This is a genomic window from Cognatiluteimonas lumbrici, from assembly GCF_006476065.1.
Lineage (GTDB): Bacteria > Pseudomonadota > Gammaproteobacteria > Xanthomonadales > Xanthomonadaceae > Cognatiluteimonas > Cognatiluteimonas lumbrici.
The window spans coordinates 478906-535797 of the sequence record NZ_ML636798.1 but is presented as its reverse complement, the minus strand read 5'-3'; the positions used below and the strand labels follow the sequence as shown (position 1 = coordinate 535797).

The window sequence follows — 56892 nt, the reverse complement described above, 5'->3', positions numbered from 1 at the left end:
GCAACTCGTCGGTGGCGTCGTGCCCATTCAGCAGCACCCGCAACTCGCCGTCCGCGGCCTCGCGGAAGCGGATCTCGGTATCGAAGGCGCAGCGGACCAGAGCCCCGGCGTCGTCCAGGTCGAGGTCGGCCCAGCCGGCGGCGACCCCTACGGCCCGGTAGAGTGCGCCCGAGTCCAGGTAGTGCCAGCCCAGGTGGCTGGCGACGCGGCGGCTGATGGTGCCCTTGCCCGAGCCCGAGGGCCCGTCGATGGCAAGGACCGGGACGGTGTGGTCGCTGGTATCCGGCATCGGGGGATTGTAGCCGCCGATCGCCTCCCAGGCAGTTGAATCGGCGAAGAAATCCCGGCTAGAATGTGCGGCTGGCGCGCTCGCGCCGTTTTTGTATGCGGCCCGCCCGCTCCATTCCAGCCATATTTCCTGCCGAGGTTCGTCATGAAGGTCCTGTCCTCCCTGAAGTCGGCGAAGGCCCGTCACCGCGACTGCAAGGTGGTCCGCCGTCGTGGCAAGGTCTTCGTGATCTGCAAGTCCAACCCCCGCTTCAAGGCGCGCCAGCGCTGAAGCCAGGGGCACGGGAGCGCCGCCCGGCGCCACGTCCCGTGAACCGCGTCACGCGAAAGGCCGCAGCAATGCGGCCTTTCCGCGTTTCCGGACGCTTACAATCGGCCGGACTCCCGACGAGGACCCTGGCATGAAACCCATCCTGATCGCCGCCGCGGCGGCCGCTGCCATCGCCGGAACCGCCGCCACGGGGACCGCCGCGGCCGCCGACACCCTCCTGATCGAGCGCGTGCAGCAGGAGAACCGCGCCGCCCTGCCCGCGCGCGGCATGACCATGGCCCAGGTCGAGGCCCGCTACGGCGCGCCCGCCGCCAAGCTGGAACCGCGCGGCGGCCAGAAGGCGGACTGGCCGGTCATCCACCGCTGGAGCTATCCGGCCTTTACCGTCTACTTCGAGCGCGACAAGGTGATCGACGCGGTCGAGAACAAGGCCAGCCCGGGCGAGATCGGGCCCAAGCCCCCGATCCGCTGATCCGACACAGAGAGCCGATGAACCCTGCACTGCGCCTTCCCGCGGAATGGGAACCCCAGGCCGCGATCCTGCTGGCGTGGCCGCACGCCGGCACCGACTGGGCCGAGCGGCTGGCCGCGGTCGAGGAATGCTTCATCGCGCTGGTGGCGGCGATCGCCCGTTTCCAGCCGGCGGTGGTGTGCGTGGCCGATGCCGACCTCGAGGCCTATGCCCGCGCGCGCCTGTCCTCCGCGCGCATCGACATGGACCGCGTCTCCTTCGTCGAGGTCCCGTACAACGACACCTGGCTGCGGGATACGGGGCCGATCACGCTGGTGGCCGCAGGGGAGAAAGGAGAAGCCGTGCTGCTCGACTTCCGCTTCACCGGCTGGGGCGGGAAATTCGAGGCCTCGGAGGACGACCGCCTGGTGGCCCGCCTCGCCGAGATGGGAATCTTCTCGAACTCCGAAGTACAAACCATTGATTTTGCTTTGGAAGGCGGGGCCATCGACACCGACGGCCGGGGCACCCTGTTGACCACCTGGCGCTGCCTGGCCGAACGCCACCCCGGCCAGGACCGCGAGGCGCTGTCGCGCAAGCTGGCCGACTGGCTGCAGCAGGACAGGGTGCTGTGGCTCGACCACGGTTATCTCGAGGGCGACGACACGGACGCCCACGTGGATACCCTCGCCCGCTTCGCCGCCCCCGACGCGATCGTGTTCCAGGCCTGCGACGACCCCGGCGACAGCCACCACGCCGAGCTCGCGGCGATGGCCGCCGAGATCGCCGCGCTGCGCACCGCGGACGGCAAGCCGTACCGGCTGTTCCCGCTCCCCTGGCCGCGTCCGGTCCTCGACCAGGGCCGTCGCCTCGCCGCCAGCTACGCCAATTTCCTGATCGTCAACGGCGCGGTGCTGATGCCGACCTACGGCGATCCGGCCGACGCTGCTGCCGCCGACGTGCTGCGCGCGGCGTTTCCCGGCCGCGAGATCGTGCAGGTGCCATGCCGCGACCTGATCTGGCAGAACGGCAGCCTCCACTGCCTGACCATGCAGCTGCCGCAAGGCACGTTGTAGACGCGCGCCCGCCTACAATGGCGGGATGAAGAAGATCCTTCCCGTCGCGCTCGTCCAGGAGCGCAACCATGGCGACGCCGAAGCCAACCTCGCGGTCATCGAGCAGCGCGTGGCGGAAGCCGCGCGCCAGGGCGCGAAGCTGGTGCTGCTGCAGGAGCTGCACAACGGCCCCTACTTCTGCCAGCGCCAGGACGTGTGCGAGTTCGAGCTCGCCGAGCCCATCCCCGGCCCGAGCACCGAGCGCCTGGGCAGGCTGGCGAAGGAGCACGGCGTGGTCATCGTCGGCTCGCTGTTCGAGCGCCGCGGCGCCGGGCTCTACCACAACACCGCGGTGGTGCTGGAAGCGGACGGCAGCCTCGCGGGCAAGTACCGCAAGATGCACATCCCGGACGACCCGGGCTTCAACGAGAAGTTCTATTTCACCCCGGGCGACCTCGGCTTCCATCCGATCGATACCTCGGTCGGGCGCCTCGGCGTGCTGGTGTGCTGGGACCAGTGGTACCCGGAGGGCGCGCGGCTGATGGCACTGGCCGGCGCCGAGCTGCTGCTGTACCCGACCGCGATCGGCTGGGACCCGAACGACGACCAGGCGGAGAAGGACCGCCAGCGCGACGCCTGGATCCTCAGCCACCGCGGCCACGCCGTGGCCAACGGCCTGCCGGTGCTGTCCTGCAACCGGGTCGGGCACGAGCCCTCCCCGGTCGGCGCCGCCGGCATCGACTTCTGGGGTTCGAGCCACGTGCTCGGCCCGCAGGGCGAGTTCCTGGCCGAGGCGCCGGTGGACGCGCCCAGCGTGCTGCTGGCCGAGCTCGACCTGCGCCGCAGCGAGGACGTGCGCCGGATCTGGCCGTTCCTGCGCGACCGCCGCATCGACGCCTACGGCGACCTGCTGAAGCGCTACCGTGACTGAGGCGGCCGCGCCGGGCTGGCGCGCGCAGCCGCACGCCGTGGTCGAGCGCGACGGCGTGCGCTACACCCTGCTCGGCACCGCGCACGTGTCCAGCAGCAGCGTGGACGCGGTGCGCGAGGCCATCGACAGCGGCGCCTTCGACGCCGTCGCGGTCGAGCTGGACCCGAACCGCCTGCAGTCGCTGGTGGATCCCGGCGCGCTCGCGCGGCTGGATCTGGTCCAGGTGCTGCGCGACGGCAAGGCCGCCCTGTTCGCGGCCAACCTCGGCCTGGCCGCGTACCAGCGCAGGCTCGCCGAGCAACTCGGGATCGAGCCCGGCGCCGAACTCAAGGCCGCGGCGCAGGAGGCGCAGGCGCGCGGGCTGTCGCTGCACCTGGTGGACCGCGACGTCGGCCTGACTTTCAAGCGCGCTTCGCAGCGCCTCGGCTGGTGGGGCCGCGCGAAGCTGGTCGCGGGGCTGTTCGCCTCGCTCGTCGCCGACGACGAGGTCCAGGCCGAGGAGATCGAGAAGCTGAAGCAGGGCGACCTGCTCGAAGCCAGCTTCGGCGACTTCGCCGGAGAGAACCCCGCGTTGTACGAGACCGTGATCGCCGAGCGCGACCGCTACATGGCCGCGCACCTGCGCGAACTGGCGATCGGACACGACAGCCCGCGCGAGGTGCTCGCGGTGGTCGGCGCCGGCCACCTCAAGGGGCTGGCCACGCACCTGCGCGAGGACACGGTCGCGCCGGCGGTCGTGCGCGCCGACCTCGAGGCGCTGAAGGCGCCCTCGCGCATCCCCTGGTTCACTATCGCCCTGGCCGTGTTCGTGCTCGGCGGCTTCGCCTGGGGTTTCTGGCACGGCGGCGTCGAGGTCGGCGCCGGCCTGATGCTGTACTGGGTGCTGCTCACCGGCGTCCTCGGCGCGCTGGGCTGCGCCATCGCCGGCGGGCACCCGCTGAGCATCGCCGCGGCGTTCGTGGCCTCGCCGCTGACGCCGCTGCATCCGGCGCTGGCCTCGGGCACGGTCAGCGCGTTGGTCGAGGCCTGGCTGCGCAAGCCGACCCACGCCGACTTCATGTCGCTGCGCGACGACGTCGCCACCCTCGGCGGCTGGTGGCGCAACCGCGTCGCCCGCGTGCTGCTCAACTTCTTCCTCACCAGCCTCGGCACCGCCATCGGCGTCTGGCTCGGCGGCGCCAGACTCCTCGGCGCCCTCGTCGGCTGACTACGCCGGCACGGGTTCGCCGCGGCGGCGGCGGGCGCGGCGCAGGAGGCGGCTGGTGCCGTGGCTGAGGTCGTCGAGGATGGCGTAGATGGTGGGCAGGAACAGCAGCGTCACCACCGTCGAGAACGCCAGGCCGCCGGCGATCGCGCGCGCCATCGGGTAGTACGGCGGGCCCTCGCCGGCGAGCTGCGTCTCCGACAGCGCGATCGGCACCATCGCCAGGATCGCCGTGCCCATGGTCATCAGGATCGGGCGCAGGCGTTCGCGACTGCCGGCCACCAGCGCATCGGTACGGCTCATCCCGCGCCGGCGCAGGTTGTTGATGTGCTCGATCAGCACGATGCCGTTGTTCACCACCACGCCCATCAATACCAGGATGCCGATGAAGGCCATCAGCCCCATCTCGGTGCCGGTGAGCCAGAACAGCCAGTACACGCCGAAGATCGAGAACACCACGCCACTCATGATCGCCAGCGGGAACAGCAGCGACTCGAACACCGCGGCCATCACGATGAAGATCAGCAGCACCGCGATCTTGATCGCCGCGAACATCTGCGCGTTGGCGTCCATCTGGAAGCCGAAGCCGCCGCCCTCGAAGGTGTAGCCGTAGCCAGGCGGGAACTGCACCGCGCCCAGCGTGGACTCGATCGCCTGCCGGGCCTCGGGCATGGTCGCCCCGGGCGCCAGCGCCGCCTGCACGGTCAGCATGGTCTGCCGGTTGATGCGGTTGATGGTGTCCGCCGACGGCGTGACCTCGACGTCCACCAGCGACATCAGCGGCACGCTGCGGCCGCCGGCGCCACGCACCATGAACGACTCGAGGTCGCTGGCGCTGTAGTCCTCGGCGCCCGAGAAGCGCACGCTCACCGGGATCTCGACGTCCTCGCGGTGGAACTCGCGCAGCGAGGTGCCGCGCAGCGCCATGCCGACGAACTGCGCCACCTGCTCGGCGGTGAACCCGGCCGCGGCGGCGCGCTCGCGGTCGACCCGCACCTGCAGCTCGGCGTTGCGGTCGCCGGTGTCTATGCGCACGTCGCGCAGCTTCGGGTTGCGCGCCAGGATCGGCACCAGGTCGTTGCCGAGCTCGGCGAGCACGGTGCTGGAATCGCCGACCAGGTTGAACTGCACGCCGCGGTCGCCCATGCCGCGCTGCCAGCCGATGCCGATGTTGGCGCGGGCCGACTTCGGCAGGCCCTCGCGGATCTGTTCCTGGATGCGCGCGGTGACCGCCGGGTCCTTCTGGTCGAGGTCGACCTCGGTCCGCGCCCAGCCCTGCTCGCTGTAGCGCGAGTAGATGCGCTCGACGTGGAAGCGCTCGCGGTTGGCGTTGATGAAGCGCTCGACCTTGGCCACCTCCGCGCCCATCTCCTCCTTCGAGTAGGCGCCGTGCCACTGGTAGTAGATGCCGATCTCGCTCGGATCCTGCTCCTCGCCGCCGTCGCCCTTGGCCAGCTTCATCGGGATCACGCTCAGCAGCGACACCACGACGATGCCGGTGACCGCCCAGCCGCGGTGCTCCAGGGTCCACTGCAGGAAACGGGCGTAGCGGTCCTGCAGGCGGCGGATGACGCCGGTCTCGGAAGCCACCGCCGGCGGCGTCTTCATCCGCGCCGACAGCATCGGGATCAGGCTCACCGCGACCAGCCACGAGGCCAGCAGCGACACCGAGATGGTGACCGCGAGCTGGGTGAGGTAGATCGTGATCATGTTCTTCTCGCCGAACATCATCGGCAGGAACACGATGCAGTGGCACAGGGTGCCCGCGGATAGCGCGATGGCCACGTGGCGGGTGCCGACGATGGACGCGAGCCGCGGCTGGTCCGGGTACTTCTCGCGCTCCTGGTAGATGGACTCCACCACCACCACCGCGTTGTCCACCAGCATGCCGACCGCGAGCAGCAGGCCCATCATGGACAGGATGTTGAGGGTCACGCCGGCGAAGTGCATGAAGCCGAGCGTCATCACGAAGCAGATCGGGATCGCCAGGGTCACCATCAGCGTGGACGGCCAGTGGCGCAGGAAGAAGAACAGCACCGCGATCGAGAGCACCAGGCCGATCGCGCCGGCCTCGGCCAGCGCCAGCAGCGAGCTGGTCACCTCGCGGCCCTGGTCGTCGGTGACGTCAATGGTGATGCCTTCCATCGCCGGGTCCTCGCGCACCGCCTCGACCTCGGCGCGGACCGCGCGCGACAGCTCCACCAGGTTGGCGGCGCGTTCCTTGTAGATGTCCACGCCCACCGAGGGCCGGCCGTCGACCTGGCGCACGTAGTCCATGCGCTGCGGCCGCAGGGTGACTTCGGCGACGTCGGACAGGCGCGTGCCGCGGTTGCCCAGCGGCAGGTCGCGCAGCTGCTGCAGCGAGTCGATCTCGCCCCTGGGCTGCACCCGCAGCCGTTCGCCGCCGTCGGTGATCATGCCGGCCGACACCGAGAAGTTGGCTGCCTGCAGGCGTCGGACCAGCTCGTCGAGGCCGATGCCGTGCGCGTCCAGGCGCTCGGGCGAGATCGCGACCTCGACTTCCTGCCTGGCCACGCCCTCCACTTCCACGCGGGCGACGCCCGGCAGGCGCTCGAGGCGCCGCTTCAGGTTGCGGTCGATCAGGTCGCCGCGCCCGGTGAGGTCCACGTCGCTGGTCAGGCGCAGGCTCATCGCCTCCTGGTCGGAGGTGCTCCAGCGGAACACGAAGTACCTGCGGAAGTCGTCCGGCAACTGGTCGCGGATGGCGTCGATGCGCTCGCGCGCCTCCGAGGCCGCGATCGCGACGTTGCGGCTCCAGTCGCTGAAGCGCACCTGGATGCCGCCGCCGTTGGCGTCCGCGCGCGAGTTCATGGACTCGATGCCGGACATGGTCGCCAGCGCCTCCTCCACCGGCCGCACCAGGTTGCGCTCCACTTCCTCCGGCGTGGATCCCGGGTACGGGAGCTGCACGAAGAAGAACGGCACCGTGGCCTCGGGGAACGACTCCAGCGGCAGCCGCACCGACGCGATCAGGCCGATGACCACCATCGACACGAAGAACATGATCGTGGTGACCGGACGGCGGATGCTGAACTCGGTGACGTTCATGCGTCGAGCCTGCCCCTCGCGGCGTAGTACTCGTCGGGACGGCGGTCGAGCAGGTCGTACACCACCGGGATCACCACCAGGGTGAGCAGGGTCGAGACAAGCAGGCCGCCGATCACCGTGATCGCCATCGGCGAGCGCACCTCCGCGCCCTCGCCGAAGGCCAGCGCCAGCGGCAGGAAGCCGAACAGCGCGCACAGCGTGGTCATCATGATCGGGCGCAGGCGCGATCGCGCGCCCTCGACCAGCGCCTCGCGCTTGGCCACGCCGGCCTCGCGCAACTGGTTGACCTTGTCGATCAGGATGATCGCGTTCTTGACCACCAGGCCGACCAGCAGGATCAGGCCGATGAACACCACCACCGACACCGGCGAGCGGGTCAGCAGCAGCGCCAGCACCGCGCCGACCAGCGCCAGCGGGATGGTGAACAGGATCACGAACGGGTGCAGCAGCGACTCGAACTGCGAGGCCATCACCAGGTAGACCAGGAAGATCGCCAGCGCGAACGCGAACAGCAGCGAGCGCAGCGACTCGTCCAGCTCCTCGCCCTGGCCGCCGATATGCATGTCCACGCCGGTGCCCAGCGGGTGCTCGGCCACGATCGCCTGCACCTCGCGCACCGCGGCGCCGAGGTCGATGTCGCGCAGGTTGGCGGACACGATCGCCACGCGGGTCTGGTCGGCGCGGTGGATCTCGCTGGGCCCGGTGGTCGCGATCACGTCGGCGACCGCGGCCAGTTCCACCGGCGCGCCCTGCCCCGGGTTCACCACCAGCCGGCGGATGGCCTCGACCGAGTCGCGCTCGGACTCGCGCGCGCGCACCAGCACGTCGATCTTGCGGTCGCGGAAGCTGTAGCGGGTGGCGACGTCGCCGCGCACCTTCTTCACCACCGCGTCCGCGATCTGCCGCGTGGTCAGCCCGAAGGCCGCGGCGCGCTGCTGGTCGAACACGATCTGGATCTCGGGGAAGCCCTGCTCCACCGACGACTTGACGTCGGCGTAGTGCGGGTTCGCGCGAAGCAGCGCGGCGAGCTTGCGCCCGGCCTGCTGCAGCGCGTCCAGGTCCTGCCCGCGGATCTCCACCTCCAGCGGCGGCGACAGGCTGAACAGTTCCGGGCGCGCGAAGTCCACCTGGGCATCGCTGCGGCCCTGCATGCTCGCGCGCAGCTTCTCGGTCTCGCGCGCCTCGAGCTCGCGGCTGCCGCCGCCTTCCATCACCACGGTCAGCTTGCCGATGTTCTCGCCGCTCTCGGTCGGGCTGGCGTCCAGCCGCGTGCCGGTGCCGCTGACGCCGTACAGCGCGCGGATGCCCTCGTCGCCGGCATGCTTCTCCTGCAGCTCGCGCACCAGGTCGTCGGTCTGCCGGAGCGGCGTGCCCGGCGGCAGCTTGACGGTCATCTCGAAGCGGTCCTGGGCGAGCTGCGGGATCAGGTCCGCGCCCAGCAACGGCGTCACCAGCAGGGTCAGCGTGAAGGCGGCGCCGGCAAAGCCCAGCACCTTGCCCGGGTGCCGGAGCGCCGCTGGCAGCAGCCGCAGGTAGCCGCGCTCGGCGCGGCCATAGGGTGCCATGGCCAGGTCGCTGGCCTTGCGCATCACCGGGGCCACCACCGCCACCAGCCCGCGCCAGGCGCGGATCACCAGCCAGGCGATGCCGAAGAACACGCCGCGGAACAGGCCGCCGATGCCGCGCCCGGTCCAGGCCACAGGCTTCTGCCAGGTCCGCGCGGGTTGCCAGCGCGGGTGCGGCGGCTCCTCCGGGAAGCTCAGCGGCGCCCGCCCCTTGAGCGAGGCCAGCATCGGGATCAGGGTCATCGCCACCGCCAGCGAGCACGCGATCGCGATCGCCACGGTCAGGGCCTGGTCGCGGAACAGTTGGCCGGCGATGCCCTCGACGAACACCAGCGGCAGGAACACCGCGATCGTGGTCAAGGTGGAGGCCACCACCGCCATGCTCACCTCGCGGGTGCCGGCGATCGCCGCCTCGAGGATGCCGAGCCGGCGCTCGCGCGCCTTGGCGATGGACTCGAGCACCACGATCGAGTCGTCCACCACCAGGCCGGTGGCCAGCGCGAGGCCGCCGAGCGACATCACGTTGAGGCTCAGCCCGAGCTGGCCCATGAAGAAGAAGGTCGTGATGATCGAGATCGGCAGCGACAGGCCGATCACGAACGTGCTCCAGCCGTCGCGCAGGAACAGGAAGATGATCAGGATCGACAGCATGCCGCCGATCACCGCGTCGAGCTTGACGTCGTTGATCGCGTGGCGGATGAACACCGACTGGTCGTCGATGGTGGTCAGGGCGATGTCGGCGGGCATGCGCTTGCGGATGTCCGCGAGCCGCTCCTCGATCGCGTCGGCGGTGGCGACGGTGTTGGCGTCGCCTTCCTTGTACAGCGCGAGCTCGACCGCCTCGTGGCCGTCGAGGCGGATGATCGCCTCGCGCTCCTTGTAGCCCTGGCGCACGGTCGCGACGTCGCCCAGCCGCACCGCCACGCCGCCGGCCGGCTGCGAACCGCCGGAGCTGCGCGCGCCCATCGCCGCGGCCAGCACCGCGGCGTTGCCCGAGGCCGCCGCGACCCGCGCCACCTCGTCGGCGGCGCCGTTGTCGCCGGCCTGCACGGTGCGCGTGGTCAGCAGCAGGTCGCGGATCTCCTCCACGCTCGCGAACTGGTTGACGGTGCGGACGAGATACCGCTGCGAGCCTTCCTCGAGGCGGCCGCCGGAGATGTTGATGTTCTCCTGCTGCAGGCGCTGGATAACGGTGTCGATCGACAGCCCGAGCCCGGCCAGCTTGCGGCCGTCCACGTCCACCTGGATCTCGTCCTCGAGGCCGCCGCCGACCTTGACCGCGGCCACGCCCTCGACCGGCTCGAGCTTCTTCTTCAGGTCCTCGTCCGCGTAGCGGCGCAGTTCCATCAGGCGGCGGATCGCCTCCTCGCCCGAAGCCGCTTCCTTCGGCGACAGGACCAGCCGCATGATCGGCTGGGTCGACGGATTGAAGCGCAGCAGCACCGGGGCCTCGGCCTCGAGCGGGAACTGCAGCGCCTCCATCTTGTCGCGCACTTCCAGGCTGGCCTGGTCCATATCGGTGCCCCAGGCGAACTCGAGCACGACGTCGCTCTGCCCGGTGCGCGACACCGACTTGAGCTTGCGCAGTCCCTTGACCACGCCCAGCGCCTCCTCGGCCGGCTCGGTGATCAGGGTCTCGACCTCGGCGGGCGCGGCGCCGGTGTATTCGGTGCGCACCGTCAGCGTCGGATAGCTGAGGTCGGGCAGCAGGTTGACCTTGAGTCCGCCGAGCGCGATCAGTCCGAACAGCACGAAGGTCAGCGTGACCATCGCCACCGTCACCCTGCGGCGCGTGGCGAAGCCGACCAGGCCGCCCGCGGCGACGTGGCCTTCCTCTCCGGGAACCGTGCTCATGGGGCCTGCTTCGGCTCTTCGGCGGCCTGCGCCGGCGCCGGCTCCGGCTCGGCGCCGAGCACCTGCACCGGGCTGCCTTCGCGCACCGCGGACTTGCCGGCGACGATCACCGCGTCACCGTCCTGCAGTCCCTCGCGCACCTCGATCCACTTGCCCTCGCTGTAGCCCGGGGTGATGGTGGTGCGCACCGCGCGACCGTCGCGCACGACGTAGACGGCAGGCTTGGCATCGTCCTCGAGCAGCGCGTTGCGCGGGATCACCAGGGCGTTGGCGCGCTGGTCGTAGTCGATCGCGATGCGCCCGAACATGCCCGGCTGCAACAGCCCGGCGTTGTCGAAGGCGCAGATCACGCGGAAGGTGCCGCTGCCGGCGTCCACCACCGGCGACACGCGGTCCACGGTGCCGGCGAAGCTGCGGCCCGGCAGTGCATCCACCTGCAACTGCACCGGCAGCCCGGGCTTCATCGTCGCGAGTTCGCGCTCGGGCACGTTGAGCGTGGCCTCGAGCCGGTCGCTGTCCACGATGCGCAGGATCGGGCTGTTGATCTGCACGAAGTTGCCGGGCTTGATCGAACGCTGCGCGATCACGCCGGAGATCGGCGCGCGCACGCTGGCATAGGAGACCTCGAGGTTTGCCAGCCGGTTGGCGGCGCGCGCATTGGCGAGGTCGTACTTGATCTGGTCGAGGTCGCTGGCGCTGACCAGCTGCTGCTCGGCCAGCTTCTCGGCGCGCGCGTAGTTCGCCTCAAGCTTGCGCACCTGCGCCGCGCTCTGCGCCGCCTGCAGTTCCGCACGCGCGGCGTCCAGCCGCACCAGCACCTGGCCGGCGCGCACGCGCTGCCCTTCCTCGACGTGCACCGACAGCGCGACGCCGCTGGTCTTCGCCACCACCTGGGCGTCGGCGCGCGCCTCGAGCGGCGCGGTGCCGGTGTAGCTGGCGGCGATCGCGCGGCGTTCGGCCCGGGCGACCTCGACCGGCACCGCGTCGGGAGCCTGGTCCTTCGCGGGTCCGCCGGCGCCTTGCGGCGCGCCCTGTCCCCCGCCGCACGCGGCCAGCGCAAGCAGGAGCACGGCACACGGGAACAGCGGCACCAGCAGGCGCGATCGGCCGCGGTTCGGGTCGGTCGTACGGGTCATCGGTCGCTCGAAGTGGGGTGTTGTATGTAGGTATATCACCGGCGGCGGGCGGGGATATCCGCCAGAGGTCATGGTGGTCGTTGGACACCGCCGTTGGGCTTGCGTTCACGACACCGCTATACTGACGCGATTGCGCGCGGCGCTGTCGTGCAGCGTGCTTCCCATCCTCGTTTCGAATGCGGACAAGCCCATGATCCGAGCGTTGCTGATCGCCTCCTGCCTGTGCCTCGCGGCCACCGCCGCGGTTGCCCAGGACGCCCCCGCCACCCCGGCCGACACGGCCACGGCCACGGCCAACTCCGGCGGCAGCGCCGAACGCGGACGCGTGCTGGCCTACACCTGCCAGGGCTGCCATGGCGTCACCGGCTACACCAACGCGTACCCGAACTACCACGTGCCGAAGATCGCCGGGCAGTCCGAGGCGTACCTGGCCAACGCCCTGGCGGAGTACCGGCAGGGCAACCGCCAGCACCCGACCATGCAGGCACAGGCGCAGGGCTTCTCCGAACAGGACATCGCCGACATCGCCGCCTTCCTGTCGAGCCTGAAGTGAGCAGCCGCCCCATGACGAACAAGCCCCTCCGCAACGCCCTCGCCCTCGTCCTGCTCGCTTCCTCCGCCATGCTCGCCGCCTGCGGCGGCGGCGAAGGCCACGAAGCCCCCGCGCGGTCGGGCTCCTCCGCCGGCCTCCCCGAAGGCAACGTCGCCTCCGGCGAGCAGCTTGCGCAGCGCAAGGGCAAGGCCACCGGCCAGGCCTGCATCGACTGCCACGGCGAAGCCGGCAACGCGCCGATCGATCCGTCGTATCCGAAGCTGGGCGGCCAGTACCGCGACTACCTGGCGCACGCGCTGCAGATGTACCGCGCGGGCACCCGCAGCAACGCGCTGATGGCATCGCAGGCCAGGGACCTGACCGACCAGGAGATCGCCGACCTCGCCGCCTACTTCGCGGCGCAGCCGTCGGAGCTGCGCGACCTCAGCCACCTGTAGGCGGGGTCGTCACCGGGCCGGGCACGCCCCGGCCCTACAGCGCGTCCTGGTTCTCCTGCAACGCGGGCTTCCACGGGATGTCCGGCGGCGGGCGCGCTTCCGCTTCCTGGTCCTGCATGTCGGGATCGTCCACGCCGCAGGCGCCGCCGAGCGCCAGCAGCGACACCACGCAGTGGATCTTCTTGCCGGTTCCCGGGATCGCGATGCTGACCTCGCGGATGCCGCGTCGCACCCACTCCTCCAGCAGCGTGCCGCCCGGCAGCCAGTAGCGGTCGAAGCGGGTCGGCTCGTAGCCGATCGGCGGCCGCTTGAGCCAGGTGCCCTCGCGGTCCAGGTCCTGGATGTCGGCGGTGACCGTGCCCGGCGGCAGGCCGCCGCCGGCTTCCGGCTTGACGCCCGGCGGCAGGCGCGGGCGGCCGGTCTCGTCGAACAGCCCGGTGCCGGCCTGCCCGCCCGGACGGTAGCGGTCCGACAGGCCCCAGTCGTCGCCGGCCCGGGTCGTCGGCAACGCACCTGCCGGAGCAGCGGGGTCGGCACCGGCGCCCGGGTTGGTCCCGGTGGCCTGGCCGCCGCCGCTGCCGGCCACCGCCGTGCCCCCGTCGACCATCGCGTTGCCATCCTCGGTGCCGGCGCCCTGCTCGCCCGCTCCGGTGGCGGCCGTGGTGCTGCCGGCGTCCGTGCCCTCGCCGTCGTCGCGGCCGTCCTCCGCCCCGGTGCCGGCCACCGCCGGCAACGCGCCCGGTTCGGTTGCCAGCCCGGGCACGCGGATCGCCGCCTGCGGCACCTCGACGCGGCGCGCGGTGGCATCGGGCAAGGGCGGCGCAGGCGCCGGCAGCGCCTGGACTTCCGCGGCGAGTTCCGGAACCTCCAGCTGGACTTCGCGCACCGGGGTGTCGCGCGGTTGTGCGCGCACGGCCGGCGTTTCCACCACCTCGATCTCACGGGCCTCTTGCGCGAGTTGCGGCACGCGCACCTCGACGCGCGGCACCGCCACGGTGCGCGGGGTCGGCGGCGGCAGCACGAACGGCGCATCCTCGACCGGCGGCGCCTCGGTGACCTGCACCGGCTGCGACGTGGGTTCGGGCGGCGCAGGCGGGGCGGGTTGGGGCTCCGGCTCGGGTTCGGCACGTGCGGGCGGCGCCGGGCTGGCCTCGGCGACACGCGCCTCGGGAGGCGAAGGCGCCGCGGCGGGCGCGGCCGACGCCGGTTCGCTGGCGACCGCCGGTTCCGGCTCCGGCCCCGCGGCCGCGCCGCCGCCCTGCTCTTCCGGCGTGCCCTCGCCGATGAACTCGACCTGCACCACGTCGTCGCCGAGGTCCTGCATTGGCTCCCCGCCATAGCGGGCGTAACCCACCCACAGCAGGAAGAACGCGATGAAGAACTGCGCCAGCGCCGACACCGTCATCGCCGCGATGCGCTGGCCGCGCTCGTCGCGCGACGCCGGGTGCCACTGCTGCCGCCAGAGCGTGGTGAAGGCCTGCCAGTCGTTGAGCTTCGGCAGCCTGCGCGGCACCTGCCGCAGTTCGCGCTGCAGCATCAGCGCAACGATCGCGTCCGCGGTGGCGCCGCTGATCGTGCCCATGCGTTCGCGCAGCGCGGCGAACCAGGCACGCCACCCGGGCGGGAACTCGCCGGCGGGATGCTGCGGACGCAGCGACCAGCGCTGGCGCCTGCGCAGGGCTTCGATCAGTTCGGCGGAGGTGAACATCCTCGGGGGACGCCCGTCGCCGTCCGCGCCCTACGCGGCGTCGCGCGGCACGTACGGAGCCTGTCCGGTGTCGTGGTCGGTGGCGTCGCGGACCGCGGTCACCCCCGGCACCCTGGCCAACAGCGTCTTCTCGATGCCGTTGCGCAGGGTCACGTCCACCATTCCGCAGCCGTGGCAGCCGCCGCCGAAGCGGAGCACGACCACGCCTTCGCCCGTGACCTCCTGGAGCGCGACATTGCCGCGATGCATGGCGAGCTGCGGGTTGATCTCGTGCTCGATGACCCAGCGCACGCGCTCCACCAGCGACGCCGACGCGTCCGGTTCCTCGCCCTTGATCTTCGGTGCGCGGATCTGCAACTGGCCGCCCGCCGGCTTCTGCTCGTAGTCGATGAATGCGCCATCGAGCCAGCGTACGCTGGCGGCGTCCACCCACAGCGTGAAGCCGGCGCAATCGATCGCCCATTCGTCGCCGGACAGGTCGTCGGGCCCCGCGAACTCGAGCCGCACGTCGGCGGAAGGCGTGCCCGGCTGGCGCGCGGCGAGGCGCACGCCCAGCCCCGGGATGCCCTCGCGTTCGATCAGGCGGTTGAAGTGCGCCTGCGCCGATTCGGAGATTTCGATCATGGGGCTATTCTAGCCAGCCCGACCGGCCGGAGGCTGAAGACATGCCCGACCTCGTTCCCCTCGACCAGGCCCATTGCATCGCCCGCCGCGGCAGCGAGCACCGGCTCACCGAGGCGCAACTGCGCGAACTGCAGCCACAGGTGCCCGGCTGGGAGCTTGCCGAAGGCGGCAAGGCGCTGGTGCGGACCTTCACCTTCAAGGACTACTACCGCACGATGTCGTTCGTGAACGCGCTGGCGCACATGGCCAACCGCGAGGACCACCATCCGGACCTGTCGGTGCATTACGACCGCTGCGTGGTGCGCTATTCGACCCACGATGCCGGCGGCCTGACCGAGAACGACTTCATCTGCGCCGCCCGCGCCAGCACCCTTGCTGGGTAAGTCGGCCGCTGCGCGGCCTGTGAGCGGCGGCTGCGCCGCCTGGTAAGTCGCTCGCTGCGCTCGCTGTAAACAGGAAGAGCAAAAGCTCTTGATTTTCCTGTTTACAAGGGCGCGTAGCGCCCGCTCACAGGCGGCGAAGCCGCCGCTCACAGCGAAGCGAAGCGAGCGACTTAACCTGTCACACGAGCCGGTCTAGCACCGCGGTGAGATCGTCGGGCAGCGGCGCGTTGAGCAGGTAGGAGGCGCGGCCGCCGTCGAGCGCGAATTCCAGCGAGGCCGCGTGCAGCGCAAGCCGCTTCAGGCCGGCTTTCCCGCGCAGGCGCCGGTTCGCCTCCGGGTCCCCGTACTTGTCGTCGCCGGCCACCGGGTGGCCGATGTGCTGCGCGTGCACCCGGATCTGGTGGGTGCGGCCGGTGTCGATGCGGACCTCGCACCAGGACTGCCCGCCGCGCCGTTCCAGCAGCCGGAAATGGCTCAGCGAGGGCTTGCCGGCTGCGTCCACCCGCACGTGGCGCTCCCCGCCCTGGCGCAGGCCCACGTGCAGCGGCGCGTCCACGCTCATGGTGCCGTCCGGCATGCGCCCGGCCAGCAGCGCCAGGTAGCGCTTGGAGATGCCGCCGCGGTCCTCGCGCATCAGCGCCTGCAGTTCCGCCAGCGCCGAGCGCTTCCTGGCCACCAGCAGCAGGCCGGAGGTGTCGCGGTCGAGCCGGTGCACCAGTTCCAGCGTCTCGCGTGGCCGCAGCGCCCGCAGGGTCTCGATCGCGCCGAAGGAAATGCCGCTGCCGCCGTGGCTGGCCACGCCGGAGGGCTTGTTGATCGCCAGCAGCCGGGCGTCCTCGAACACGATGCTGGCCGCCATCGCCTCGAGCATCCCGGGGGACGGCGTGCCCCGGTCGGCCGCCTCCTCCAGCCGCACCGGCGGGATCCGGACCGCGTCGCCCGCCTCCAGCTTGCGCTCGGCCTTCGCGCGGCCGCCATTGACCCGGACCTGGCCCGAGCGCACCAGCTTGTAGACCAGGCTGCGCGGGGCGCCCTTGAGCTGGCCCAGGAGGAAGTTGTCCAGACGCTGGCCGGCCCGGTCCACGGGCACCTCCACGGTGCGGGCGGACGGCTTGTCGGGAAGGGCCATGGCGTGCCTTGATCTGCTACACTCGCCGCGCGAGATAAGGGTTTGATTTCGCAGGGAGTTGCAGCCAGGGCCGAAAGCCCGCCTCCCGCGCGATTCCGGCAGCAGTGCGCGACCTCCGCCCCCGGGGCGGCCATGTTAGCGGCTCGCCGGCAGGCCCGGCCATCGCCCGGCGCGTCAGACGCCGGCGCTGAACAATGACCCGTGCGTCGCGCAGGCCCGAAGGCCGTGGCGCGACGCCGGCCCGAAACGGATACGAGAACGAACAAGCGCTCCCGCGGCCCGCCGTGGTGTCGTAGCGCTGGAAAACCTGGGGGTCCCGCCGCTGCCCCGGTGCGCAGCGGGACTTGCGGTGTGGATCCAGAGGCGAAACGCCCCACGGCGCCGTCGCGAGCAGGAATGCGCGAAGGACGCCAGACAATGAAAAGAATGCTGATCAACGCGACCCAGGCGGAAGAACTGCGGGTCGCGATCGTCGACGGCCAGTCGCTGTACGACATCGACATCGAGCAGCCGTCGAAGGAACAGAAGAAGTCCAACATCTACAAGGGCCGCATCACCCGGCTCGAGCCGTCGCTTGAGGCCGCCTTCGTCGAGTACGGCGGCGAGCGCCAAGGCTTCCTCCCGCTCAAGGAGATCTCGCGCGACTACTTCCGCGCCGGCGTGGACCCGTCCAAGGCCGGCCTGAAGGAGCTGCTGCGCGAGGGCCAGGAAGTGGTGGTCCAGGTCGAGAAGGAGGAACGCGGCAACAAGGGCGCCGCGCTCACCACCTTCATCTCGCTGGCCGGCCGCTACATGGTGCTGATGCCCAACTCGCCCACCGCCGGCGGCGTCTCGCGCCGGATCGAGGGCGAGGACCGCGCCGAGCTGAAGAAGGCGATGGACGCGCTCGCCATCCCCGACGACATGGGCGTGATCATCCGCACCGCCGGCGTCGGCCGCGACGCGGAAGAGCTGCAGTGGGACCTCGACTACCTGCTGAGCGTCTGGAAGGCGGTGGCCGAGGCCGCGCTGAGCAAGCCGGCGCCGTTCCTGATCTACCAGGAGTCGCGCCTGATCATCCGCGCGCTGCGCGACTACATGCGCCCGGACATCGGCGAGATCCTGGTGGACACGCCGGAGATGTACGAGGAGGCGCGCGAGTTCGTCGAGCAGGTGATGCCGCACAACCTGCGCAAGCTCAAGCACTACACCGACGACGTCCCGCTGTTCAACCGCTTCCAGATCGAATCGCAGATCGAGAACGCCTACGAGCGCGAGGTGCGCCTGCCCTCCGGCGGCGCGCTGGTGATCGACCAGACCGAGGCCCTGACCGCGGTCGACGTCAACTCGGCGCGCGCCACCAAGGGCAGCGACATCGAGGAGACCGCGTTCCACACCAACCTGGAGGCGGCCGAGGAGGTCGCGCGCCAGATGCGCCTGCGCGACCTCGGCGGCCTGGTGGTGATCGACTTCATCGACATGTCCTCAAACAAGCACCAGCGCGAGGTCGAGAACCGGCTGCAGCAGGCGCTGCGTTCGGACCGCGCGCGCGTGCAGCTCAGCCGCATCTCGCGCTTCGGCCTGCTGGAGATGTCGCGCCAGCGCCTGCGCCCGAGCCTGGGCGAGTCGAGCCAGGTGGTGTGCCCGCGTTGCGAGGGCCACGGCCGCATGCGCAGCATCGAGTCGCTGGCGCTGTCCATCATCCGCGTCTCCGAGGAGCACGCGATGAAGGACAACACCGGCCAGGTGCTGGTGCAGGCGCCGGTGGAGATCGCCAACTACCTGCTCAACGAGAAGCGCCGCGCGCTCGCCGGCATCGAGAAGCGCCACGGCGCCCCGATCGTGATCGTCGCCGATCCGCAGCTGCAGACCCCGCATTACGAGGTCACGCGCATCCGCGAGAACGAGCTCGGCGAGGAGAGCAGCCGCCCGAGCTACCAGCGCGGCACCCCGCGCAAGCTCGCGACCATCGCCCTGACCAAGGCCAACCTCAACGTGCCGCCCGCGGCCGCGGTGACCAACGTGCGCCCGGCGCAGCCTGCGCCCGTGCGCGAGCCGCGCGAGGAGGCCCCGCCCGCGCCGGTCGAGTCCGTGCAGGCGCAGGAACGCGGCACCGGCCTGTGGGACCGGATCCTCGGTTTCTTCGGGGCCGGCGAGCCGACCGTGGCCGGCAAGCCGCAGTCGCGGCGCAAGCCGCAGGGCGGCCGCTCCGGCGAGCGCAACGAGCGCCCGGAGCGCGGCAATGACCGCAGCGAGCGCGGCGAGCGCGGCAACCGTCGCGGCGGCCGCGGCCAGCGCAAGCAGGACAACGGCCAGCAGAAGCAGGAGCGCGGCAACCGCCAGGAGCGCCAGGAAAAGCAGGACAGGCAGCGCCAGGAGCAGCCGCCTAAGCAGAAGCAGCCGAAGGCGCAGCGGCAGCAGCGCAACGAGGCGTCCAGGCCCGCGCCGGCCGCCGAGTCCGAAGTCCGGAAGGACGTCGCCGCGCCCGCCGAGGCCACGGCAGCAGCCGCGGCCGCAGTCACCGTGGCGCCCGCGCAGGCGCGCGACGAGTCCGCGCGCGATGCCACCCCGCAGGTTGCCGGCAACGACGACGCGCAGGCTCCTGCCGGCAACGATCCGCAGGCCGGTGCTTCGGCTGCGCCCGCGGCTGGCGAGCAGGCGTCCGGCGAAGGTAGCGGGCGTCGCCGTCGCGGTCGCCGCGGTGGCCGTCGCCGCCGTCGCAACGCCGAGGCGGCGGCGTCCGGGAACGACGGGCAGGCCGGCGCCGACACCGACGCGCAGGACGCCGACGTCGCACCCGCGCAGCGCTCGCAGCCGGAGTTCGACTTCGACGACAACGCGCCGGCGGCTGCCGCCGCGGAAGCGATCCAGGCGCCCGTGGAAGCCGCTCCGGAAAAGGCGCCTGCCGTTCCCGGGACGGTGGAGCCACCGCAGGCCGTCGCCACCGAGGCCGAACCCGAGTTCGTGGCTGAAAAAACCGCGCCTGTGGCGGAGACCACGCCCGATCCCGCGCCGGAAGCAGCAGTGCCCGCGGCCGACGCCGATGCGCCGCCGGGCCTTGCGACCGAGTCCACCCCGGGCCTGTTCGATGCCCTGCCCGAGCCGGAACCGGTGCAGCCACCGGCCGAGGCCGCAGCCGACGCGACTTCGGAGGAAGCGGCGGACGAGCCGGTGCAGCCCGAATCGCTGGACGAGGACGCCGAAAAGCGCAGCGCGTGACTTGCGTGCCTGCCGCCTCCCCGTGGGGCGGCAGGCCGGTCAGGCCACGACGTCGGCGGGATCCACCAGCCCGTACTGGCTGGCCAGGCGCGCGAGCGCGATCGGGTCCTTGATCCCGAGCTTCTCGAACAGGCGCGACTTGTGCGTGTTGACGGTCTTGGCGCTGAGGCTGAGGCGCCGTGCGATGTCCTCCTGTCGCAGGCCCTGGGTCAACAGCATCGCCACCTCCATCTCGCGCGGCGACAGCGCCTCGAACGGCGACTGCCGTCCGTCCATGCCGTACAGGGCCAGCTTCTGCGCCACGCTGCTGGCCAGGAAGCGGCGGCCGGCGGCCACGGTGCGCACCGCGCGCAGCAGTTCCGAGGCGTTGCCGCCCTTGCCGACGTAGCCGGACGCGCCGGCCTCGATCAGGCGCCGCGGCAGCGGCCCGTCCTCCAGCACCGAGACCACGACGACGCGCGTGCCGTGGTCGCCGCGCACGATGCGCTCGGTCACCTCCAGGCCGCTGACGCCCGGCAGGTGCAGGTCGCACAGCACCACGTCGGGCTTGAGCCTGCGCACCTCCGGTAGCGCCGCCTCGCCGCTGTCGGCCTCGCCGACGACGTCGATGTCCGGCTCGGCGGACAGGATCATGCGCATGCCGGTCCGCACCAGCGCGTGGTCGTCGATGATGTAGACGCGAATCGCCATCCGGCCTCCCTGGAACAGGGCCAGACTAGGCGGGCGTGGCCGCGCCGACAAGCCGGCGACCCGCGTTCACCGCGGCGGGGATGGCGGAGAGGGTGGGATTCGAACCCACGGTCGTGTCGCCACGACGGCGGTTTTCAAGACCGCTGCCTTAAACCGCTCGGCCACCTCTCCGTGGCGCGCAGCTTAGCGCACGCGCCCGGCTCCCAGCAGCGGCGGCATGCGTTCGGCGAGGTAGTCGATGAACACCCGCACCGCCGGCAGCAGCCCGCGGCGCGACGCGAACACCGCGTGGCAGATGCCCTCCGGCAGGCGCCACTCCGGCAGCACGACTTCCAGCTCGCGCTTGCGCAAGGCATCGGCGCACATGGTCTCCGGCATCAGCGTGATGCCGATGCCGCGCGTCGCCAGCGAGCGCAGCAGCGGGAAGTCGGAACCGGCCACGCGCGGGCGCAACGCGATCCGCCTGACCTCCCCCGCCGGGCCGTGCAGCTCCCAGGACTGGTTGGTCTCGTCCTCGCCCAGGCTCAGCGTGACGTGTTCGTTCTCCAGTTCCTCCGGGCTCGCCGGCCGGCCCATGCCGTCGAGGTACTTCGGGCTCGCCACCAGCAGGCTCTGGATCGGGCCGAAGGTGCGCAGCACCAGCTCGCCGTCGTCGTCCAGGCGCGTGCGCACGCGGATCGCGACGTCGATGCCTTCGTTGATCAGGTCCACGCGCCGGTTGCTGACGTGGAACTGCAGCCGCACCTCCGGGTACAGCGCGAGGAAGTCCGGCAGCAGCGCCGGGATCTCCTGCTGCGCCAGGCTGACCGGCACGCTCACGCGGACCACGCCGCGCGGCGTCGCGCTGAGCCGGTCGACGGCATCGCGCGCAGCCTGTGCCTCCTCGAGCATCGTCTGGGCGTGGCGGTAGACGTGGGTGCCGACGTCGGTCACCGCGAAGCGCCGGGTCGAGCGCTGCAACAGGCGCACCCCGAGTTCCGACTCGAGCTGGCTGATGCGGCGGCTGAGGCGCGACTTGGGAATCCCGAGCGCGCGTTCGGCGGCCGCGAAGCCGCCGTGCTCGACCACCACGGCGAAGTAGTAGAGATCGTTGAGATCGTGCATGGGCGACGGCCGACCGTTCCATCCGGGGAACGTACCGTCATATCAGACCAGCTTAATTCCACGCTGGCAACGATCCACCATGGGTCCCTCGCGGCAGGCGCCGCTCCGAAAACACGCAAAGGGAACGCCATGAACCTCCTCCACGTCGACTCCAGCATCCTCGGCCAGGATTCCGCCAGCCGCCGCCTCAGCGCCGCCATCGTGGCCAGCCGCAAGGCCGCCGAGCCGGGCCTGCGGGTCACCTACCGCGACCTCGCCGCCAGCCCGCTGCCGCACCTGAGCGGCGGCTCCCTGGCCAAGGCCGACCCGGCCGAGGCGGCCGCCGCCGACGGGGTGATGCAGGAGTTCCTGGACGCCGACGTCGTCGTGGTCGGCGCGCCGATGTACAACTTCGCCATCCCGTCCACGCTCAAGGCCTGGATCGACCGCCTGGCGGTCGCCGGCAAGACCTTCCGCTACAACGAGCAGGGCATGGCCGAGGGCCTGGCCGGCGGCAAGCAGGTGGTGATCGCCAGCAGCCGCGGCGGCTTCCACCAGCACAGCGGCGCCGACTTCCAGGAGCCCTACCTGCGCTACATGTTCGGCTTCATGGGCATCACCGACATCGCGTTCGTGCGCGCCGAAGGCCTGGCCGTGTCCGCCGAGCAGCGCAAGCAATCGCTGGATTCGGCGCTGGCCTCGCTCGGCTGCCCGCTGTCCGACGCGGCGTGAACGAATCCGGCAAACCGCGCGGGCGGCGCGCGCCCGGTTTGACCAGGGTCAAGGCCCGCGGCGCGCGCCGCCGCTAGCCTGCATCGCATGTACGCCAATCCCCGCTTCGATGCTGCCCTGCTCCGCCGTTACGACCGGCCCGGGCCGCGCTACACCTCCTACCCGACCGCGCCGCAATTCAGCACGGCGTTCGGCGAGGACCAGTTGCGCGCCGCCGCGGCCGCCAGCAACGGCGACCCGATCCCGCGCCGGCTGTCGCTGTACGTGCACGTGCCGTTCTGCATGAGCCCGTGCTTCTACTGCGGCTGCAACCGGATCATCACCCGCGACCTCGCCCGCGGCGAAACCTACCTGGTGCGCCTGTACCGCGAGATCGCGCTGGCCGCGGAACTGTTCGACCGCGACCGCGAGGTGATCCAGCTGCACCTGGGCGGCGGCACGCCCAACTTCCTGTCGCCGGCGCAGCTCGGCGACCTCGTGGACACCCTGCGCAGCCATTTCCGCTTCTCCGACTCGCCCCATCGCGACCTGTCCATCGAACTCGACCCGCGCTACACCAACGCGCGCGACGTGCTGGCGCTGGGCGAGATCGGCTTCAACCGCGCCAGCTTCGGGGTGCAGGACTTCGACCCGGTCGTGCAGCAGGCGGTGAACCGCATCCAGTCGGTCGAGGAGACCCGCGCGGTGGTGGACGCCTGCCGCGAGGGCGGGTTCCGCTCGGTCAACGTCGACCTGATCTACGGGCTGCCGAAACAGTCGCCCGGCGGCTTCGCGCGCACGCTCGACACGGTGCTCGAAATGCGCCCGGACCGGCTGGCGGTCTACAGCTACGCGCACCTGCCGGAGCTGTTCAAGGCGCAGAAGCAGATCAATGCGGAGGACCTGCCGGACCCGGCCACCAAGCTGTCGCTGCTGCAGCTGGCGATCGAGAAGCTGACCGCGGCCGGCTACGCCTACATCGGCATGGACCACTTCGCGCTGCCCGACGACGACCTGGCGCAGGCGCAGCAGCGCGGCACCCTGCACCGCAACTTCATGGGCTATACCACCCACGCCGACAGCGACCTGGTCGGCCTGGGGGTCAGCGCCATCAGCCACATCGGCGACAGCTTCAGCCAGAACCCGCGCGACCTGCCGTCCTGGCAGATCGCCCTGGACGAGGGCCGCCTGCCGGTGTTCCGCGGCATGCAGCTGGACGAGGACGACGTCCTACGGGCCGAGCTGATCCAGCAGCTCATGTGCCAGGGCGAGATCCCTGTGGCCGCGCTCGAGCGGCGCCACGGGATCGACTTCGCCGAATACTTCGCCGACGCGCTGGACCGGCTGCACCCGCTGGTCGAGGACGGCCTGGTGCGGGTCGAGGCCGAACGCATCGCCGCCACTACGCAGGGACGCCTGTTGTTGCGTAATATTGCGATGTGTTTCGACCGTTACCTCGACGATCCCTCGAAGCGCCGTCCGGCGGAAGGGGCCGCGCCCAGGTTCTCGCGCGCCATCTGACCTGCCCGCCGGCCATGGAGCACGCCCCGACGTGACCGGCACCACCTTTCCCCGCGTCGACCGCAGCATCGTCGCCGACGACGGCGACGAATTCACCTTCTGCTCCACCTGCGCGTTCTCGCACGCCTGCCTGTCACAGGGCCTGGACAAGGCGTCGCTGAAGGACCTGCACATGCTGGTCGAGCACATCGGTCCGTTCCACGCCGGCGAGCACGTGTTCCGCGAGGGCGACCCGTTCGAGGCGATCGCGGCGGTGCGCGCCGGTACGGTCAAGACCTACAGCATCGACCGTGACGGCCGCGAGCACGTGCTCGGCTTCCACCTGCCGGGCGAGGTGATCGGGCTCAACGCGATCGCCGGCGACAGGTACCCGTGCAATGCGGTCGCGCTCGACACGGTCACCCTGTGCCGCTTCTCGTTCCCGCAGATCTCGGTGCTGGCCACCCGCCTGCCCGGGCTGCAGCAGACCCTGTTCCGGCTGCTCAGCCGCGACATCGGCACCGCCTCGCTGCTGGCCGGCGACTGGACCGCGGACGAGCGCATGGCCGCGTTCCTGGTCGGGCTGTCGCGGCGGCTGGCCGCGCGCGGCTTCTCGCCGGACCGCTTCCAGCTGACCATGGCGCGCACCGACATCGCCAACTACCTGCGGCTTGCGCCGGAAACGGTGAGCCGCGTGCTCAAGCGCTTCCAGGACGAGGGCGTCGTGCGCGTGGACCGGCGCGAGATCGAACTCGCCGATCGTCCACGCCTCGAGAACATGGCCGGCGGCATCCTCCAGTCCTGACCCCCGCTTGACCTGGGTCATGGAGCGCGGCCAGCGTGGTCGCCACCATGCCGCCAACCTGCAGGAGGCCAGATGGACAACACCCGCAAGCTCTGGATCGCACTCGGCGCGTTGCTCGCCATTTCCTTCGGCGTCCTGCTCTGGGCAGGCTCCGAGATCTTCCGCGAGGCACCGCCGGTCCCCGAACAGGTGGTGGCCGACGACGGCACCGTGGTGTTCACGAAGCAGGACATCCTCACCGGCCGCCGCGTCTGGCAGTCCATGGGCGGCATGCAGCTCGGATCGATCTGGGGCCACGGCGCCTACGTCGCTCCGGACTGGAGCGCCGACTGGCTGCACCGCGAGGCGGTAAACCTGCTCGACCTGTGGGCGCGCGCGGACGGCGGGATGGCGACCTACGCCGACCTGCCGGCAGAAGAGCAGGCGGCGCTGCGCGGCCGGCTGCAGGCGCTGATGCGCCGCAACACCTACGACCCGGCGACCGGCACCATCACCCTGCACCGCGACCGCGTGGCCGCGATCTCGAACGTGGCAGCGCACTACGAGAGCCTGTTCGGCAACGATCCGACGACCGCGGCGCTGCGCGAAGCCTACGCCATGAAGAACGACACGGTGCCGGACGCGGCACACCGGCGTGCCCTGTCCGCGTTCTTCTGGTGGACCGCTTGGGCGGCGGGCACCGAACGTCCCGGCAAGATCGGCGAGACGCTGGCGCCGACCGGGCCGGGGATCACCGAGCAGCGGGTCACCTACACCAACAACTGGCCCAGCGAGCCGCTCATCGGCAATACCCCGCCGCCCTCGCTGTGGGTGTGGTCGGCTTTCTCGGTGCTGTTCCTGATCGCCGGCATCGCCCTGCTCGGCTGGCACCACGCCTGGAGCCACGGCCGCGGCGAGGAGGAACCGCACCTGGTGCCCGCGACCGATCCGTTCGCGGCGCTGCGCATCACTCCGTCCATGCGCGCCACCGCCAAGTACTTCTGGGTGGTGCTGGCGCTGTTCCTGGCGCAGATCCTGCTGGGCGCGATCACCGCGCACTACCAGGTCGAGGGCCAGCAGGCCTACGGCTTCGCCCTGGCCGAGATCCTGCCCTACTCCATCACCCGCACCTGGCACACCCAGCTCGCGGTGCTGTGGATCGCGGTGGCCTGGCTCGCCACCGGCCTGTACATCGGGCCGGCGCTGTCCGGGCATGAGCCCAGGTTCCAGCGGCTCGGCGTCAACGTCCTGTTCGCCTGCCTGCTGCTGATCGTGGTCGGCTCGTTCGCCGGCCAGTGGCTGGCGGTGATGCAGGACAAGGGCATCGGCATCGACGCGGCCAATTTCTGGTTCGGCCACCAGGGCTGGGAGTACGCCGACATGGGCCGCTTCTGGCAGGTGTTCCTGTTCGTCGGGCTGCTGCTGTGGCTGGTGCTGGTCGGCCGCGCGTTGTGGCCGATCCTGCGCGGCCCCCGCTCCGGCACCCGCTCCATCGTCGGCCTGCTGTTCCTGTCCACCGTCTGCATCGGCCTGTTCTTCGGCTCGGCGCTGATGTGGGGGCACGACACCCACATCTCGGAGGTCGAGTACTGGCGCTGGTGGCTGGTGCACCTGTGGGTCGAGGGTTTCTTCGAGGTCTTCGCGACCGCGGTGATGGCGCTGATCTTCACCCGCCTGGGGCTGATCCGGACCTCGACCGCGTCGGTGGCGGTGCTGTTCGCGACCATCGTGTTCATGGCCGGCGGCGTGCTCGGGACGCTGCACCACCTGTACTTCGTCGGCACCCCGACCGCGGTGGTCGCGATCGGCGCCAGCTTCAGCGCGCTCGAGGTGGTGCCGCTGGCCTACATCGGCTTCGAGGCCTACCACACCTGGAAGCTTGGACAGGCCACGCCGTGGATGGTCCGCTACAAGTGGCCGATCCTGTTCTTCATCGCGGTGTCGTTCTGGAACATCGTCGGCGCGGGGCTGTTCGGCTTCCTGATCAACCCGCCGCTTTCGCTGTACTTCATGCAGGGGCTCAACCTCACTCCGCTGCACGGGCATACCGCGCTGTTCGGCGTGTACGGGATGCTCGGGATCGCGCTGGTGCTGTTCTGCATGCGCGGCCTGCGCGGGCAGATGCGCTGGAACACGGGCGCGCTCAAGCTCTCGTTCTGGGCGCTCAACCTGGGCCTGGCGCTGATGGCGGTGCTGACCCTGCTGCCGCTGGGCACGATGCAGCTGCTGGCGGCGATCGAGCACGGCTACTGGTACGCGCGCTCGGCCGAGTTCATGCAGAAGCCGATCGTCGACCTGCTGGTATGGATGCGGGTGCCCGGCGACACCGTCTTCAGCATCGGCGCGATCGCGCTGGCCTGGTTCGTGCTGCGGCTGTGGATCGCGCCGGCCCGGGAAGCCGTGGTCGGCGCGGAAGGCGCCGCGGACGAATGAACATGCAGGGGGGCACCGGCGGTGTGGCGGCAGGCAAGGGCCTGTCGCCGCGGCTGCTGGCCGACGCGCCGCACCGGCTGATGTTCGCGATCGGCGCGGCCAACGTGCTGCTGGCGATGCTGTGGTGGGCGGTGTGGCTGGTGGACGTGCGCTGGCAGTTGCCCGGGCTCCGGCAGCCTGCCGTCTACGCGGGCTGGCTGCACGCCATCGTGATGCAGTACCAGGTGCTGGCGCCCTTCATGTTCGGGTTCCTGCTGACGGTGTTCCCGCGCTGGATGGGGCAACGGGAGTTGACGCGCTGGCACTACGTCCCGGTCGGCGTCGGCCTGTTCGGCGGGCAGCTGCTTACGCTCGCGGGGGTGCTCGGCCCGCCGCACCTGCTCCACCTGGGCGCGCTGCTGACCATCGCCGGCTGGGCCACCGGCCTGTTCTACCTGCTGCGCTGGCTGTGGCACGACCAGGCCCGCACCTGGCATGCGCTGTCGTGCGGTGCCGCGATGCTGTTCGGCTTCGCGGGTTTCCTCGCCTACGCGGCGTACCTGCACCTTGCCGATGCGCGGCTCGCGTTCGCGGCGATCAAGATCGGCAGCTTCGGCCTGCTGTTGCCGGTGTACTTCACCGTCGCGCACAGGATGTTCCCGTTCTTCGCGGGGAACGTCGTGCCCGGATACCGTCCATGGCGCGCGATGTGGGTGCTGGCCGCGTTCTGGCCGCTGGCGCTGGCCCACCTGGCGCTCGAGCTGGTCCATGCCTACGCGTGGCTGTGGCTGCCGGACGTCCTGCTGCTCGGCCTGTCGGGCACCTGGCTGTTCCGCAACTGGCCGCGGGGTGGCGGGCCGCTGCTGGCGCGGGTGCTGTTCTGGGGCTACGCCTGGCTGCCGGTCGCACTGCTGCTGTACATCATGCAGAGCCTGCTCTATCTCGCCGGCGAGGGCTACCTGCTGGGCCGCGCGCCGGCGCACGCGATGTTCATCGGCTTCTTCGGCAGCCTGCTGGTGGCCATGGTCACGCGCGTCACCCAGGGACATTCCGGGCGCCCGCTGGTGTTCGGCGGCGTGGCCGTGTTCGCGTTCGTGATCATCCAGCTGGTGACCGTGACGCGGGTGGTGGCGGAACTGGTTCCGGACCAGATGGCGTGGCAGGCCGCGGCCGCGATCGGCTGGGTGCTCGCGTTCGTGCCATGGGTGCTGCGCTCGCTGGGCATCTACCTGTCGCCGCGCGCCGACGGCCGGCCGGGCTGAGCCGATGCTCGAGTTCTACCCGCAGATCAAGTCCGCGCACATCCTGGCGGTCGCGTTGAGCGGCAGCCTGTTCGCGCTGCGCGGGCTCGGCGTGCTGCTGGGCATGCGCTGGCCGCTGTGGGCTCCGGTGCGCTACCTGAGCTACGCCATCGACACCGTGCTGCTGACCGCGGCGCTGATGCTGCTGACCATCCTGCCGGGGGCGATGTTCGCCAACGGCTGGCTGACGGTGAAGCTGGTGCTGGTCGTGGTCTACATCGTGCTCGGCGTGTTCGCGCTGAAGCGCGGGCGCACGCGCGGCCGCAAGGCGCTGTTCTACCTGCTCGCCCTGCTCGCGTTCCTGGCGGTGGTCGGCATCGCGCGCATGCACCATCCCTGGGGCTGGCTGCTGCCCTACCTGGCCTGACCGGCGCTTGATGCAGGTCAGGGCCGGCGCCGGCCCGCGGCCGCAGCATGCGCGCATGGACCTGCCTGCGCGCGACGACGACATGCATCACCAGGACGAGCCGGGGATGACCGAGGCCTGCTTCCTGGGGCCGTACGGGGAGAACGACACCCTGCTCGAGAAGCTGGTGGTGGAGTTCCTGCGCGACCACGTCTACTGGCGCCGCAATTTCCATCCCGAGGACCCGCCGCCGATCCCGACCAGCGCCGCCCAGCGTGCCGGCTACCAGCGGATGGAGGCGCGCATGCGCCGCGAGCTGCACCAGCTTTCGGCGGCGCTGAAGCGCTCGGTGCCCTTCCACAGCCCCCGCTACATCGGGCACATGGTCTCCGACCTGCTGCTGCCGGGGCTGGCGGCGCAGATCCTCACGCTTCCGTACAACCCGAACAACGTGAGCGAGGACGCCGCGCCGGTGACGGCGGACATGGAGGTCCAGGTCGGCCTCCAGCTCGCACGCATGTTCGGCTACCGCCACGACCCGTCGCGACCGGACTGCGCCTTCGGGCACCTGGCCTCCGGCGGCACCTCGGCGAACCTGCAGGCGCTGCGCCTGGCGCTGGCGCTGAAGGCGTTCCCGGTGGCGCTGCGCGCGGCGCGGGTGCCCGGGCTCGCGCTCCCGGACGACGACCACGCCGCCTTCAACCTGGCGCCGGCCGCAGGCATCGTCCTGCTGCAGGACTGGCAGGACTGGCTCGCGGGCCTGGAGCCGGAGGCGCGCCGGCACTGGCAGCAGCGCGTGCAGGCGCAGCGGCTCGAGCAGCTCGGCCTGGCCGGGTTCCTGCAGGCGCATCCGGAGTTGCAGGTGCCGGTGGTGCTGGCCCCCGCAACCGCGCACTACTCGTGGAGCAAGGGCATGAAGCTGCTCGGGCTCGGGCGCGCGCAACTGCGCGCGGTGCCGCAGCACGACATGCGCATGGACGCCGCTGCGCTGGCGGAGATGCTCGACGACTGCGCCCGCCGCCGGCAACCGGTGCTGATGGTGGTGGGCGTACTCGGCACCACCGAGTACGGCAGCATCGATCCGCTCGACCGCATCTGCGACGCCCGCGACGCCGCGGCCGGGCGCGGCCTGGGCACGGCGGTGCACGTGGATGCCGCCTGGGGCGGCTACCTCGCCAGCCTGTTCCGCGATCCCGACGGCAACCTGCGCAGCCGCGACGAGGTGGCGGCCGGCTTCCAGGCCTTCCCGTCCCCTGGCGTGCACGCGGCCTTCGCTGCGCTGTCCCGCTGCGACTCGATCACCGTGGACCCGCACAAGCTCGGCTACCTGCCCTACGGCGCCGGCGCGTTCGTGTGCCGCGACCACCGCGCCATGCCACTGCTGGCCGAGGGTGCCGACTACGTGTTCCATTCCGAAGGCCCGGCGGACTACCTGCGCCACTACCGCAGCCTGGGCCGCTACACCATCGAGGGCTCGAAGCCGGGGGCCGCGGCCGCGGCCGCCTTCGTGACCCACCGGGTGCTACCGCTCGACCACGCCGGCCTGGGCCGGCTGCAGGCGCACTCGATCCGCGCCGCCGAGGCCTTCCACGCCGCCGCGGAACGGTTTTCCGGGGCGGTATCGGACATCTGCCGGGCGACCGTCCCCTTCGCCCCCGACAGCAACCTGGTCTGCCTCGCCCTCAACCCGGCCGGGAACCGGGAACTGGCCGTTGCCAGCGCCTTCGTGCGTGAACTCCATCGAGGCCTGAACAGCGATCCGAGCCAGCCGCTGCAGGTCCGGGAGTACTTCGGTTCGGTCACCACCCTGCACCTGGATGGCCTGGACCACGAAGACAGGAAAAGGATCGTGGACCGGCTCGGACTCGATCCGCCTGCAGGCGAAGGGGACGCCTGCCTGGTGATCCTGCGCCACACGCTGATGAACCCCTATCTGATCGACCACGAGAACGGGATCAGCTACATCCATGGCTACTTCGAACATCTCACGACCCGTGTCCGCGCTCTCGCAGACGCCCGCTGACGGCGCCGGGCGGCCGCGCGAACCGCGCGTCTGGACCGAGGAAGCGCTGGAGGTCCTGCGCCGCGAGGCGCGGCGCTCGGCGGACACCCACCTGCTGCACCTGCAGCTGCCGGCGTTCCCGGGCATCGACTTCTACTTCAAGGACGAGGCTGCGCACCCGAGCGGCAGCCTCAAGCACCGGCTCGCGCGTTCGCTGTTCCTGTACGCCCTGTGCAACGGCCGCCTGCGACCGGGCCAGCCGGTGGTGGACGCCTCCTCGGGCAGCACCGCGATCTCGGAGGCCTGGTTCGCGCGCCTGCTCGGCATCCCCTTCACCGCGGTGATGCCGGCCTGCACGGCGCCGCGCAAGGTCGAGGCGGTGGAAGCCCTCGGCGGCCGCTGCGACCTGGTCGAGGACCCTGGCGAGGTGCAGGCGCGGGCGCAGTGGCATGCCTCGCGCGGCGCCTGCCACCTGGACCAGTTCGGGCTCGCCGAGCGCGCCACCGACTGGCGCGGCAACAACAACATCGCCGAGTCCATCATCGGACAGCTGGAGCACGAGCAGCATCCGGAACCGGCGTGGATCGTGTGCGGCGCCGGCACCGGCGGGACCTCGGCGACGATCGGGCGGTACCTGCGCTACCGCGGCCTGCACACCCAGCTATGCGTCGCCGAGCCGCAGGGCGCCGGCTTCGCGCTGGGCTGGCGCAGCGGCAACCGCAACGCGCGCGCGCTGCAGCCGACGGTGATCGAGGGCATCGGCCGCCCCTGCGTGGAGCCGGGCTTCCTGTTCGAGGTCGTGGACGACGTGGTCGAGGTGCCGGACGTGCAGTCCATCGCCGCCGCCTGGCTGCTCGAGGAGCTGCTGGGGCGGCGCTACGGCGGTTCCTCGGGCACCAATTTCGTTGCCTGCCTGCAGCTCGCGGGGCGCTTGCGCACCTGGGGCAAGCGCGGCGCGATCGTCACCCTGCTCTGCGACCGCGGCGAGCGCTACGAAGAAACGCTGTTCGACCGCACCTGGCTCGAAGGGCGCGGGCTGGACCCGGCGCCCGAGCTGGCGCGCCTGCGCGCCAGCACCACCGCCTGACGCGGCGCGCGCGTCAGGCCTTGCGGAACACCAGGCTGCCGTTGGTGCCGCCGAAGCCGAAGCTGTTGGACATCACCGTGGCCAGGTCGGCCTCCTGCGCGTGGCGCAGGATCGGGTAGCCCTCGGCCTTCGGATCCAGCGACAGGATGTTGTACGAGCCGGCCATGAAGCCGTCGCGCAGCATCAGCAGGCTGTAGATCGCTTCGTGCACGCTGGCCGCGCCGAGCGAGTGCCCGGTCAGCGCCTTGGTCGACGACAGCGGCGGGACCGCGTCGCCGAAGGCCTCGCGCACCGCCTGCAGTTCGACGATGTCGCCCAGCGGGGTCGAGGTGCCGTGCGTGTTGAGGTAGTCCACCGGCGTGTCCACGCTCTGCAGCGCCATCCGCATGCAACGCACCGCGCCCTCGCCCGACGGCGCCACCATGTCCACGCCGTCGGAGGTCACGCCGTAACCGACCAGTTCGGCATGGATGCGCGCGCCGCGCGCCTTCGCGCGTTCGAGGTCTTCGAGGACCAGCATGCCGCCGCCGCCGGCGATGACGAAGCCGTCGCGGTCCACGTCGTAGGGCCGCGACGCGGTCCCCGGCGAGTCGTTGTGGTGCGTGGACAGCGCGCCCATCGCGTCGAACTGGGCGGTCATGCCCCAGTGCAGTTCCTCGCCACCACCGGCGAACACCACGTCCTGGATGCCGTGCCGGATCATGTCGGCGGCGGCGCCGATGCAATGCGCGGACGTGGCGCAGGCGGCGGACAGCGAGTAGCTGACGCCGCGAATGCCGAAGGCGGTGGCCAGCGAGGCCGAGACCGTCGAGCACATCGTGCGCGGCACCATGTACGGACCGACGCGGCGCACGCCCTTCTCGCGCAGCAGGTCGCCGGTGGCGATCTGCCACTCCGCCGAGCCGCCGCCGGAACCGGCGATCACGCCGGTGCGCGGGTCGCGCACCTCGGCCTCGGACAGGCCGGCATCGGCGATCGCGTCGCGCATGGACACGTAGGCGTAGGCCGCCGCATCGCCCATGAAACGGCGCAGCTTGCGGTCGATGGCCGCGTCCAGGTCGATGTCCGGAACGCCGGCGACCTGGCTGCGCAGGCCGAGTTCGGCATATTCCGGCACGAAGCGGATCCCCGGGCGCGATTGCCTCAGTGCGTCGGAGACCGTGTCGAAATCGTTGCCCAGCGGAGACACGATGCCCATGCCGGTGACCACCACCCGGCGCTGGCCGCGCGCGATGCCCATCAGAACCCCTCCGTCGAACCGAACAGGCCGACGCGCAGGTTCTCGGCGGTGTAGATCTCCTTGCCGTCCACCAGGGTGCGGCCGTCGGCGATCACCATCTTCAGCCTGCCGCGAACGACCCGCTTGATGTCGATCTCGTACGCCACCAGGCGCGCCTCGGGCAGCACCTGCCCGGTGAACTTGACCTCGCCCACGCCGAGCGCGCGGCCACGGCCCGGCTCGCCCAGCCACGGCAGGTAGAACCCGGCGAGCTGCCACATGGCGTCCACCCCCAGGCAGCCCGGCATCACCGGGTCGCCCTCGAAATGGCAAGCGAAGAACCAGAGGTCGGGGCGGATGTCGAGCTCCGCCCGGATCACGCCCTTGCCGTGGCGGCCGCCCTCGGTGGAGATTTCCGTGATCCGGTCGAACATCAGCATCGGCGGCGCGGGGAGGCGCGCGTTGCCGGGGCCGAACAGTTCGCCCCGGGCGCAGGCGAGCAGTTGCTCGCGGTCGAGCGAGGACGGTCGGGTCATTACTTCGAAGCGTGGGGAAAACCCGATTATGCCAGTCGCGCCAACCTCTTGACCTGCAAGACACGCCGGATTAACGCATAGTGAATGGCGCGGGATTGACCCACGTCAGTTCCATACGCCCGCGGATGGCCCAAGCTTCGCGCAACGGTCCCGTGGACCCAACACCCCAGGAAAGGGAGCAACGATGAAACCGACCCTCCGACATGCCCTGGTCGCCGTGGCCCTGGCCACGCTGGCGCTCGCAGGCTGCCGTGGCGACGGCAACGCCGACCAGCCCGCGGCCACCGCCGCGCAAGGTTCAGGCGGTTCCCTCAAGGGCGACTTCGGCCCGCCGCAGGGCGAGCCGATCGAGGCGGTGCTGACGTCGCCGCCGAACGTGCCGCCGCCGGTCAACCGCGACTACCCGGCCAAGGTCGTGGTCACGCTCGACGTGATCGAGAAGGACATGGAGATCTCGCCCGGCGTCACCTACACCTTCTGGACCTTCGGCGGGACCGTGCCGGGCAGCTTCATCCGCGTGCGCCAGGGCGACACCGTGCAGTTCCACCTGCGCAACATGCCCGACAGCAAGATGCCCCACAACATCGACCTGCACGGCGTCACCGGCCCGGGCGGCGGCGCCTCGTCGACGTTCACCGCGCCCGGCCACGTCAGCCGCTTCACCTTCAAGGCGCTCAATGCCGGCCTGTACGTCTACCACTGCGCGACCGCGCCGGTGGGCATGCACATCGCCAACGGCATGTACGGCCTGATCCTGGTCGAGCCGCCGGAGGGGATGCCGCCGGTGGACCGCGAGTACTACGTGATGCAGGGCGACTTCTACACCACCGGCAAGTACCGCGAGAAGGGCCACCAGGACTTCGACATGCAGAAGGGCGTGGACGAGAACCCCACCTACGTCCTGTTCAACGGCATGGAGGGCGCGCTCACCGGCGACAACGCGCTCAAGGCCAACACCGGCGAGAACGTGCGCCTGTACGTGGGCAACGGCGGCCCCAACCTGGTGTCGAGCTTCCACGTCATCGGCGAGATCTTCGACAAGGTCTGGTTCGAGGGCGGCACGCGCTACAACGAGAACGTGCAGACCACGCTGATCCCGGCGGGCGGCGCCGCGATCATGGACTTCCACCTGGAGGTCCCGGGCAGCTACGTGATGGTCGACCACTCGATCTTCCGCGCCTTCAACAAGGGCGCGCTGGCGATCCTCAAGGCCGAGGGCCCGGAGCGCCCCGAGATCTACTCGGGCAAGGAAGTGGACGCGATGTACATCGGCGACCAGGCCGCACCCAACCTGGCCGCGGTCGGCCAGGCGGCGGAGGCGGCGCAGACCGGCGAACTCACGGTCGAGGACCAGGTCAAGGCCGGCGAGGCGCTGTTCGCGGGCACCTGCTCGACCTGCCACCAGGCCAACGGCCAGGGCCTCGAGGGCGTGTTCCCGCCGCTCGCCGGCTCCGACTGGATCGCGGCCGATCCCAAGCGCCTGCCGCAGGTGATCCTGCACGGCCTGTCCGGCCCGGTCACGGTCAACGGCGTCGAGTACAACTCGGTGATGCCGCCGATGTCGCAGCTCACCGACGACGAGGTCGCCAACATCTCGACCTACGTGCTCAACAGCTGGGGCAACCCGGGTGGCTCGATCAGCAAGGAAGAGGCCGCGGCCGCCCGCAAGGGTCCGCCGATCGGCGCCGGCGGGATGGAGGCGCACTGACGCCCCATGGCCCTGCCCCGCGCCATGCGCCGCAGCCTCGCCATCCTGTTCGTCGCCCTGCCCGTCGCCGCGTTCGCGGCGGCGGGCAATGGCTGGGTGCAGGTCCCCGGCGGCAGCTTCGAGTCGGCGATCGACTTCGAGGACGTGGACACGCTGCGGGTCGCGCCGTTCGAACTGCAACGCCGGCCGGTGACCAACGCCGAGTTCCTGGCCTTCGTGCAGGCGCGTCCGGAATGGCGCCGCGACCGCGTGGCGAGCGTGCTCGCCGACGGGCGCTACCTGCAGCACTGGCCGGAGGCGACCGCGCTGGAATCCGACGCGCAGGGCCGGCAGCCGGTGGTCAACGTGAGCTGGTTCGCGGCGCAGGCCTATTGCGAGGCCCAAGGGGCGCGCCTGCCGACGTGGGCGGAGTGGGAATACGTGGCCGCCGCCGACGAAACCCGTCGCGACGCACGCCGCGACCCGGCCTGGCGCGAGCGCATCCTCGCGTGGTACTCCGAGCCGACGCGCAAGGTGCTGCCGCGCGCCGGCCTGCAGGCTCCCAATGCCTACGGCGTGCAGGACATCCACGGCCTGGTCTGGGAGTGGACCGAGGACTTCTCCTCGCTGCTGATGGATCCCGAGTCGCGCAACCAGGGCGATCCCGGCAAGGCGAAGTTCTGCGGGGCCGGGGCGTTGTCCATCGACGACCGCGACAACTACGCGGTACTCATGCGGGTGGCGATGCTGTCCTCGCTGGCCGCGAACGACACCACCACCAGCATGGGATTCCGCTGCGCGAGGAGCCGGCAACCGTGAACGTGAAGCCTTTCCGTCCCCTGCCGCTGGCACTGGCGGCGGCCCTGGCCTGCGTGCCGTTCGCGGCGCTGGCGCAGTCCGGCACGATGCCCGGGGTCGAGTCCTCGGTGTCCACGCGCGCGGCGGAACTGCCGCGCGATTCGGTCTACCAGTTGCCGCTGCGCCTGACCGACCAGCATGGCAGGACGCTGCAGTGGCAGTCGCGGCGCGGCAAGCCGCAACTGGTGTCCATGTTCTACGCCTCCTGCCGCTACATCTGCCCGCTGATCATCGAGGGCGGCAAGGCGGTGGAACGCGCGCTCACGCCGGCGCAGCGCGAACGGCTGGGTGTGATGCTGATCAGCATGGATCCGGAACGCGACACGCCGCAGGCCCTGGCCGCGCTGGCGGAGGAACGCCGGGTCGATCCGCGCTGGGTGCTGGCCGCGCCGGCGCCGGGCGACGTGCGCAGCGTCGCGGGCGTGCTCGACGTGCGCTACCGCCAGCTCTCCGACGGTGAGTTCAACCACACCAGCGCGCTGATCCTGCTCGATGCCGAGGGGCGCATCGTCGCGCGCACCGAGAAGATCGGCACCCGCCCCGATCCGGAGTTCGTGACCGCGGTGCAGGCCCTCCTGTAGTCGCGGCGCGAGCGCCGCTCCTACACGATCCGGTCGATGCCGCCCATGTACGGGCGCAGTGCCTCGGGCACCGTGATCGAGCCGTCCGCCTCCTGGTAGTTCTCCATCACCGCGATCAACGCGCGGCCGACGGCCACGCCGGAGCCGTTGAGCGTGTGCACCGGCTCCGGCTTGCCGCCCTCCGGGTTGCGCCAGCGCGCCTGCATGCGCCGCGCCTGGAAGTCGCCGCAGTTCGAGCACGAAGAGATCTCGCGGTAGGCCTCCTGCGACGGCAGCCACACCTCCAGGTCGTAGGTCTTGCGCGCGGAGAAGCCCATGTCGCCGGTGCACAGCAGCACCTTGCGGTACGGCAGGCCGAGCTTCTCGAGCACCACCTCCGCGCAGCGGGTCATGCGCTCGTGCTCGGCGTCGCTGTCGCCGGGCGCGGTCACCGACACCAGCTCCACCTTCTCGAACTGGTGCTGGCGGATCATGCCGCGGGTGTCGCGGCCGTGGCTGCCGGCCTCGGCGCGGAAGCACATCGAATGCGCGGTCACGCGCAGCGGCAGCGCCGCCGGCTCGAGGATCTCCTCGCGCACCAGGTTGGTCAGCGGCACTTCCGCGGTCGGCACCAGGTAGCGCTTCGACGCCGCCTCGCCCTCCCCGACCACGGTCGAGAACAGGTCGTCCTCGAACTTGGGCAGCTGGCCAGTGCCGCGCATCGCGTCGGCATTGACCAGCAACGGCACGTTGGCTTCCAGGTAGCCGTGCTCGCCGGTATGCAGGTCGAGCATGAACTGCGCCAGCGCGCGGTGCAGGCGCGCGATGCCGCCACGCAGCACGGTAAAGCGCGCGCCGGACAGCTTGGCGCCGGCGTCGCCGTCGAGCCAACCGTGGCGCGCGCCGAGCTCGACATGGTCCTTCACCGGGAAGTCGAACGCGCGCGGCGTGCCCCAGCGCGACTGCTCGACGTTCTGCGACTCGTCCGCGCCCTCCGGCACCGACGGATCGGGAAGGTTGGGGATGCCGAGCGCGAGCGCGTCGAGCGCGGCACGGACCTCGGCCAGGCGCGCCTCCGAGGCCTTCAGTTCCTCGCCGAAGCCCGCGACCTCGGCCAGCAGCGGCGCCACGTCCTCGCCGCGCGCCTTGGCCTGGCCGATCGCCTTGCTGCGGGTGTTGCGCAGGTTCTGCAGTTCCTGCGTGCGCACCTGGATGTCCTTGCGCTCCGCCTCCAGCGCTTCCAGCGCGGCAACGTCCAGCGCGAAACCGCGGCTCGCGCGCAGGCGCGCGGCGGTATCGGCGAGGTGGGTGCGGAGGAGCGCGGGATCGAGCATGGCCAGGGTCACGGAGCAGGATGGAAGCTGAATTATCGCGTGTTTATGCCGTGCCTTGCCGCGATGCCGCGCCGGGCCGTGCCAGAATGCGGCCAACACGGAACCGGAACCCGCGATGCCTGCCCCCGCACCCGAGACCGATCCGCCCGCGCGCGCGCCACGGCGCGATCGCCGCGGCCGGCCCGACTGGCTGCCCTCGCGCACCGCCCTGCTGGTCGCCGCGATCGCCTTCGGCGCCGGGCTGCTGCTGTTCGCCGCGCTGTGGCTCGACCAGCGCAACGACAACGATTTCTTCAAGGCCGACGGGGTCCCGCGCAGCATCGAGGGCCAGGTCTTCGAACCCTTGCCCACGCCACTGCCGGCCGGCGGCGAAGGCCGCGTGGCGCGTGGCGGGGAGAGCGAAGACGCGGACGGGCCCGGCCCGGGCGAAGCCCGCGATTTGCCGCCTCCCCCGCCCGCCCCGGTCCCGCCGCCGGTCGCGCCCGCGCCCGTCCCGGCCCCTCCGCCGCTGGCCGACGCCAGCCTGCCGCGGCCGGTGGACGCGCCGCCCCCGCGCTACCCGCGCCGCGCCCAGCGCCGCGGGCAGGAGGGCACCGTGGTGCTGCGCGTGCACGTGGACGCGCGCGGCGTGCCCGGCCAGGTCGACATCGTCGACGGCAGCGGTTCGCGCGACCTCGACCGTGCCGCGCTCGAGGCGGTGCGCCGCTGGCGCTTCGCGCCGGCGGTGCGCGACGGCCGACCGGTGGACGGCACCGTGCAGGTGCCGATCGACTTCACCCTGCAGCGCTGAGCCCGAAGCCGGCGTCGCGCGCCAGCACCTCGAAGCCCGGGAACGAGGTCGCGACGTTGCCGACGTCGCCGATGCGCACGGGGGCGCGCGCGACCTGCCCGGCCACGGCGAAGGCCATGGCGATGCGGTGGTCGGCGTGGCTGTGCACCGTGCCGCCCTGCAGCGTGCCGCCGCGTACCACCGCGCCGTCAGGGGTTTCCTCGACCGCGATGCCCAGCGTGCGCAGGCCGGAAGCCATCGCCGCGATGCGGTCGGATTCCTTCACCCGCAACTCGGCCGCGCCGCGGATCCGGGTGGCGCCGCGGGCAGCCGCTGCCGCGATGCACAGCACCGGGAACTCGTCGATCATGTCCGGCACCACGTCCAGCGGGACGTCCACGCCGTGCAGCGGGGCATGGCGGACGACGATGTCGGCGAGCGGTTCGCCCGCGCGTCCCGGACCGGCGCACGGCACCAGTTCCAGGTCCGCGCCCATCGCGCGCAGCACGCGGAGCAACCCGGTGCGGCGCGGGTGCACGCCCACCTCGCGCAGGCGCAGTTCCGATCCCGGGACCAGGCTGGCGGCGACGATGAAGAACGCAGCCGAGGAGAAGTCCGCCGGCACCTGCAGGTCGGTGGCGACGAGGCGCTGGCCGCCATGCACCGCGGCCCGGCCCGGCGCGCGCGACACCTCGGCGCCGAACGCCGCCAGCATGCGCTCGGTGTAGTCGCGGGTCGGCCGCGGCTCGCGCACCACGGTCTCGCCGTCCGCCCACAGCCCTGCCAGCAGCAGCGCCGACTTCACCTGGGCGCTGGCCACCGGCAAGGCGTGCTCCCTGCCCTGCAACGGCCGGCCGCCATGGATGCGCAGCGGCGCGTGGCCGTCGCTGGCGTCGATGCGCGCGCCCATCGCCTGCAGCGGCTCGATCACGCGACGCATCGGGCGGCGGCCGAGCGAGGCGTCGCCGACCAGTTCGCTGTCGAACGCCTGCGCCGCGAGCAGCCCGGCGAGCAGTCTCATGGCGGTGCCGGCGTTGCCGCAGTCCAGCGCCTCCCGGGCCGCGTGCAGCCCGTGCATGCCGACGCCGTGCACGATGCGCACGCCGTCCTCCGGGATCTCGATGGCCACGCCGAGCTGGCGGAAGATGGCGGCGGTGGCGCGGGTATCCGCGGCCTCCAGGAATCCGTCGATCCGGCTCTCGCCCTCTGCGATCGCGGCCAGCATCACCGCGCGGTGGGAGACCGACTTGTCGCCGGGGATCGCCAGGTCGCCGCGCAGGGCCGTGCCCGGCGTGGCGACCCAGTCGCGCCTGTCAGCCATGGCGACGCGCGAAGTCGGCCATGAACCCGGCCAGCGCCTGCACGCCCGCCTCGGGCATCGCGTTGTACAGGGAAGCGCGCATGCCGCCGAGGGCGCGATGGCCCTTCAGCCCGATCAGGCCGGACGCCTTCGCCTCGGACAGGAACGTGGCGTCGAGCGCGCTGTCGTGCAGCGAGAACGGCACGTTCATGCGCGAACGCGCGGCCGGCGCCACCTGGTTGCGGTAGAAGCCGCCCGAGCCGTCGATGGCGGCATACAGCAGTTCCGCCTTGCGCGCGTTGCGGCGCGCGAACTCGGCGACCCCGCCCTCGCCGAGCATCCACTTCAGCGACAGGCCGAGCAGGTACCAGTTCCAGGTCGGCGGCGTGTTGAGCATCGAGCCCTTGGCCGCGTGCGCGCGCAGGTCGAGGATCTCGGCGCGCGGCTGGCCCTCGCGCTCGAGCAGGTCGCGGCGCACGATCGCGAAGGCGATCCCCGCCGGCCCCAGGTTCTTCTGCGCGCCGCCGTACAGCACCGCGTAGCGCGACACCTCGACCGGTTCCGACGCGATCGAGGAGCTGAAGTCGGCGACCAGCGGCGTGGCGCCGACCTCGGGCACGTCGCGGAACTCGACGCCGTGGATGGTCTCGTTGGCGGTGACGTGGACGTAGGCGGCGTCGTTCGAGAGCCGCCACTCCGACGGCGGCGGGATGTCGCGGAAACCGGTGTCCTCGCTGCTGGCGGCCACGTGCGCCGCCACGCCGTGGCGTGCCTGCTTGAGCGCGGTCTTGCCCCAGTGGCCGGTGATCACGTAGTCCACCGCCTGCCCCGGTGCGGCGAAGTTGAGCGGCAGCAGCGCCTGCATCAGGGTGGCGCCGCCGGTGGTGAACAGCACCGCGTAGTCGGCCGGCACCGACAGCAGCGTGCGCAGGTCGGCCTCGGCTTCCGCCGCCACCTGCATGAACTCCGCGCCACGGTGGCTGAGTTCGGCCACCGAGGCGCCGGTGCCTCGCCAGTCCAGCATTTCGTCCGCCGCCTGGCGCAGGACGGGTTCGGCCAGCGTCGCCGGCCCGGCACTGAAGTTGAATGCGCGCATGACGGGAAGCCTACAGCAGCAACAGCGCGCTGAGCACGGCGGCGATCAGCAACGCCGCGAGCAGCAGCCACGGCAGGCGCAGCGGCGCCGGCGACGCGCGCTTGCCTTCCTGGTCCGCCGCCGCGCGAACGTCCCCGGCGTCGAACGGCAACGGTGCATCGCAAGGGGCTTCCAGCACGAAGCGATCGCGCGCGCCGACCAGCAACTGGTCGCCGGCGTGCAGCTCGGCATCCCGCACCTGCTCGCCGTTGACCAGGTGGTCGCCGCCGGCCAGCGCGCGCAGTACGACGCGGCCGCCTTCGCGGACGATGCGGGCGTGGCGGCCGGCCACCGGCGGGTCGAGGCGGATGTCGGCATCGTCGTCGCTGCCGATCGTGCGTACACGCTCCAGGGTAAAGCCGCGTCCGTGGTGGCGACCCCCGACCGCGCGCAGCAGCCAGCGTGCATCGCCCGCTTCGCCGCCACCGGGCGGCGGCTCGGCAGGCGCCGCCGCGGCGCTGCCGGCCAGCAGGATCGCAGTGCCACCCACGTGGAGGCAGTCGCCCGCGCGCAAGAGGGCCTTGCGGCGCACGGGCCGTCCGTTGACGTGGACGCCCGCGGCGCCGTCGCCGACCAGCAGCCAGCAGCCGCGGCGGTCGACGCGGATGCTCGCGCCGCCGAGGTCGTGCATGCCCTCGCCCAACGGCCGGCCGTCGAGCTGGGTTCCCGGAGCGCGTAATGTGATCCCGTTCACGGGCGCACTCTACAATGCCCGCATGTCCGCGATCGACATCCGCCACGCCCACCGCCTCGCGCCCGCGCAAGCCCGCGCCGCCGTCGAGCAGGCCATCACCACGCTGGGCCAGCGCTACGGCCTGGATTTCCGCTGGGAAGGCGACACGCTGCATTTCGTACGCCCGGGCGTGGACGGCCGCATCGCGCTGCTGCCCGGCGAGGTCCACGTGACCGCCCGCCTGGGCATGCTCCTGTCCGCGATGCGCGGCACCATCCAGTCCGAGCTCGAACGCCTGCTCGCCGAGCGTCTGTAGCGGGCACTGGATCGCGCCCGCTTCGCGCCGCGGCAAGGTATGCTTCGCGCGCTTTCCTACAGGGGATGTCCGGGTGGGTCCAGCCGATTGGATGTGGGTGGTGGCGGTGTTCGTGCTCGCGGGGGCCGGCGCCAGCCTGTATTTGCGGGCGCGACTGCCGCGCGAGGAGCGCGCGGCCGGCATCGCCGCGCTGAGCGCGATGGAGGAGCGCGACTTCATGCACCTGGTGCTGTCGCTGCTGCACCGGCGCGGCTACGAGCGCACCTACGACCAGAAACTGCCGCTGCAGCCGGGCGAGTACCTGCTCGAGCGCGACGGCCAGCGCTGGCTGCTGTCCAGCCACTACAGCCGGGCGTACGCGCCCGGTTCCACGGCGATCGCGGAGTTCGGTAGCCAGCTGCGCCAGCGCGGCATCCAGGGCGGCGTGCTCGCGATCCCCGGGCGCTTCCCGCGCGCGGCGTTCGGGCTCGCCCGCGGCCACCGCGTGCAGCTGATCGACACCGCGCACAACTGGCCCGAACTCGAAGCGCTGCTGGGCGAGGACCAGCTGGAAGCCATCAACGCGCCGGCGCAGGCGCGCATGCGCCGGCAGACGCGCGTGGCCTGGAGCGCCGCGGCGGCGATCGCGCTGGTGCTGGCGGTGGTCGGCCACGACCGCAACCGGCAGGAGGCGCAGGAAGCGACCGTCGCAGCGAGCCCCGCCGCCGCCGCCCCTGGCGCATCCGCCGACCCTGCCACTGCCGGCTCGGCGGCGGCGCAGCCCTCGGCCGTGGACGCGCCGCCCGACGCGACCCTGGCACCGCTCCCGCTGGAGCAGCGCCGGACCGACCTCGCCGAGGCGATCGCCTCGCTCCCGCACGTGCTCGCCACCGAGTGGACCACCGAGTCCACGCTGCGCGTCGACGTGGACGACGACGACTTCGATCCGAAGGAACGGTTGTGCCCGCTGCTCGAGGCAGATCCGGACCTGCGCGCCTCGCGCATCCAGTTGCAGGCGCCCGCGGGCAGCACCCGCCCGGTGCGCTTCCTGCAGTGCCGCCCGTACTGAGGCCTACAATCGGGCCATGGACCTGAACCTCGATGGCCGGCATGCGCTGGTCTGCGGTGCCTCCGAGGGCATCGGCCGCGCGACCGCGCACGAACTCGCCCTGCTCGGCGCGGACGTCACCCTGCTGGCGCGCCGCGCGGAGGTGCTGGCGGAAGCCGCGGCCGCGCTGCCGCGCAAGGACGGGCAGCAGCACGCCTGGATCGCCGCCGACATGGCGCAGCCGAACGCCCTGAAGGCGAAGGCGGACGCACTGGTCGCCGGCCGCCCCGTGCACATCCTGGTCAACAACACCGGCGGACCTCCCGGCGGACCGGCGCATGCCGCCGCCACCGCCGAGTTCGAGGACGCCTTCCGCCGCCACCTGGTGGCCGCGCAACTGCTGCTGCAGGCGGTGCTGCCGGGGATGCGCGCGGCGAACTGGGGCCGCGTCGTCAACGTGGTCTCGACCTCGGTGCGCGAGCCGATCCCCAACCTCGGCGTCTCCAACACCGTGCGCGGCGCGGTCGCCGGCTGGGCCAAGACCCTCTCGCGCGAGCTCGCGCCGCTCGGCATCACCGTCAACAACGTGCTCCCCGGCTTCACCGACACCGGCCGCATCGAACGGCTGGTGCGCGCACGGGCCGAGGCCACGGGCCGGCCGGAGGCCGAGATCGCCGAAGGCATGCGCCAGGCCGTCCCGGCCGGACGCTTCGCGCGGCCCGAGGAAGTCGGCGGCGTCATCGCCTTCCTGTGCTCGCCCGCGGCGGGCTACGTCAACGGCGTCAGCCTGGCCGTGGACGGCGGCCGGATGCAGTCGGTCTGACCCGCGGGGGTAAACTGCCCCGATGCGATTGACGCACTGGATCGACGGCGGGCCGCGCGATCCCGCCAGCGGCGGGTGGATCGAGGTCTTCGACCCGGCAAGCGGCCAGCCCTTCGCCGAGGTGGCGCGCGGCAACCGCGCCGACGTCGAGGCCGCCGTGTCCGCCGCCCGCGCCGCCTTCCCCGCCTGGTCGGCGCTGCCCAACGACGTCCGCGCCGGCTGGCTGGAGAAGCTGGCCGCCGCGCTCGAGGCGCGCCTCGAGGACTTCGCCCGGGCGGAGTCGCGCGACGGCGGCAAGCCGCTGAAGCTGGCCCGCGACGCCGAAATCCCGCGCGCGGTCAGCAACCTGCGTTTCTTCGCGCAGGCCGCCACCCAGTTCGCCAGCGAGTCGCACCACGGCCAGGCCGGGCTCAACTACACCCTCCGCCAGCCGCTGGGCGTGGTCGCGACGATCTCGCCGTGGAACCTGCCGCTGTACCTTTTCACCTGGAAGATCGCCCCCGCCCTGGCCGCTGGCAACACGGTGGTGGCGAAGCCCTCGGAGGTGACGCCGCTGACCGCGACGATGCTGGGCGAGCTGGCCGGGGAGATCGGTTTCCCGAAGGGCGTGCTCAACATCGTGCACGGCCTGGGGCCGGAGGTGGGCGAACCGCTGGTCGCCCATCCGGAGGTGCGAGCCGTCTCCTTCACCGGCAGCACCGCGGTGGGCCGCCGCATCGCCGGCATCGCCGCGCCGCTGCTCAAGAAGGTGTCGCTCGAGCTGGGCGGCAAGAATCCCACGGTGGTGTTCTCGGACAGCGACTGGCAGGCGCAACTGCCGACCATCGCCCGCTCCGTGTTCCAAAACTCCGGGCAGATCTGCCTGTGCGGTTCGCGGCTGCTGGTGGAACGAAGTATTTACGACGTCTTCCGCGATGCGCTGGTGGCGCACGCGCGCAAGTTGAAGGTCGGCGATCCGGGCGATCCCGCCACCGACCTCGGACCGCTGGTTTCGCAGGCGCACTTCGACAAGGTGACCCGCGCCATCGCCCGCGCCCGCGAGGAAGGCGGCACGCTGCTGTGCGGCGGCGAGGCGCTCGACCGCCCGGGCTGGTTCGTGCAGCCGACCCTTTTCGAGGGCCTTGGCCCGGACTGCGACAGCAACCGCGAGGAGATCTTCGGGCCGGTGGCCACGCTGCAGCCGTTCGACGACGACGACCACGCGCTGGCGCTCGCCAACGCCTGCGACTACGGCCTGTCCGCAAGCGTCTGGACCCGCGACCTCGACCGCGCCCACCGCTTCGGCGCGGAACTGCGCGCCGGCATCGTCTGGATCAACACCTGGCTGCTGCGCGACCTGCGCACGCCGTTCGGCGGCACGGGCCAGTCCGGCCTCGGCCGCGAGGGAGGAAGCGAAGCGATGCGCTTCTTCACCGAGCCGCGCAACGTCTGCATCGCCCTGCCCCGATGACACCCGAGGATCCCGCCGCATGAGGAACGAACTGGCCGCGCTGCTGCGCAACAACCGCAGCTGGGCCGAGCGCATCGAGCGCGAGGATCCCGGCTTCTTCGAGCGGCTGTCCCGGCAACAGGCGCCGGCCTACCTGTGGATCGGCTGCTCGGACTCGCGGGTCCCGGCCAACCAGGTCATCGACCTCGCGCCCGGCGAGGTCTTCGTCCACCGCAACATCGCCAACGTGATGGTGCACACCGACCTCAACTGCATGTCGGTCATCCAGTTCGCGGTGGACGTGCTCAAGGTCCGCCACATCCTCGTCGTCGGGCACTACGGCTGCGGCGGCGTCGGCGCGGCCCTGCACGGCAAGCGCGTCGGCCTGGCCGACAACTGGATCCGGCACGTGGGCGACGTCGCGCAGAAGCACGCCGCGCTGATCGAGCGCGTCCCCGGGGACCGCCGCCACGACGTGCTGTGCGAGCTCAACGCGATCGAGCAGGCCGAAAACGTGTGCCTGACCACGGTGATCCGCGACGCCTGGGCGCGCGGGCAGCAGCTGATGGTGCACGGCTGGGTCTACAGCCTGGCCGACGGTCGCGTGCGCGAACTCGGCATGGACGTGGATTCCCCCGCGGCGCTGCAGTCGGTCTACGACGGCGCCATCGCCAGCGTGCGCGAGCGCTACGGAGCCGGGGCATGAGTGGCGGCGGCATCCAGGCCGGCAACGCGCCGAAGGCGGTGGGCAGCTACCCGCACGCGCGCCGGGTCGGCAACCTGCTGTTCCTCTCCGGCATCGGCCCGCGCACGCCCGGCACCGACGCGATCCCGGACGGCATCGAGGCGCAGTCGCGCGCGGTGCTCGCCAACGTGCGCGCGGTCCTCGAGGCCAGCGGCGCGCGCTGGGAGGACCTGGTGGACGTCACCGTGTTCCTCACCGACATGGCGCGCGACTTCAGCGGCTGGAACGCAGTCTGGGCCGAGCACTTCCCCGACCCCGCCAGCGCGCCCTGCCGCACCACCGTCGGCATCACCGCGCTGCCCACCCCGATCTCGGTCGAACTCAAGTGCATCGCCGCCCTGCCAGAATGACACTGTAGGAGCGGCGCTAGCGCCGCGACCAAGGAGGCCAAATGCCACTCCCCAACCCGATCAACCTGCAAGCCTGGATCGAGGAGCACCGCAACCTGCTCAAGCCGCCGGTCGGCAACAAGGTCGTGCACGACGGCGACTTCATCGTGATGGTGGTCGGCGGCCCCAACCAGCGCACCGATTACCACTGGGACGAAGGCCCGGAGTGGTTCCACCAGCTCGAGGGCGAGATGGTGTTGCGCATCCAGGAAGACGGCAGCGTTCGCGACATCCCGATCCGCGCCGGCGAGAGCTTCCTGCTGCCGCCGCGGGTGCCGCATTCGCCTCAGCGCATGCCCGACTCGATCGGGCTGGTGATCGAGCGCAAGCGACTGGCGCACGAGAAGGACGGCCTGCTCTGGTTCTGCGAACGGTGCAACGCCCGCCTGTACGAGGAGTACTTCCACCTCGAAGACATCGAGACCGACTTCCCGCCCGTGTTCGACCGCTTCTATTCCTCGAAGGAACACCGCACCTGCAAGGCCTGCGGCCACCTGAACCCGGCGCCGGCGAAGTACACGATGCCGGACACCTGAGGAACGGCCCTTGCTGAAGATCGACATCCACGCCCACTACCTGCCGCGCGACTGGCCGGACCTGGCCAGGAAGTACGGCGACAACCGCTTCCCGGTGATCCACCACGGCGACGACGGCCGCCACCGGATCTACCGCGACGGCAAGTTCTTCCGCGAGATCTGGCCCAAGACCTGGGACCCGCGGCAGCGCATCGACGACTACGCGCGCTTCGGGGTGCAGGTGCAGGTGATCAGCACCGTGCCGGTGATGTTCAGCTACTGGGCCAAGCCGAACCAGGCGTTGGAGCTGCATGCCGCGCTCAACGACCACATGGCCGGGACCGTGCGCGACTTCCCGCGCCACTACGCCGGCATCGGCACGGTGCCGCTGCAGTCGCCGCGGCTGGCGGTGCAGGAGCTCGAGCGCTGCATGGACCAGCTCGGGCTGCAGGGCGTGCAGATCGGCAGCCACGTGCCGCTGCCCGACGGCGGCCACTGGAACCTGGACGCGCCGGAGCTGTTCCCGTTCTTCGAGGCCGCCGCAGAACTGGGCGCCGCGATCCTGGTGCACCCCTGGGACATGATGGGCACCGACACCATGCCCAAGTACTGGATGCCGTGGCTGGTGGGGATGCCCGCCGAGCAGTCGCGCGCGGCCTGCTGCCTGGTGTTCGGCGGCGTGCTGGAGCGGCTGCCGAAGCTCAAGGTGTGCCTGGCCCACGGCGGCGGCAGCTTCCCCTACACCATCGGCCGCATCGAGCACGGCTTCAACATGCGCCCGGACCTGGTCGCCACCGACAACTTCCGCAACCCGCGCGAGTACCTCAAGCGCCTGTACTTCGATTCCTGGGTCGCCGACGACCGCGCCCTGCGCTACCTACTGGAGGCCTGCGGCGCGGACCGGGTGATGCTGGGCACCGACTACCCGTTCCCGCTCGGCGAGCAGACGCCGGGGGCGGGGATCGAGGCGATGGCGCTGTCCAGCGACGATCGCGCGCGGCTGTACCACGGCACCGCGCTGGAATGGCTCGGGCTGCCGGAGAGTCGCTTCCTGTAGGAACGGCCCTTGGCCGCGATCGCGCGCAAGGCGCGCTCCCACACACATTGACCCGATCATGACCGAGCCGTTCTCCGACCAGCACGCCGCCGCACTCGACGCCGCCGACCCGCTGTCCGCGCTGCGCGCCGAGTTCCACCTGCCGCGCCATGGCGACGGCGAGCAGGCCTACTTCGTCGGCAACTCGCTGGGCCTGCAGCCGAAGGGCGCGCGGGCGATGGTCGACGAGGTCATGGACAAGTGGGCGCGCGACGCGGTCGAGGGCCACTTCCTCGACCCGGCGCCGTGGATGCCCTACCACGAGCTGGTGCGCAATGGCCTGGCCGAGGTGGTGGGAGCAGAGCCCGCCGAGGTGGTGGCGATGAACTCCCTGACCGCCAACCTGCACCTGATGCTGGTCAGCTTCTACCGCCCGACCCGCGAGCGCCCCGCGATCCTGATGGAGGCCGGCGCGTTTCCCTCGGACCGCCACGCGCTGGAATCGCAGGTGCGATTCCACGGCTTCGATCCGGGCACCGACTTGATCGAGCTCGAGCCGGACGAGCCTGACGGCACCTTCTCGATGGAGGCCATCGAGCGCGCGATCGCCACCCACGGCAAGCGCCTGGCGCTGGTGTTATGGCCAGGGGTGCAGTACCGCACCGGCCAGGCCTTCGACCTCGAGGCGATCACCCGCCTCGGCCATGCCGCCGGAGCGGTGGTCGGCTTCGACCTCGCCCACGCCGCCGGCAACCTGCCGTTGCAACTGCACGCGCACGGCCCCGACTTCGCGGTCTGGTGCCATTACAAGTACATGAATTCCGGGCCGGGCGCGGTCGGCGGCTGCTTCGTGCACGCTCGCCATGCGCGCACCACCCGCCCGCGCTTCGCCGGCTGGTGGGGCCACGACCAGGCCAGCCGCTTCCGCATGGGGCCGGAGTTCGCGCCGACGCCCGGGGCCGACGGCTGGCAGCTCAGCAACCCGCAGATCCTGTCGCTGGCGCCGCTGCGCGCCTCGCTCGAGCTGTTCGCGCGCGCCGGCGGCATGGGCGCATTGCGTGCGCGCTCGGTGCGCCTGACCGGCTACCTCGAAGCGCTGATCCGCGAGCGCCTGGCCGACACGCTGCAGGTGGTCACGCCGCGCGAACCCGAGCGGCGCGGCGCACAGCTGTCCTTGCGCGTGGCCGGCGGTCGCGAGCGCGGCCGCGCCCTGTTCGAACACCTCGCGCGGCACGGCGTGCTCGGCGACTGGCGCGAACCCGACGTGATCCGCATCTCGCCGGCGCCGCTGTACAACAGCCACGCCGACATCCTGCGCTTCGCGCGCGCCGTCGACGCCTGGCGCGGAGGCGGCGCGTGAGCACGCCGCGGCAGGCCAGCATCGTCGGCGCCGGCCTGGCCGGCGCGCTGCTGGCGATCCTGCTGGCCCGGCGCGGCTGGGAGGTGGACGTCTACGAGCGGCGCGGCGACCCGCGCCTGCACGGCTACGCCGGCGGACGCTCGATCAACCTCGCGCTGGCCGAACGCGGCCTGCACGCGCTGCGCCAGGCCGAGGCCGACCGCCCGGTGCTCGAGCGCGCGGTGATGATGCGCGGGCGCATGGTGCATCCGCTCGGCGGCACCCCGCAGCTGCAACGCTACGGTCGCGACGACAGCGAGGTGATCTGGTCGGTCAGCCGCGGCGAGCTCAACATCAGCCTGATCGAGTGCGCCGAGGCGGCGGGCGCGCGCCTGCACTTCGACCACGGACTGGTGTCGGTGGACTTCGAGCGCAAGCGCGCCACCTACCGCGGCGACGGCCAGGTCCACGAACGCCCGTTCGCCTGCCTGCTCGGCTGCGACGGCGCCGGCTCCACGCTGCGCGCGCAGATGGCGAAATGGGTTGACCTCGGCGAACGCACCGAATGGCTCGGCCACGGCTACAAGGAGCTGGAGATCCCGCCCGCGCGCGACGGCGGCTTCCGGATCGAGCCCAACGCGCTGCACATCTGGCCGCGCGGCCGCTACATGTGCATCGCCCTGCCCAACGACGAGCGCAACTTCACCGTGACCCTGTTCATGGCCCTGCACGACGAGGGCCACGGCGACCCCAACTTCGATGCGGTGGACTCCGCCGCCGACGCGATCGCGCTGTTCGAGCGCGACTTCCCGGATGCGCTGCCGCTGATCCCCGAACTGGCGCGACTGTACGAGACCAATCCGGTCGGCAGCCTGGGCACCCTCTACCTGGACCGCTGGCACCTCGGCGGCGACGCCGTCCTGCTCGGCGACGCCGCGCATGCCATGGTCCCGTTCCACGGCCAGGGCATGAACTGCGCGTTCGAGGACTGCGTGGCCCTGGCCGGGCACATGGACGCGGCGCCCGACCTGGCGACGGCCTTCGCCGCCTTCGAGCGCGAGCGCATGCCCGACGCGCTGGCGATCCAGCGCATGGCGCTCGACAACTACATCGAGATGCGCGACCTGGTGGACGACCCGGACTTCCTGCTGCAACGCGAACTCGAACTTGCGCTGCAGCAGCGGCACCCGACGCGCTTCGTGCCGCACTACAGCATGGTCACCTTCATGCGCATCCCGTACTCGCTGGCGCTCGAGCGCAGCGAAGTGCAACGCGGCATCCTGGTCGAGGCGACGCGCGGGCTGGACTCGCTCGACGGAGTGGACTGGGCCGCGGCCGATGCGATGGTGGAGGCAAGATTGCCGCCGATCGCCGCCGTGGCGGCTCCCACATGAGCGCGAGCTTCCTGTTCTACGACCTGGAGACCTTCGGCAGCGATCCGCGCCTGTCGCGCATCGCGCAGTTCGCGGCGATCCGCACCGACGAGTCGCTGCGCCAGGTCGAGGAGCCGGTCGAGTTCCTGGTGCAGCCGGCCGACGACCTGCTGCCCTCCCCCGGCGCCACCCTGGTGACCGGCATCACCCCGCAGCGCGCCCTCGCCGAGGGCGTGAACGAGGCCGCCGCATTCGCGCGCATCTTCGAGGAGATGGCCCGCCCGAAGACCTGCACGCTGGGCTACAACTCGCTGCGCTTCGACGACGAGTTCGTGCGCTGCGGCCTGTTCCGCAGCTTCTACGATCCCTACGAGCGCGAGTGGAAAGCCGGCAACTGCCGCTGGGACCTGCTCGACGTGATGCGGCTGGCGCACGCGCTGCGCCCCGAAGGCATCGCCTGGCCCAAGCGCGAGGACGGCGCGACCTCGTTCCGGCTCGAGCACCTGGCCGAGGCCAACGGCGTGCGCGAAGGCCAGGCCCACGAGGCGCTGTCGGACGTGCGCGCGCTGATCGGCCTCGCGCGACGCCTGCGCGAGGCCCAGCCGCGGCTGTGGGAGTATGCGCTCAGCCTGCGCGACAAGCGCCGCGCCGCGCAGCTGCTCGACCCGATCGCGATGCAGCCCGCGCTGCACGTGTCGCAGCGCTACCCGGCCGCCCGCCTGTGCGCCGCGGCGGTGCTGCCCGTCGCCAGGCATCCCGCGATCGACAGCCGCATGCTGGTGTTCGACCTCGACGGCGACCCGGAACTGCTGCTGGGGCTCGACGCCGAGACCATCGCCTCGCGCCTGTACGTGCGCCGCGAGGAGCTGGCCGAGGGCGAGGAGCGCGTCCCGCTGAAGGAAGTGCACCTCAACCGCTGCCCGGCGCTGGTGGCCTGGAACCACCTGCGCGAGGCCGACTTCGAGCGCCTGGGCATCGACCGCGCGCTGGCCGAGGCACGCGCGGAGCGCTTGCGCGGCGTCGCCGCGGAGGTCGCCGAGAAGGTCCGCCGCGTGTTCGCCCTGCAGGCGCCGCGCCCGCCCGGCGACGCCGACGCCTCGCTGTACGACGGCTTCCTTCCGGACGGCGACCGCCAGCGCTGCGCGATGGTGCGGGCCACGCCGCCGCAGGCGCTCGCCCAGCGCGAGTTCGGCTTCGAGGACCCGCGCCTGCGCGAGCTGCTGTTCCGGTACCGCGCGCGCAACTGGCCGGTCACCCTGTCGGTCGAGGAGCGTGCGCGCTGGGACGCCTGGCGCCGCGAGCGCCTGCGCCCCGGGAGCGGGCTGGCCGACCCCGACCTCGGTGCGTTCGAGGCCGAGTTGACAGCGCTGCGCGCCGCGCATGCCGGCGACCCGGCGAAGCTCGCGCTGCTCGACGCGCTCGAGGACTGGAAGGCCGGCCTGGGCCTGTAAAAACCCCGTGGGAGCCGCCATGGCGGCGAGCTCTTCCCGGATGGCGCGGCAATCGGGGAAAGGCTCGCCGCCATGGCGGCTCCTACAATATGGCCATGGCTGCGTATTTCTCGGACAGGTCCTTCCGCTTCCTGCGCGCGCTCGCGCGCCACAACGAACGCGCCTGGTTCCACGCCCACAAGGCGGACTACGAGGCGCATGTGCGCGCGCCGTTCCAGCGGCTGCTCGGCGACCTGCAGCCGGCGCTGGCCGCGATCAGCCTGCACTACCGCGCCGACCCGCGCCCGGTCGGCGGCTCGCTGTTCCGGATCCAGCGCGACACCCGCTACGCCAACGACAAGTCGCCGTACAAGTCCTGGCAGGGCGCGCGCCTGTTCCACCACCGCCGCCGCGAGGTGGCCGCACCCTCGTTCTACATCCACCTCGAACCGGGCGCGAGCTTCGTCGGCGCCGGACTCTGGCACCCCGAAACGCACACGCAGCGGCGGGTGCGCCAGTTCATCTTCGACAACCCCGGGGCCTGGAAAGCGGCCGCGCACGCGCCGGCCTTCGCGCGCCGCTACGCGCACGGCGACAGCGACATGCTGGTGCGCCCGCCGCACGGCTTCCCGCGCGACTTCGCCTTCATCGACGACCTGCGCCGGCGCAACTTCGTCGCCACCCGGCCGCTGCCCGACGCCACCATGGCCGGGCCGCGCCTGCGCGCCACGCTGGAACGCGACCTGGCGGCGCTGGCGCCGCTCGTGGACTATCTGTGCGCCGCCCTGGACCTGGAGTTCTGAGATGAAGAAGGCCGGATGGTTGCTGGCCGTCGCATTGCTCGTCCTGCTCGGCTGGGTCGCGGCGGGCCCGTGGCTGGCCGTGCACGCGATCAAGGACGCACTGCGCAACCAGGACGCCGGGGCGCTCGCCACGCACGTCGACTTCCCGGCCCTGCGCGCGAGCCTCAAGCACCAGCTCGCCGACCGCCTGGTCCGCGATGCCGGCGCCGAAATGCAGTCGAGCGTGCTCGGCGCGGTCGGGCTGCGCATGGCCACCGGCGCGACCAGCCTCGCGGTGGACGCGACGGTCAACCCTGCCGGGCTCGCCGCGCTGATGGAAGGCCGCGCCATCTGGCGCCAGGTCGGCGACGACTTCGCCCCGCCCGCGCCGGGCGACACCGGACGCGAGCCGCTGCGCGACGCCCGCTACCGCTACCTGTCGCCGTCCCGGTTCAGCATCACGGTCCAGGACGCCTCCGGCGCTCCGCTGGCGTTCATCCTCACCCGCCAGGGCCTGCGCTGGCGGCTCACGGACGTACGCCTGCCGCGCTGACACCACTTGGCTTACACGCGCGCGTCCCTATCTTGGCGGCACCCCCCGCCGGAGCCCGCACGCCATGAGGATCGCCCAGGTCGCGCCACTGTACGAAGCCGTCCCCCCGCGGCTCTACGGCGGCACCGAGCGCGTCGTCGCCCACCTCACCGATGCACTCGTGGACCTCGGGCACGAGGTGACGCTGTTCGCCGCCGCGGACGCGCGCACCGATGCCAGGCTGGTCGCGGTGCGCGACCAGCCGATCCGGCTGGACCCGGCGTCGCTGAAGTCCGACCTCGCCGCGCACCTGTCGCTGCTGCACGAGGTGCGCCGGCGCGCACGCGAGTTCGACGTCATCCACTTCCACGTGGACATGCTGCACTTCCCGATGTTCGAGGACTGCGCCGCGCACACCCTGACCACCCTGCACGGGCGCCTCGACCTCAAGGACCTGGCCGAGACCTACCGGCGCTGGCCGCACTACCCGCTGGTGTCGATCTCCGACCACCAGCGCCATCCGCTGCGCTTCGCCAACTGGCTCGGCACCGTTTACCACGGCATGCCGCGGCGGCTGTACCCGTTCTCGCCGCAGGCGGACGGCGGCTACCTGGCCTTCCTCGGCCGCATCTCGCCGGAGAAGCGCCCGGACCGCGCGATCGCGATCGCGATCGACGCCGGCATGCCGCTGAAGATCGCGGCCAAGGTCGACAACGCCGACCGCGACTACTTCCACGACGTCATCGAACCGCTGCTCGACCACCCGCTGGTGGAATTCCTCGGCGAGATCGGCGACCGCGAGAAGCCCGCGTTCCTCGGCGGCGCCACTGCACTCCTCTTCCCGATCGACTGGCCGGAACCGTTCGGCCTGGTGATGATCGAGGCCATGGCCTGCGGCACGCCCGTCGTGGCCTGGAGGTGCGGCTCGGTGCCCGAGGTCGTGGACGACGGCGTCAGCGGACGGGTGGTGGATTCGCATGCCGAGGCGGTGGCCGCGGTCGCGGAAGTCGCCGGCTACGACCGCCGCGCGGTGCGCGCCGTGTTCGAGCGCCGCTATTCGGCCGAGGCCATGGCCCGCAGCTACGAGGCGCTGTACGCGCGCCTGCTGCCGGAAACCGCACAGCCGCTGCCGCTGCTGGCGCCGGCCGCCGTGGCGGCAAACCAGCCCATGGCATGAGGATCCGAACCCGCGCGCGATGACCAGCGAGGTGCAACCGGCGGCGACCGCCGCCTCCTTCACCACCCACGTACTCAAGGACGGGGACAGCTTCCTCGTCGCCAACGCCTATGGCGACATCGAGGGCGACAGCGACGGACTGTTCCACGACGACACGCGGCTGCTCTCGCGCGCGACGCTGCGCATCGCCGGCGCGCGCCCGGAGATGCTGAGCGCGACGGTCACCCGCGACAACGTCTTCTTCGTCGCCCACCTCACCAACCAGCCGCTGCCGCCGCTGGGCGTGGACGCGCTGCCGTCCGGCCTGCTGCATATCGCACGCACGCGCTTCCTGAGCGGCAACCGCCTGTACGAGCGCCTGCGCTTCCACAACTACGGGCTCGAACCGGTGCGCGCGCCGCTGCGTTTCGACTACGCCGCCGACTTCCGCGACATGTTCGAGGTGCGCGGCGTCGAGCGCTCCCGCCGCGGCGAGATGCAGCCGGCGCGGGTCGGCACCGACAACCTGGTGTTCGGGTACCGCGGGCTGGACGGCCGCCTGCGCGAATCCGCGGTGGCCTGGTCGCGGGCACCGCTGCGGGTGGACGAACAGGGCGCCGAGTTCCTGCTGGAGCTCGAACCCGGCGCGGCCGACGAACTGTTCATCGAGGTCGGACTGGTCGCGCAGGAAGTGCCGAACCTCGCCCGCTACCGCGATGCGGCCGCGCACGCCCGCCGGCGCATGCGCGCACGCCACCGGCGCGGCGCGCGCGTGCGCAGCGGCGCCCCGCTGTTCGCGGACTGGATGGAACGCTCGCGCGCCGACCTCGCGCTGCTGACCAGCGACCTGCCGACCGGGCCCTACCCGTTCGCCGGCATTCCCTGGTTCTCGACCCCCTTCGGCCGCGACGCGGTGATCACCTCGCTGCAGGTGCTGTGGCTCAACCCGACCCTGGCCCGCGGCGTGCTCGCCTTCCTGGCCGAGCACCAGGCGCACGAGTCCTCGGCGTTCCTCGACGCGGCCCCGGGCAAGATCATGCACGAGACCCGCAAGGGCGAGATGGCGACGCTGCGCGAGCTGCCGTTCGGGCGCTACTACGGCGGCGTCGACACCACCCCGCTGTTCGTGATGCTCGCCGGCGCCTATGCGCGGCGCACCGGCGACCTCGCCTTCATCGAACGACTGTGGCCGGCGCTGCGCGCGGCGACCGCCTGGATCGAACGCACCTGCGACGCCAACCCGCTGGGCTTCCTCGACTACGCGCGCGGCGAGGACAGCGGCCTCGCCAACCAGGGCTGGAAGGACAGCCACGACTCGGTGTTCCACGCCGACGGCAGCTTCCCGCGCGGCCCGATCGCGCTGGTCGAGGTCCAAGGCTACGCGTACGCGGCACTGCAGGCGATGGCGATGCTGGCGCTGCGCCGCGGCGAGCAGGAGGACGCGGCGCGCTGGCAGGCGCGCGCGGGGCACCTGCGCGACGGTGTCGAGCGCCACTTCTGGATGCCCGAACACGGCTTCTACGGGATCGCCCTGGACGGCGAAGGAACGCTGTGCCGCGTGCGCGCGAGCAACCCGGGGCACCTGCTCTATGTCGGGCTGCCTTCGCCGGAGCGCGCCGCGCGCACCGCCGCGCAACTGCTGTCGCCGGCCTTCGCCAGCGGCTGGGGCGTGCGCACGCTGGCCACCGGGGAGGCGCGCTACAACCCGATGTCCTACCACAACGGCTCGGTGTGGCCGCACGACACCGCGCTGTGCGCCGCAGGCATCGCCCGCAGCGGCGACCGCGACGGTGCCCTGCGCCTGCTGCGCGCCATGTTCGAGACCGCCAACCACTTCGGCATGCGCCTGCCGGAACTGTTCTGCGGGTTCCCGCGCAAGCACGGCAACACCCCGGTGTCCTACCCGGTCGCCTGCCTGCCGCAGGCGTGGGCCGCCGGGGCCGCGTTCATGCTGCTGCAGGCCTGCCTCGGCGTTGAGGTGGACGGCTGGGCCGGCGAGGTGCACATCACGCGTCCGCGGCTGCCGGCCGGCGTCGACCGGCTGGTGCTGCGCGACCTGGAGGTCGGTGAGCACCGCATCGACCTGGTGTTCCGGCGCAGCGGCCCGGACGTGCTCGCGATCGCCGACGGCCGCGACGCCGGCCGGGTCCCGCTCCG

General features: G+C 71.6%; 50 protein-coding genes, 1 tRNA gene and 1 pseudogene (1 of these 52 only partly in view). 36 read left to right on the top strand and 16 right to left on the bottom strand.

Features of this window, described 5'->3' with window-relative positions; all coding sequences use genetic code 11:
* A protein-coding gene (gene cmk, locus E4F25_RS02620; protein WP_140908703.1) for a (d)CMP kinase crosses the window boundary here: on the bottom strand, window positions 1-289 show its 5' end (the start). Its footprint begins 395 nt before the window's first position; 289 of the gene's 684 nt are visible here — the first part of the coding sequence; it begins with the start codon at window positions 287-289; its stop codon lies beyond the left edge, outside the window.
* Window positions 290-433: 144 nt separating this feature from the next.
* On the opposite strand from cmk, the gene ykgO reads away from it, so the two are divergent.
* The 5 genes from ykgO to E4F25_RS02595 all read left to right on the top strand — a co-directional run bounded on the left by ykgO (window position 434) and on the right by E4F25_RS02595 (window position 4203).
* Window positions 434-559 carry a type B 50S ribosomal protein L36 gene (ykgO, locus tag E4F25_RS02615; protein ID WP_010342887.1) on the top strand — a complete coding sequence of 42 codons (126 nt, stop codon included), beginning with the start codon at window positions 434-436 and terminating at the stop codon, window positions 557-559.
* A 130-nt stretch (window positions 560-689) separates the two neighbouring features.
* Window positions 690-1031, top strand: a complete 342-nt coding sequence (locus tag E4F25_RS02610) for a hypothetical protein (RefSeq protein WP_181168180.1) — start codon at window positions 690-692, stop codon at window positions 1029-1031.
* Window positions 1032-1048: 17 nt separating this feature from the next.
* Entirely contained in the window at window positions 1049-2086 is a 1038-nt protein-coding gene (locus E4F25_RS02605; RefSeq protein WP_140908702.1) for an agmatine deiminase family protein, read from the top strand.
* A 25-nt stretch (window positions 2087-2111) separates the two neighbouring features.
* The gene (locus tag E4F25_RS02600) at window positions 2112-2996 is read left to right on the top strand and encodes a carbon-nitrogen hydrolase (RefSeq protein ID WP_140908701.1); all 885 of its coding nucleotides are present in this window, start codon (window positions 2112-2114) and stop codon (window positions 2994-2996) included.
* Window positions 2989-4203 carry a TraB/GumN family protein gene (locus tag E4F25_RS02595; RefSeq protein ID WP_140908700.1) on the top strand — a complete coding sequence of 405 codons (1215 nt, stop codon included), beginning with the start codon at window positions 2989-2991 and terminating at the stop codon, window positions 4201-4203. Before E4F25_RS02600 ends, E4F25_RS02595 begins: the two co-directional genes overlap by 8 nt.
* Here E4F25_RS02595 and E4F25_RS02590 read toward each other — a convergent pair whose 3' ends face one another.
* From E4F25_RS02590 to E4F25_RS02580, 3 genes are read right to left on the bottom strand one after another with little or no spacing between them, the layout of a single operon-like run.
* Window positions 4204-7269: an efflux RND transporter permease subunit gene (locus tag E4F25_RS02590; RefSeq protein ID WP_140908699.1), complete on the bottom strand. Its 3066-nt coding sequence runs from the start codon at window positions 7267-7269 to the stop codon at window positions 4204-4206.
* A complete protein-coding gene (locus E4F25_RS02585; protein WP_140908698.1) occupies window positions 7266-10688 on the bottom strand; it encodes an efflux RND transporter permease subunit in 3423 nt (1140 codons plus the stop codon). The genes E4F25_RS02590 and E4F25_RS02585 overlap by 4 nt, the downstream gene beginning before the upstream one ends.
* A complete protein-coding gene (locus E4F25_RS02580; protein WP_140908697.1) occupies window positions 10685-11824 on the bottom strand; it encodes an efflux RND transporter periplasmic adaptor subunit in 1140 nt (379 codons plus the stop codon). Before E4F25_RS02580 ends, E4F25_RS02585 begins: the two co-directional genes overlap by 4 nt.
* Window positions 11825-12017: 193 nt before the next feature.
* Here E4F25_RS02580 and E4F25_RS02575 point away from each other — a divergent pair, with 193 nt between their 5' ends.
* Both E4F25_RS02575 and E4F25_RS02570 read left to right on the top strand, forming a co-directional pair.
* The gene (locus tag E4F25_RS02575) at window positions 12018-12377 is read left to right on the top strand and encodes a c-type cytochrome (RefSeq protein WP_407062821.1); all 360 of its coding nucleotides are present in this window, start codon (window positions 12018-12020) and stop codon (window positions 12375-12377) included.
* Window positions 12378-12388: 11 nt separating this feature from the next.
* Entirely contained in the window at window positions 12389-12814 is a 426-nt protein-coding gene (locus E4F25_RS02570) for a c-type cytochrome (protein WP_140908695.1), read from the top strand.
* Window positions 12815-12848: 34 nt separating this feature from the next.
* Here the strand turns inward: E4F25_RS02570 and E4F25_RS02565 are convergent, their stop codons facing one another.
* Together E4F25_RS02565 and E4F25_RS02560 are read right to left on the bottom strand one after the other, a co-directional pair.
* Entirely contained in the window at window positions 12849-14522 is a 1674-nt protein-coding gene (locus tag E4F25_RS02565; protein WP_140908694.1) for a hypothetical protein, read from the bottom strand.
* A gap of 30 nt (window positions 14523-14552) precedes the next feature.
* A complete protein-coding gene (locus tag E4F25_RS02560; RefSeq protein WP_140908693.1) occupies window positions 14553-15146 on the bottom strand; it encodes an NfuA family Fe-S biogenesis protein in 594 nt (197 codons plus the stop codon).
* Window positions 15147-15187: 41 nt separating this feature from the next.
* Between E4F25_RS02560 and E4F25_RS02555 the strand changes: the two genes are divergently transcribed.
* A complete protein-coding gene (locus E4F25_RS02555; protein ID WP_140908692.1) occupies window positions 15188-15529 on the top strand; it encodes a 4a-hydroxytetrahydrobiopterin dehydratase in 342 nt (113 codons plus the stop codon).
* Between the two features lie 178 nt (window positions 15530-15707).
* Here E4F25_RS02555 and E4F25_RS02550 read toward each other — a convergent pair whose 3' ends face one another.
* Window positions 15708-16658, bottom strand: a complete 951-nt coding sequence (locus E4F25_RS02550; RefSeq protein WP_140908691.1) for an RluA family pseudouridine synthase — start codon at window positions 16656-16658, stop codon at window positions 15708-15710.
* A gap of 417 nt (window positions 16659-17075) precedes the next feature.
* On the opposite strand from E4F25_RS02550, the gene E4F25_RS02545 reads away from it, so the two are divergent.
* Entirely contained in the window at window positions 17076-19856 is a 2781-nt protein-coding gene (locus tag E4F25_RS02545; RefSeq protein ID WP_140908690.1) for an Rne/Rng family ribonuclease, read from the top strand.
* Between the two features lie 39 nt (window positions 19857-19895).
* Here E4F25_RS02545 and E4F25_RS02540 read toward each other — a convergent pair whose 3' ends face one another.
* From E4F25_RS02540 to E4F25_RS02530, 3 genes and pseudogenes are all read right to left on the bottom strand, one after another.
* Window positions 19896-20546, bottom strand: a complete 651-nt coding sequence (locus E4F25_RS02540) for a response regulator (RefSeq protein WP_140908689.1) — start codon at window positions 20544-20546, stop codon at window positions 19896-19898.
* A gap of 81 nt (window positions 20547-20627) precedes the next feature.
* Window positions 20628-20717: transfer RNA gene (locus E4F25_RS02535), tRNA-Ser, on the bottom strand.
* Between the two features lie 18 nt (window positions 20718-20735).
* Window positions 20736-21650: pseudogene (locus tag E4F25_RS02530) on the bottom strand (LysR substrate-binding domain-containing protein); the annotation flags it as partial.
* Between the two features lie 129 nt (window positions 21651-21779).
* Between E4F25_RS02530 and E4F25_RS02525 the strand changes: the two are divergent.
* From E4F25_RS02525 to E4F25_RS02490, 8 genes are all read left to right on the top strand, one after another.
* Window positions 21780-22361 (top strand): FMN-dependent NADH-azoreductase, encoded by a 582-nt coding sequence (locus E4F25_RS02525; RefSeq protein WP_140908687.1) that lies wholly within the window; start codon window positions 21780-21782, stop codon window positions 22359-22361.
* 87 nt (window positions 22362-22448) lie between these two features.
* Window positions 22449-23861, top strand: coding sequence for an oxygen-independent coproporphyrinogen III oxidase (hemN, locus tag E4F25_RS02520; protein ID WP_140908686.1), 1413 nt, complete (start codon window positions 22449-22451; stop codon window positions 23859-23861).
* Between the two features lie 31 nt (window positions 23862-23892).
* The gene (locus tag E4F25_RS02515) at window positions 23893-24645 is read left to right on the top strand and encodes a helix-turn-helix domain-containing protein (protein WP_140908685.1); all 753 of its coding nucleotides are present in this window, start codon (window positions 23893-23895) and stop codon (window positions 24643-24645) included.
* Between the two features lie 72 nt (window positions 24646-24717).
* The gene (locus E4F25_RS02510; RefSeq protein WP_140908684.1) at window positions 24718-27057 is read left to right on the top strand and encodes a nitric-oxide reductase large subunit; all 2340 of its coding nucleotides are present in this window, start codon (window positions 24718-24720) and stop codon (window positions 27055-27057) included.
* Entirely contained in the window at window positions 27054-28298 is a 1245-nt protein-coding gene (locus tag E4F25_RS02505) for an NnrS family protein (protein ID WP_140908683.1), read from the top strand. Before E4F25_RS02510 ends, E4F25_RS02505 begins: the two co-directional genes overlap by 4 nt.
* A gap of 4 nt (window positions 28299-28302) precedes the next feature.
* Window positions 28303-28704, top strand: a complete 402-nt coding sequence (locus E4F25_RS02500) for a SirB2 family protein (RefSeq protein WP_140908682.1) — start codon at window positions 28303-28305, stop codon at window positions 28702-28704.
* Window positions 28705-28759: 55 nt separating this feature from the next.
* Window positions 28760-30706, top strand: coding sequence for a pyridoxal phosphate-dependent decarboxylase family protein (locus tag E4F25_RS02495; protein ID WP_246069710.1), 1947 nt, complete (start codon window positions 28760-28762; stop codon window positions 30704-30706).
* Window positions 30678-31772, top strand: coding sequence for a PLP-dependent cysteine synthase family protein (locus E4F25_RS02490; protein WP_407062800.1), 1095 nt, complete (start codon window positions 30678-30680; stop codon window positions 31770-31772). Before E4F25_RS02495 ends, E4F25_RS02490 begins: the two co-directional genes overlap by 29 nt.
* Before the next feature lie 13 nt (window positions 31773-31785).
* On the opposite strand, the gene fabB is transcribed toward E4F25_RS02490, so the two are convergent.
* Window positions 31786-33012 (bottom strand): beta-ketoacyl-ACP synthase I, encoded by a 1227-nt coding sequence (gene fabB, locus E4F25_RS02485; RefSeq protein ID WP_140908680.1) that lies wholly within the window; start codon window positions 33010-33012, stop codon window positions 31786-31788.
* Entirely contained in the window at window positions 33012-33527 is a 516-nt protein-coding gene (fabA, locus tag E4F25_RS02480; RefSeq protein WP_140908679.1) for a 3-hydroxyacyl-[acyl-carrier-protein] dehydratase FabA, read from the bottom strand. Before fabA ends, fabB begins: the two co-directional genes overlap by 1 nt.
* Before the next feature lie 184 nt (window positions 33528-33711).
* Here fabA and nirK point away from each other — a divergent pair, with 184 nt between their 5' ends.
* From nirK to E4F25_RS02465, 3 genes are read left to right on the top strand one after another with little or no spacing between them, the layout of a single operon-like run.
* Window positions 33712-35235, top strand: a complete 1524-nt coding sequence (gene nirK, locus E4F25_RS02475; protein ID WP_140908678.1) for a copper-containing nitrite reductase — start codon at window positions 33712-33714, stop codon at window positions 35233-35235.
* A 6-nt stretch (window positions 35236-35241) separates the two neighbouring features.
* Window positions 35242-36033 carry a formylglycine-generating enzyme family protein gene (locus E4F25_RS02470; RefSeq protein WP_246069708.1) on the top strand — a complete coding sequence of 264 codons (792 nt, stop codon included), beginning with the start codon at window positions 35242-35244 and terminating at the stop codon, window positions 36031-36033.
* Window positions 36030-36653 (top strand): SCO family protein, encoded by a 624-nt coding sequence (locus E4F25_RS02465; RefSeq protein WP_246069707.1) that lies wholly within the window; start codon window positions 36030-36032, stop codon window positions 36651-36653. The genes E4F25_RS02470 and E4F25_RS02465 overlap by 4 nt, the downstream gene beginning before the upstream one ends.
* Window positions 36654-36673: 20 nt before the next feature.
* Here E4F25_RS02465 and serS read toward each other — a convergent pair whose 3' ends face one another.
* A complete protein-coding gene (serS, locus tag E4F25_RS02460; RefSeq protein WP_140910273.1) occupies window positions 36674-37966 on the bottom strand; it encodes a serine--tRNA ligase in 1293 nt (430 codons plus the stop codon).
* A gap of 115 nt (window positions 37967-38081) precedes the next feature.
* On the opposite strand from serS, the gene E4F25_RS02455 reads away from it, so the two are divergent.
* Window positions 38082-38756, top strand: a complete 675-nt coding sequence (locus E4F25_RS02455) for an energy transducer TonB (protein ID WP_140908677.1) — start codon at window positions 38082-38084, stop codon at window positions 38754-38756.
* Here E4F25_RS02455 and aroA read toward each other — a convergent pair.
* Genes aroA through E4F25_RS02440 form a run of 3 tightly spaced genes read right to left on the bottom strand, consistent with a single transcriptional unit; the run spans window position 38740 to window position 41864 of the window.
* On the bottom strand, window positions 38740-40056 hold the full coding sequence (gene aroA, locus E4F25_RS02450) for a 3-phosphoshikimate 1-carboxyvinyltransferase (RefSeq protein WP_140908676.1): 1317 nt from the start codon (window positions 40054-40056) through the stop codon (window positions 38740-38742). The genes E4F25_RS02455 and aroA overlap by 17 nt on opposite strands.
* Window positions 40049-41131 (bottom strand): 3-phosphoserine/phosphohydroxythreonine transaminase, encoded by a 1083-nt coding sequence (gene serC, locus E4F25_RS02445; protein WP_140908675.1) that lies wholly within the window; start codon window positions 41129-41131, stop codon window positions 40049-40051. The genes aroA and serC overlap by 8 nt, the downstream gene beginning before the upstream one ends.
* Window positions 41132-41141: 10 nt before the next feature.
* Window positions 41142-41864 carry an FHA domain-containing protein gene (locus E4F25_RS02440; RefSeq protein WP_246069705.1) on the bottom strand — a complete coding sequence of 241 codons (723 nt, stop codon included), beginning with the start codon at window positions 41862-41864 and terminating at the stop codon, window positions 41142-41144.
* 22 nt (window positions 41865-41886) lie between these two features.
* Here E4F25_RS02440 and E4F25_RS02435 point away from each other — a divergent pair, with 22 nt between their 5' ends.
* The 15 genes from E4F25_RS02435 to E4F25_RS02365 all read left to right on the top strand — a co-directional run.
* Window positions 41887-42159 (top strand): polyhydroxyalkanoic acid system family protein, encoded by a 273-nt coding sequence (locus tag E4F25_RS02435; RefSeq protein ID WP_140908674.1) that lies wholly within the window; start codon window positions 41887-41889, stop codon window positions 42157-42159.
* A 73-nt stretch (window positions 42160-42232) separates the two neighbouring features.
* Complete coding sequence (locus tag E4F25_RS02430) at window positions 42233-43207, top strand: restriction endonuclease (protein ID WP_140908673.1); 975 nt, start codon at window positions 42233-42235, stop codon at window positions 43205-43207.
* Between the two features lie 16 nt (window positions 43208-43223).
* Window positions 43224-44009 carry an SDR family oxidoreductase gene (locus tag E4F25_RS02425; protein ID WP_140908672.1) on the top strand — a complete coding sequence of 262 codons (786 nt, stop codon included), beginning with the start codon at window positions 43224-43226 and terminating at the stop codon, window positions 44007-44009.
* Window positions 44010-44031: 22 nt separating this feature from the next.
* Window positions 44032-45459: an aldehyde dehydrogenase gene (locus E4F25_RS02420; RefSeq protein ID WP_140908671.1), complete on the top strand. Its 1428-nt coding sequence runs from the start codon at window positions 44032-44034 to the stop codon at window positions 45457-45459.
* A 19-nt stretch (window positions 45460-45478) separates the two neighbouring features.
* Entirely contained in the window at window positions 45479-46144 is a 666-nt protein-coding gene (gene can, locus E4F25_RS02415) for a carbonate dehydratase (protein ID WP_140908670.1), read from the top strand.
* Window positions 46141-46533 (top strand): RidA family protein, encoded by a 393-nt coding sequence (locus E4F25_RS02410; RefSeq protein ID WP_140908669.1) that lies wholly within the window; start codon window positions 46141-46143, stop codon window positions 46531-46533. The genes can and E4F25_RS02410 overlap by 4 nt, the downstream gene beginning before the upstream one ends.
* 41 nt (window positions 46534-46574) lie before the next feature.
* Entirely contained in the window at window positions 46575-47108 is a 534-nt protein-coding gene (locus E4F25_RS02405) for a 3-hydroxyanthranilate 3,4-dioxygenase (protein ID WP_140908668.1), read from the top strand.
* 10 nt (window positions 47109-47118) lie between these two features.
* Entirely contained in the window at window positions 47119-48144 is a 1026-nt protein-coding gene (locus tag E4F25_RS02400; protein WP_140908667.1) for an amidohydrolase family protein, read from the top strand.
* A gap of 58 nt (window positions 48145-48202) precedes the next feature.
* Window positions 48203-49483, top strand: a complete 1281-nt coding sequence (gene kynU / locus E4F25_RS02395; RefSeq protein ID WP_140908666.1) for a kynureninase — start codon at window positions 48203-48205, stop codon at window positions 49481-49483.
* Window positions 49480-50856 carry an FAD-dependent oxidoreductase gene (locus E4F25_RS02390; protein ID WP_246069703.1) on the top strand — a complete coding sequence of 459 codons (1377 nt, stop codon included), beginning with the start codon at window positions 49480-49482 and terminating at the stop codon, window positions 50854-50856. The genes kynU and E4F25_RS02390 overlap by 4 nt, the downstream gene beginning before the upstream one ends.
* Window positions 50853-52286: an exodeoxyribonuclease I gene (gene sbcB, locus E4F25_RS02385; RefSeq protein WP_140908665.1), complete on the top strand. Its 1434-nt coding sequence runs from the start codon at window positions 50853-50855 to the stop codon at window positions 52284-52286. Before E4F25_RS02390 ends, sbcB begins: the two co-directional genes overlap by 4 nt.
* A 95-nt stretch (window positions 52287-52381) precedes the next feature.
* Window positions 52382-53068 carry a DUF2461 domain-containing protein gene (locus E4F25_RS02380; RefSeq protein WP_140908664.1) on the top strand — a complete coding sequence of 229 codons (687 nt, stop codon included), beginning with the start codon at window positions 52382-52384 and terminating at the stop codon, window positions 53066-53068.
* 1 nt (window position 53069) lies between these two features.
* On the top strand, window positions 53070-53600 hold the full coding sequence (locus E4F25_RS02375) for a DUF2939 domain-containing protein (RefSeq protein ID WP_140908663.1): 531 nt from the start codon (window positions 53070-53072) through the stop codon (window positions 53598-53600).
* Between the two features lie 64 nt (window positions 53601-53664).
* The gene (locus E4F25_RS02370) at window positions 53665-54756 is read left to right on the top strand and encodes a glycosyltransferase family 4 protein (RefSeq protein WP_140908662.1); all 1092 of its coding nucleotides are present in this window, start codon (window positions 53665-53667) and stop codon (window positions 54754-54756) included.
* Window positions 54757-54775: 19 nt separating this feature from the next.
* The coding region (locus E4F25_RS02365; RefSeq protein ID WP_140910270.1) for an amylo-alpha-1,6-glucosidase at window positions 54776-56892 on the top strand (2117 nt) is incomplete at its 3' end.

Excerpts from the sequence above, each read along its gene's own strand:
- E4F25_RS02580 (WP_140908697.1), bottom strand. The coding sequence starts at position 11,824 with ATGACCCGTACGACCGACCCGAACCGCGGCCGATCGCGCCTGCTGGTG.
- can (WP_140908670.1), top strand. The coding sequence starts at position 45,479 with ATGAGGAACGAACTGGCCGCGCTGCTGCGCAACAACCGCAGCTGGGCC.
- E4F25_RS02370 (WP_140908662.1), top strand. The coding sequence starts at position 53,665 with ATGAGGATCGCCCAGGTCGCGCCACTGTACGAAGCCGTCCCCCCGCGG.
- serC (WP_140908675.1), bottom strand. The coding sequence starts at position 41,131 with ATGCGCGCATTCAACTTCAGTGCCGGGCCGGCGACGCTGGCCGAACCC.
- kynU (WP_140908666.1), top strand. The coding sequence starts at position 48,203 with ATGACCGAGCCGTTCTCCGACCAGCACGCCGCCGCACTCGACGCCGCC.
- E4F25_RS02505 (WP_140908683.1), top strand. The coding sequence starts at position 27,054 with ATGAACATGCAGGGGGGCACCGGCGGTGTGGCGGCAGGCAAGGGCCTG.
- E4F25_RS02525 (WP_140908687.1), top strand. The coding sequence starts at position 21,780 with ATGAACCTCCTCCACGTCGACTCCAGCATCCTCGGCCAGGATTCCGCC.
- E4F25_RS02585 (WP_140908698.1), bottom strand. The coding sequence starts at position 10,688 with ATGAGCACGGTTCCCGGAGAGGAAGGCCACGTCGCCGCGGGCGGCCTG.
- E4F25_RS02600 (WP_140908701.1), top strand. The coding sequence starts at position 2,112 with ATGAAGAAGATCCTTCCCGTCGCGCTCGTCCAGGAGCGCAACCATGGC.
- sbcB (WP_140908665.1), top strand. The coding sequence starts at position 50,853 with ATGAGCGCGAGCTTCCTGTTCTACGACCTGGAGACCTTCGGCAGCGAT.
- E4F25_RS02570 (WP_140908695.1), top strand. The coding sequence starts at position 12,389 with ATGACGAACAAGCCCCTCCGCAACGCCCTCGCCCTCGTCCTGCTCGCT.
- aroA (WP_140908676.1), bottom strand. The coding sequence starts at position 40,056 with ATGGCTGACAGGCGCGACTGGGTCGCCACGCCGGGCACGGCCCTGCGC.
- E4F25_RS02590 (WP_140908699.1), bottom strand. The coding sequence starts at position 7,269 with ATGAACGTCACCGAGTTCAGCATCCGCCGTCCGGTCACCACGATCATG.
- ykgO (WP_010342887.1), top strand. The coding sequence starts at position 434 with ATGAAGGTCCTGTCCTCCCTGAAGTCGGCGAAGGCCCGTCACCGCGAC.
- E4F25_RS02375 (WP_140908663.1), top strand. The coding sequence starts at position 53,070 with ATGAAGAAGGCCGGATGGTTGCTGGCCGTCGCATTGCTCGTCCTGCTC.
- E4F25_RS02560 (WP_140908693.1), bottom strand. The coding sequence starts at position 15,146 with ATGATCGAAATCTCCGAATCGGCGCAGGCGCACTTCAACCGCCTGATC.
- E4F25_RS02510 (WP_140908684.1), top strand. The coding sequence starts at position 24,718 with ATGGACAACACCCGCAAGCTCTGGATCGCACTCGGCGCGTTGCTCGCC.
- E4F25_RS02565 (WP_140908694.1), bottom strand. The coding sequence starts at position 14,522 with ATGTTCACCTCCGCCGAACTGATCGAAGCCCTGCGCAGGCGCCAGCGC.
- E4F25_RS02405 (WP_140908668.1), top strand. The coding sequence starts at position 46,575 with ATGCCACTCCCCAACCCGATCAACCTGCAAGCCTGGATCGAGGAGCAC.
- E4F25_RS02500 (WP_140908682.1), top strand. The coding sequence starts at position 28,303 with ATGCTCGAGTTCTACCCGCAGATCAAGTCCGCGCACATCCTGGCGGTC.
- hemN (WP_140908686.1), top strand. The coding sequence starts at position 22,449 with ATGTACGCCAATCCCCGCTTCGATGCTGCCCTGCTCCGCCGTTACGAC.
- E4F25_RS02470 (WP_246069708.1), top strand. The coding sequence starts at position 35,242 with ATGGCCCTGCCCCGCGCCATGCGCCGCAGCCTCGCCATCCTGTTCGTC.
- E4F25_RS02540 (WP_140908689.1), bottom strand. The coding sequence starts at position 20,546 with ATGGCGATTCGCGTCTACATCATCGACGACCACGCGCTGGTGCGGACC.
- E4F25_RS02455 (WP_140908677.1), top strand. The coding sequence starts at position 38,082 with ATGCCTGCCCCCGCACCCGAGACCGATCCGCCCGCGCGCGCGCCACGG.
- E4F25_RS02495 (WP_246069710.1), top strand. The coding sequence starts at position 28,760 with ATGGACCTGCCTGCGCGCGACGACGACATGCATCACCAGGACGAGCCG.
- nirK (WP_140908678.1), top strand. The coding sequence starts at position 33,712 with ATGAAACCGACCCTCCGACATGCCCTGGTCGCCGTGGCCCTGGCCACG.
- E4F25_RS02425 (WP_140908672.1), top strand. The coding sequence starts at position 43,224 with ATGGACCTGAACCTCGATGGCCGGCATGCGCTGGTCTGCGGTGCCTCC.
- fabA (WP_140908679.1), bottom strand. The coding sequence starts at position 33,527 with ATGACCCGACCGTCCTCGCTCGACCGCGAGCAACTGCTCGCCTGCGCC.
- E4F25_RS02605 (WP_140908702.1), top strand. The coding sequence starts at position 1,049 with ATGAACCCTGCACTGCGCCTTCCCGCGGAATGGGAACCCCAGGCCGCG.
- E4F25_RS02410 (WP_140908669.1), top strand. The coding sequence starts at position 46,141 with ATGAGTGGCGGCGGCATCCAGGCCGGCAACGCGCCGAAGGCGGTGGGC.
- E4F25_RS02555 (WP_140908692.1), top strand. The coding sequence starts at position 15,188 with ATGCCCGACCTCGTTCCCCTCGACCAGGCCCATTGCATCGCCCGCCGC.
- fabB (WP_140908680.1), bottom strand. The coding sequence starts at position 33,012 with ATGGGCATCGCGCGCGGCCAGCGCCGGGTGGTGGTCACCGGCATGGGC.
- E4F25_RS02420 (WP_140908671.1), top strand. The coding sequence starts at position 44,032 with ATGCGATTGACGCACTGGATCGACGGCGGGCCGCGCGATCCCGCCAGC.
- E4F25_RS02550 (WP_140908691.1), bottom strand. The coding sequence starts at position 16,658 with ATGGCCCTTCCCGACAAGCCGTCCGCCCGCACCGTGGAGGTGCCCGTG.
- E4F25_RS02610 (WP_181168180.1), top strand. The coding sequence starts at position 690 with ATGAAACCCATCCTGATCGCCGCCGCGGCGGCCGCTGCCATCGCCGGA.
- E4F25_RS02435 (WP_140908674.1), top strand. The coding sequence starts at position 41,887 with ATGTCCGCGATCGACATCCGCCACGCCCACCGCCTCGCGCCCGCGCAA.
- E4F25_RS02380 (WP_140908664.1), top strand. The coding sequence starts at position 52,382 with ATGGCTGCGTATTTCTCGGACAGGTCCTTCCGCTTCCTGCGCGCGCTC.
- E4F25_RS02545 (WP_140908690.1), top strand. The coding sequence starts at position 17,076 with ATGAAAAGAATGCTGATCAACGCGACCCAGGCGGAAGAACTGCGGGTC.
- serS (WP_140910273.1), bottom strand. The coding sequence starts at position 37,966 with ATGCTCGATCCCGCGCTCCTCCGCACCCACCTCGCCGATACCGCCGCG.